A 57,466-nucleotide genomic window follows, 5' to 3' on the forward strand; every position below is an offset into this window, starting at 1 on the left:
GGCACGCCCGTGGGCGCCACCGGCATCGGGGGCGGCGGGACCGGCTCGTCGCCTCGGGGTGCCTGCGGCGCCGACGACGGCGCGGCCCCGGGTGCGGCCCCGGGTGCGGCTTCGGGCGCGGACTGGGGAGCCGCCTGGGGGGCGGCGGGGGGCGCCGCCTGCGGAGGAGCCGACGGTGCTCCGGACGGCGCCGGGGCCACGGCAGGGGCGGCCGGTCGGGACGGAGCGGCGGCTGCGGCGGGCGCCGGGGCGCCGGTCACGTCCATCCGGCGCTCGAGCCGCTCGAGGCGGGCCATCACGCCGTCGGCGGTGTGGTCGGCGCCCGGCAGCAGCACGCGTGCGCAGAGCAGCTCGAGCAGCAGGCGGGGCGCGGTCGCGCCGCGCATCTCGGTGAGGCCGGCGGCCACGATGTCGGCGGCCCGGCTGAGCTCGATCGCACCGAAGCGCGCGGCCTGGGCCACGAGGCGCTCGCCGGCGTCCTCCGAGACGTCGATGAGCCCGGTCGCGGGGGCGTCGGGCACCGCGGTGACGATGACGAGGTCGCGCAGCCGGCGCAGCAGGTCCTCGGTGAAGCGGCGCGGGTCCTGCCCGGTCTCGACGACCTTGTCGACCACCGAGAAGACGGCCGCACCGTCACGGGTGGCGAACGCCTCGACGACCTCGTCGAGGAGCGAGTCGGGCGTGAAGCCGAGCAGGTCGGTCGCCACCTTGTGGGTCACCCCGCCGGGACCGGCGCCACCGAGCAGCTGGTCGAGCACGGAGAGCGTGTCACGCGCCGACCCGGCGCCGGCACGCACGACGAGCGGCAGGGCGGCGGGCTCGATCGCCACACCCTCCTCGGCGGCGAGCTGGGACAGGTAGTCGCTGAGCAGCCGCGGCGGGATCAGCCGGAAGGGGTAGTGGTGGGTGCGCGAGCGGATGGTCGGCAACACCTTGTCGGGCTCGGTCGTGGCGAAGATGAACCGCAGGTGGGGCGGCGGCTCCTCGACGAGCTTGAGCAGGGCGTTGAAGCCCTGCGTGGTGACCATGTGGGCCTCGTCGATGATGTAGACCTTGTAGCGGTCGCGCACCGGGGCGAAGAACGCCTTCTCGCGGAGGTCGCGGGCATCGTCCACACCACCGTGGGACGCCGCGTCGATCTCGATGACGTCGATGGAGCCCGGGCCGCCGCGCGCGAGGTCGCGGCAGCTGTCGCACTCGCCGCAGGGATCGGAGATCGGGGCCTGCGCACAGTTGAGTGCGCGGGCGAGGATGCGGGCCGAGGTGGTCTTGCCGCAGCCGCGCGGGCCGGAGAAGAGATAGGCGTGGTTGACGCGGTTGGCCGCCAGCGCCGCACGCAACGGCTCGGTCACGTGGTCCTGCCCGATGACCTCCTGGAAGGTCTCGGGCCGGTAGCGGCGATAGAGCGCGAGCGGTGACTCCACGTCGTGAACCCTAACCGTGCCCACCCACAGCGACCACCGTGGGCGACGGCTGTCGGGACCGCGGCTGCTCCCGGCGCCGAGCAGGCCGGGACGAGGCGCTCAGCCCACCCGCGGCCGGGCGGTGGGACCGCACGCGATCGCCTCCTCCGACCCGAGCACGCCGGCGTCGACCGGGCGGTCCGGGCCCCAGGTCCGCTGCTGGCTCGGCACCCACGCGAGCGTGCCACGGACGTGCTGCCCGCTGATCGGCGCGAGCACCCGCACCTCGCGCGCGGCCAGGGTGATCGTCCGACGCGCTGCCCGGGTGCCCGCCCAGCAGGCGGAGCCCTGGGTCTCGCGCCGCGCGGCTGCGAAGCCGACCCGGTCGCCGGGCCGGTGGTCGCCGTAGCGGAACACCGCGAACGTCTGGTAGCCCGTCACCCCCTCCCACGGCGCCGTGAGGGCGACGAACATGCCGCGGGTGCGCGCACTGCGGACGTCGAACCTGACGCGGCCACCGGCGACCGTCCGGGTGGCCGAGCGCCACGGGGCGCGCGTCGGGTCCAACCACTGCCCGAGGGCGACCCGGCAGCCGGAGCACCGTGGCACCCGGAGCGTCAGCTCGGTCATCCCCGCGCGACGGTCCCGGCTGGCGGCGGCGGGCGCCGAGCAGCCGATGGCGTACTGCGTGCCGATCGACCCGTGCGGGGCGATCGACATCGGCGGCGTCGTCGCCAGCCCGCGCACGGCCCACGCCCGCGGGTGCCACGTCGGTCCCCCGGTCAACGTCCGCGACCGGAAGCGCGCGACGCGCATCACGATCCGCGCCCGCTGATCGGTGGTCCCGGCCCAGCAGGCCTCACCCCGTCGGGACCGCGCCGCCTGGCGGTCGTCCACCCGCTCGCCGACCGCGAAGCCGCGGTAGCGGGCCGCCATGACCGCCGCCACGCCGTCCGCTCCGTGCCACGGCGCGTCGACGAGGAACGTCAACCCGGGCGTCTTCGCGGTGGGTACGACGAACGCCACCCGTCCGGAGGCGTCGACGGTGCGGCGGTGGGAGTACCACGGCTGGCCGCCCTCGGCCGGGAGGTAGCGGGAGGCCTGGACCGAGCAGTCCCGGCACCCGCGTACGGCGATGCTGATGCGCGTCCGGGGCGCGCGGGCGGTGCGCGCCGCGTCGTCCCCGGGCTGACGCGCCGAGGCCGCGACCGGCCCCAGGGCCAGGAGCGAGGTGCCGAGGAGGACGCCGGCGAGCACCAGACGAGGGACACAGGTCATCGGGACCTCCACGGGGCTGTCTGCAGGAGACGGCCCGAGAAGTCCTGCACCCCTCAGCGAACGCGGGACCGGGCCACGTCGTCAAGCCTCGGATCGAGGGTCTTCCTGCGGACCCCCGGACATGAAGAGGCCCCCCACGCACCCGTCAGAGCTCACTTACCCTTGCTGCCTTCCGGCCCTGGGGGAATTGGGCGAGGTGACGCCGCGTGGGGGGTTGGCGGGGAGTCTAGGCGAGGCCCGGACGGCCACCCAAACCGAGGGCTCGGTGGGCGATTTCACCGGCCGCCGGGCCGACCGGTACTCTCCTCGGCGGAGGTATCGCCTAGTGGCCTATGGCGCTCGCTTGGAAAGCGGGTTGGGTTAATAGCCCTCGGGGGTTCGAATCCCCCTACCTCCGCCACACACGTTGGCCCCGCACCTGCTGGTGCGGGGCCTTCGTCGTACGCCGGTCAGCGCAGCTGGGCCCGGAGGCCGTAGCGCCACTCCTCGGAGATCAGCAGGCTCCCCTGATCGAGCCGTCGCTCGACCGCGTCGACGAGCATCGCGGACGCCTTCTCGGGGTAGACCCGGTCCCACGACAGCTCGGCGCGGTGCTCGAAGACGTGGTGGATGACGCTGGTCATCAGGTCCTTGTCGACGGGCGGGGCGAGGAAGTTGCTGCCGGCGAGGAACGTCTCGGAGCGGTCGGACCCGAAGCGCAGGGTCACGCACGGCACCTCGAGGACGTTGGCCTCCTCGACGATGGAGCCGGAGTCGGTGGCGATGACCGCGCACATGGACATCGCGGCGACGACGTCGAGGTAGCTGTCCCACACGGGCGTCGAGATCAGCGCGTCGCCGTACCTCTCCTCGAGGTCCTGGAGCCACTGGCGGCGGCCGAAGTTGTCGATCGCGGCCTCGGTGCCGAGCAGCCGGATGAACAGCACGTGGTGGCCCTGCTCGAGCAGCGCCTCCATGGCGTCCATCAGCAGGTTGAAGCGGTCTCGGTTGGTGGTGTTCTCGCGGCGGTGGACGCAGAAGCGCAGAAAGGACCCGTCGCCCATCTGCGGGAACTTCTGCAGCACCTGGTTCCTGTCGCTGCCGGCGACTGCCTGCGCGAGCGCGTCGACGACCGAGTTCCCGACGACGTCGATCGCGGCGGGCGCGAAGCCCTCCTCGATGAGGAACTCGCGGTTGAGCTCGACGGGGGCGGCGTGCAGGTCGGAGCCCGCGTCGGCGACCCGGGTGTTGAACTGCTCCGGCGACGGCTCGCGGCTGCCCTTGGCCCAGCTGGCGCGGTCGAACGACTGCTCACGGAACGACGCCCAGTCGAGGTCGGCGCCCTGTTCGAGCCAGCCCTTGAGCACCTCGGGCTTGGGCGAGAGCGTGCGCAGACCGGCTTCGACGTGCACGAGCGCCTGCCGCTCGCCGAAGGTGGCGAGGGCGCCGGCCATGGCGGTGGTCGTGTCGCCGTGCACGTAGGTGATCGGGAAGCCGCCGCGCTCGGCGAAGCCGCGGAGGTACTGCGCGAGCTTGGCGGTGATGCCGGAGACCAGGTCGTTGACGCCGCCGCGCACCTCGAGGTTGATGTCCTCACGGACGCCGAACTCGTCGAGCATCGACTGCGAGAGGTTGTGGTCGTAGTGCTGGCCGGTGTGGCACAGCACGACGTCGTGGCCGCGGTCGCGCAGCTCGTGGTAGATCGGCGCCTGCTTGATGATGTCGGGCTTGGTGCCGACGACGACGATGTGCTGGCTGTTCTCGTGGGACATGGGTTCCTTCGGGTGGAGCGTGCTGGACGGGGACCGCGGCGGCGCGGTCAGAGGAGGTCCTCGCGGCTGCTGGCCGCGAGGAGCGAGCGGAGCCGCTCGAGGATGCCGGTGTCCAGCGCCTTCTGCCGGTCGAGCACGTAGACCGCGTCCTCGTGCGTGACGACGATCAGTCCCCGCGCGCCGAGCGTGACGACCGGTCGGCCGTCCATGCTGGCGACGAGGGTGTTCTCTGCGTCGAGCTGGAGCGCGGGACCGATGGACGTGACCCGCTGGTCGTCCAGGACGCGCTCGAGGCGCGTCCAGGTGCCGACGTCGGTCCACCCCAGCTGCCGCGGGACGACGAGGCACTCCATGCCGGCCCACATCAGCGGGTAGATCTCGTGGCCACCGATGGACGCCCCGCGGTAGCCCTGGTCGGACGTCGCGCCGCGGGCGAACCGCTCGATGGACTCGAAGATGAGGGGCAGCGCGGTGCGGTAGGCCTCGCAGGCCCGCCCGACGCGTACGCCGTAGCAGGCGGTGTTCCAGAACAGGTTGCCCGACTCCCCCAGCTCGCTGACGATGTCCTCGTCGGGCTTCTCGTGGAAGGAGTCGATCACCTGCACGGCGTCGTCGCCGCCCTTGGTGTGGATGTAGCCCAGGCTCGCGTCGAACCGGGTCGGCTCCGCGCCCAGCACGACCATCGACTCGGGAGTGCGCTCGAGCTGCGCGAGCATGTCGCGCGAGGCCGCGTTGAAGGCGTCCTCCTCGGTGATCAGGTGGTCCGAGGGAGCGATCAGCGCCGGCGCGTTGCCGTACTTGTGGAAGAGCGTCGCGACGCTCAGGGCGAACGCCGTCGCGGGGCCGGCCGGGTCCTCCTCGAGGATCAGGTTCTCCGGCGGCACCGGGCCGAGGGTCGCCCGGGCCGCGTCCGCGAAGCGGGCACGCGTCGAGACGTGGATGCGGCTGGGGTCCACGATCTCGCTGAGCCGCTCGATCGTGCCGGTGAGCAGCGGACGGTCGCGCACGACGGGCTGGAACTGCTTGGGCGCGCGGTCCCGGCTGATCGGCCACAGGCGTGAGCCCTGGCCGCCGGCGAGGATGACGGCCACGGGCTCGTCCAACGTGTCAGGCATGTGCTGATTCCATCATGCGGCGCGTCGGGGCGGCCACGTCTCGACGGGCGTCCCGGCCTCCGGCTTCACCGTCGCAGCAACGGGCGCAGCATGAAGGCGAGCGCGAGGAGCGACCCGGCGACGAGCCCCGACCACAGGAGGATCGCGCGGGGCGTGCCGAACAGGTCGATGCGTTGGGGCGCGGGCGGGGCCTGGGCGTCGGCGCGGACCTCCTGGACGGTGGTCTCCACCTTGCCCTTGCGACCCGGTTTGATCTCCCGGGTGAGCGCGTCGTGCACCTGCACGACACCCGCCCCGGTCCACGGGTTGGTCGCCTTGCCGTCCGGGCCCTCGGGAGCGCCGGCTCCCTCGGTGGTCGCCTGCAGCCGGGCGACCAGCTGCTGGGGGGTCTCGCGGGGGAAGCGCTGCTTGAGCAGGGCCATGACCCCGGTGACCTCGGCGCTCGCCCACGACGTCGCGACCTGGTCGACGACGCAGACCTGACCGGTGGCGTTGGCCGAGATCGCGCCCAGTGTCGGCGCGGCGACGTCGGTGTCCAGGTTGGGCAGGACGTAGGTGCTGGGGCTCTCGTCGCCGGGCGGGGTCGCGCTGACCGCGAGCACGCCGGGGTAGTCGGCGGGGAAGACGTCGGCGTCGTTGTCGGGCGTGCCCGCGAAGCCGGAGTCGGGGGTGCCGACCGGGACGTTGCCCGCGGCTGCCACCACGACGACCCCGAGGTCCACGAGGCGCGCGACCGCGGCCTCGAGCTCCGGGTCGGGCTGGCGGACCGCGAGGGAGATGTTGACGATGTCGACCTGCTGCTGCGGCTGCGCCCGGATGACGGCGTCGATGCCCGCAGCGATGCCGGCCGACGTCAGCGGCCGCTCACCCTGCGTGGTGTCGGCGTCGTCGGCGTCGTAGACCTTGACGTCGAGGACCTGGGCGTCGGGCGCGACGCCGCGCGGCCCGGCGATGAGCCCGCCGACGATCGTGCCGTGTCCGGAGAGGCGGGTGTCGGGGTTGACGCCCGCGATGGCCGTCGCGCCGGCGATGTCGAGCCCCTGGATGCCGACCATCCCGCTGTCGATGACGGCGATCTTCACGCCCTTGCCGGTGGCGAGCTCCTGCGCCTGCTCGACGTGCATCCGCTCGAAGGCGAGGTTGTCCTTGGTGTGGGTGTCGGCCAGCCGTTCGGAGTCGGGCACCTCCGACTCGAGGCAGGGGGCATCGTGGTCGGCGGCGGCGGGAGGCGCCCCGAGCGGCACCACCGAGGCCGCGAGCAGGCCGGCGGCGAGCGTCGTACGCACGGACGGGAGGCGCGGCAGGGGCAGGCGACGACCCGTCGACGGTGCAGCCATCAGCCGGCGTCCGCGGCCGCGTCGTCCGCCGGCGGGGCGTCCTCGGGGACCCGGCGCGCGCTGTTGGTCGACAGCTGCACGCCCGGCTGGAAGAACTCAAGCCACGCGCTCGGCACGAGCGGCGGTTCGACGTCGCCGTAGCCGAGGAAGTCGGGCACCTCCGAGCCGACCAGCTCGTACTTCTCGCCCTTGGGGTCGATGACGTAGCGGGTGCCGGCGTCGGCGGCCTCACCCGAGCCGGAGAGCACGTAGGCGCCAGCGCTCGGCTCGACGTCGACCGCGTGGCGGCCGGGGCGCACGTCGTCGCGGTAGGGGTCGGCCGCGCCGGTCGGGTTGGTCGCGAGGCTGAACGTGGCGTCGGCACCGGTCGCGGGGTGGAGCACCGCGCAGAGCGCACCGTTGGTGATCGGCTGCGGTACGTCGCTGGGCCACTCCGCGGGCGTGCTGGGGTCCCCGAAGGAGGCGGAGAGGTCGCCCGGGAGCTCCTGCGCCGGCTGCTCGACGACGCCGTAGACCATGCCGGCGAAGTCGCTGAGCCGCTCGGGCTTCTCGTCGCCGAGGAGGTAGTAGGAGCCGCTGCTGGAGAGCAGCAGGTCGCCGATGCGGTACTGCGAGAGGTCGGTGCCGGTGCTGCCGTAGGGCACGGGCTCACCGGGCCGGGTGACCCCGAAGGACGCCTTCTCGAGGGGCTCGCCGAGCCGGAACAGGTTCAGCCAGTCGGGGTCGACCTCGGTCGCCGACGCCCCGAACCCGAGCCGGTCGCCCAGCGTCGAGGACTGGGTCTCGTCCTCGGGCATGGGGAAGCGGTAGGCACTGCCCTGCTTGCTCCCGACGGCCGGCGCGGTGGCGATCAGCCAGGTCGTGCCCTCGCTGCTCACCAGGAAGGCGGACCCCGCCAGGTCCTCGACGGTCGGCGTGCGCTGGATCGCGACCTTGATGCCGACCCCGTCCCCCGTGCAGGCGGTCCAGCCGTCGTTGACCAGCTCGTCCGCCGACGGGAGGCTGGCGGGCGCGGCGTCGATGCCGAGGTCCTCACCGAGCTGGACGGTGCGGATGTACTTGTCGCGGACGGTGAACGGCGTGAGCTCGTCCTGTCCGAGCAGCAGCTGGGCCGAGACGTAGTTGGGCACCCGCTGGAGCAACGGGTCGTCGCCGCCGCGCAGGACGACGTACTGCTCGCCGGTGTCCTTGGAGATCACGAAGCTGCCCTCGTCGAGCCACTGCGCGGGCGGGCGCCCGAGGAGGAACCCCGCGATCGCGGCTCCGGCGAGGAGGAGGACGGACAGGGCGACACCGCCGATCAGCACGCGGCCGGGCTTCACCGGCTCCACCTCACGGCCGCCCGGGGCGCCGGAGACGAAGGCGGTGACGAGGCGGCGGCGGCTGAACGCGTGGGCCTCGACGAGGTCCTTCTTGGTGGCCATCGATCAGCCCGCCACCGCGGAGACGAAGCCGGCCGCGAGGACCATCAGCGGGAGCAGCGCGAGCAGCGTCATCGTCTCGACGACGTCGCCCATGCGGCCGCGGCGCACCGACGGCGAGGCCGGCACGAGGGTCAGCGCGAGCAGGACGGCCCCGAAGCCGGCGAGGCCGATCGCGGCTCCGGCACGCCAGCCGTCGTGGATGAGCAGCATCGACAGGGCCACCGAGACCAGGCCGAGGATGCCGGAGACGAGGCCGGCGAGCACCTCCGAGCCGGTGCGGTACTGGCGGGTGCGGAACATGACGGCCAGGCAGCACACGGCGGCCAGGATCGTGCCGTAGACCCCGCGCCCGACGGCGAACGGGGCGAGCAGGACGAGGAGGGTGCCGACCGAGGCGGAGACCGCGAGCAGGATCTCGTGGCCGACGCGGGCGTCGTCGGCGACCTCGTCCGGGTCGATCTCGTCGGGGTCGGCGGTGATGTCGTGGAGCGAGTAGAGCTGGTCGACTCTCGTGCCGGTCACCCCGAGGGCGAGCCACGGGAAGATGCTGCCGGCCAGGACGACCAGGGTGAGCAGGACGACGAAGACGGTGGACGGCTCGAGCGAGAACACGCGGATGAGCACCGAGCCCGCGACGACCACCGCGCCGACCACGACGGCCGGGATCACGAGCGCGCGGCCGCCCTGGAGGCCGACCACGGCGACCAGCCCGACGGCGAGGACGCCGAGCCCGGCGAAGAGGAGTGCGTCGGAGAAGAACGCGTCGTCCAGCGGCCAGCTCCAGGCGGGCAGGTCACCGGGTGCGAGCAGGAGCCCGGCGACCGCGGCGTAGACGGCGGCGAGCAGCGAGACGACGACCCCGGCCTCGGGCTCGCCCTGAGCGCGGGTGAGCACGATGCCGCCGACGACGAGGAGTCCCGCGATCACGGCCGCGGCGACGCCGCCCAGCACGCTCTCGCCCAGCAGGAGGAGGGCCAGCGCGCCGAGGCCGAGCAGGATGCTGCCCGCACCCAGCGCCGTACGCCGTCCTGCCGCCGGCTCCCACGGCTTGAGCTCGTTCTCGACGACGTCGGCCATCGCCTCGACGACGTCGTCGTAGACGCGCGGGGCCTTGTCGTCCACGCCGGCGGAGACGGTCAGGAGGCCACCGTCCTCGATGCCCTGCATCGTCAGGCCGGCGTTGTTGACCAGGATCCGGCCCTCCTGGGTCACCAGGCGGTAGCCGCCGTAGACGGTGGAGGCGTCGAGCAGGCCGACCGAGCGGGCGAGCTCCGGAACGAGCTCGGCGACCGGGATCGAGCCCGGCAGCACGAGATCGACCCGTCGCGATCCCGAGGCGATGGTCACCCGGACCAGGCCTGAGGCGACCGAGGACCCCTGACTCATTGGTGTTTCCCCCTGAATGTCCTTGCAGCTGCGTCGGCCGCGGGGCCTGGGCACTGAACGGGGAGCAGCCTAGGCGAAAGCCGCTCGCGAAAATGCCACGAGGCCGGACGTCCCCGGAGGGACGACCGGCCTCGGACGGTGTGCGGTGCTCAGAAGCGGTTGGCGCCCCGGGCGTCGGCCGCCTTGTACTCGGCGTTGGACGAGTCCACGCCCTGGCTGGCCTGCTGGAGCAGGAGGGTCATCTCGGACATCGCCTGGTCCCACTTGGCCTTGGCCTGGTCGTACGCCATCTTGGCGTTACCGTTCCAGTCCGCCTTGAGGGGGTTGAGCTCGTTCTCGAGCTGGTCGAGGCGCGACTCGATGTCCTTGGCCGCCTTCATCACGTCGGCCGCACCGGCGTCGAGGGTGCCGTGCTGGACCTTGATTCCGTCGAAAGTCATGTCGATCTCCTAGTTCTCAGAAGTCGGGTGCCGGCGTCAGCCGAGACGGCCCTGGAGGTTGGCGTGGTTGGCGGACTGCGACTCGTCGGTCGAGACGTTGTCGCGCTCCGTCTCCTTCATGGAGGCCGAGAGCTGGTCGAGGGCCTTGAGGATGGTCTCCTGCTTCTGGTCCCAGGCGATCATGAGGTTGTTGAACGCGGTGGCACCCTGGCCGCCCCATCCACCCATCATCGTCTGGATGTTGCCGGAGAGGACGCCACACTTGTTCTTGACGTCGCCGCGGGCCTGGTCGACGAAGTCGGCGCCCTTGGAGAGGGCCTTCTCTGTCTGGCCGTACATCTCGCTCATGTCGATCCTTCTCCCTCGGCGGTCGAACCGACCGAGTGTTGTGTGTTGGTGACTCACTGGACTGGTGATCCGGTGCTCGGGGAGACGTCCCGGCCCCCCGCGCTGACGTGCATCTACCCGACCGCTTTGGGCCTAAACATGAATCCACCGATCGACGGACCCATGTCGATCAGGAGGTCATTTCCCACAGGCGCCGGAAGACCCCGGCCGCGACCACGGCAGACGCGAAGGCGAAGCTGCCGCACAACGACTCGGCGACCTCGGCGCGGCGCGACCACCACACCGACCGCCAGCCGCGGCCGGCCGCCACGGCCGCGGCGAGGGCGATGACGCCCAGCCCGACGGTGACGTAGAAGAACACGTCGACGTGGCTCGCGCCGGGCCCCGCGGCGAGGTGCACGGCCAGCGCCACGAGCGCGCCGAGGCCGGCCAGGCGCAGCAGGATCCGTGCGGCCGCGTGGCGGTAGGACCGGGCGGCGAGGAGCAGCGAGCAGCCCGCGAAGAAGACCAGGCAGCGGGCGCCGATGCGGTCGAGGTCGATGGTCGCCGTGTGCAGCAGCAGCGGACTGGCGACCAGCATCGTCACCATGATCGCGGCCGCGGCGCCGGTGACGATGCGCGAGGCCCGGTGCACCAGGCGCTCCATGGCGTCGCCGGCGACCACGATGCGGCCGCGGCGACCCTGGCGCCGGCTGTCGCGGGCGGACCATGCGGTGACGGCCAGCCGGTCGAGGTCGAGCAGCGCCTCGTCGGGCACGTCGACGGCGAGGGAGGGCGCGAAGCGCGCCGCCATCATCGAGAGGAAGACCAGCAGCGTCCAGGTGACCCGGGCGTCCCAGCCGAGCATCGCCGGGACGGCACAGCAGGCGAAGACCGTGAGGCCGCTGACGATCCACACCGTGCTCACCTCGTCGTCGTGGACCGACAGGGCGCGGCCGATGCCGGCGACGACGGCCGCCGAGATGCCGGCGGCTCCGAGGACGGCCGGGAGCAGGTGGATGCCCGGCTCGTGGAGTGCCGCGAACGCCGCGGCGGCAGCGAACGCCGGTGCGGCGGCCGCACGCTGTCGGGCGTGACGACCGACCGGCAGCACTCCGGCGATCGAGCAGGCGAGCAGCACGCCGACGGCGACGGTGCGCACGACGTCGTCGCCCGCGCGGCCGGCGTACCAGGCGGCGAGTGCGGCGACCAGCGCCGCGACCCAGGCGATCATCGCGGCGAGCGCGGGGCTCTCCGGGGCGTTCTTGGCGGCCTGGAGGAGGGTCATCCGGCGCGGCCGGTGCACGCCGGTCGTCGCGACGAGCACGTCACCGGGCTGGATGCCCGCCTCGCCCAGCGGCACGGCGGCGTTGAGCCGCTCGCCGAGGGCGGTCTGCAGCAGCGGGATGCCGGGTACGTCGGCCTGCTTGGCGTACTCCCGCGCGACGTCGACGGCGGTCGCGCCGGCGGGCACGACGAGGTCGAGCACCCCGGCCGGGCCGTGGACGCTCAGCGCGATGGTCGCGCGAGCACTGCTGGACATCGCGACGTCCGACACGGATTCCCCCTCTGCGTTGCCCACGGTACGAGCACCACCCGCTGGAGAGTAGTCGCAGGTGCGGTCGGTACGGCAGCACCTATCATCGTCGCGACTTCATCGGGCACGGCACTGGGGGACGCGTTGAGCACGACACTGCGGGGCGGTCAGAGGCTCGACGAGCCGGAGATGCCGGGTGGACAGATCGTGCTGCAGCCGCCGCCCGAGCTGCAGGAGGGCGAGGGCGCCGGCGGCGTGCTGATGAACGCCATCCCGATGCTCGGCAGCCTCGGCTCCATCGTCCTCGTCGCGACGATGGGCGGCGCCAACAAGAGCCGCAGCTTCCTCGCGGCCGGCATGTTCCTGTTCGCCACGCTCGGCTTCATCATCGTCCAGATCGACCGGCAGCGTAAGCAGCGTGCGCAGCAGGTCACCGGATCGCGCACCGAGTACCTGCGCTACCTCAGCAACATCCGCAAGGTCGCGCGCGAGGCCGCCGACCAGCAGCGGCGGGCGCTCAACTGGCACCACCCCGAGCCCGCCGCGCTGCCCTCGCTGGCCGAGGACCGCACCCGGCTGTGGGAGCACACCGCGACCGACGACAACTTCCTGCACGTGCGGTACGGCCTGTGCTCGCAGCCGCTGTCGCTGGAGCTGGTGCCACCGGAGAGCGCGCCGGTGGACCAGGTCGACCCGGCCGCCGCGTCCGCCCTGCACCGGCTCCTCGTCGTGCACCGCCTGCAGCCCAACCTGCCGGCGTCGATCGACCTGCGTGCCTTCGACCGCATCGAGCTCTGCGGCGACGCCGAGGAGGTCCGCTCGACGGCGCGCGCGATGATCTGCTCCGCGACGGCGTTCCAGAACCCCGACCAGCTCGTCGTCGCGGTGCTCAGCTCCGAGCAGAACCTCACCCACTGGGACTGGGTGAAGTGGCTGCCGCACGCGCAGAGCACCCGCGAGGCCGACGCGGTCGGGCCGATGCGCCTGGTCTCGACCTCCCTCGACGACCTCGGCAGCCTGCTCCCGCCCGACCTGAGCGACCGGCCCCGCTTCGGCGCCGACGAGCGCGCCGCCACGCCGCACATCCTGCTGGTCATCGACGGCGGCCACCTGCCGCCCGGCAACCACATCGTCCCGCCCGACGGCCTGCACGGCGTCACGCTGCTCGACCTGCCGAGCCGGTGGGACGAGCTCGAGGACTCCACCCGCCTGCGCCTGGAGTTCGCCGACGCCCCCGACGAGCTCGGCAAGCGCCCGGTGAGCGCCCTGCGGATGCGCGGCGAGCCGGTCCGCGCGCTCGCCGACCAGTGCGACATCGCCACGGCCGAGGCGTTCGCCCGGCGCATCGCGCCGCTCAAGACCGCCAGCGCCGAGTCGTCCTCGGCCGGCGGCGCCGTCGACATCACCTCGACGACCCCCGACCACATGGACCTGCTCGGCCTCGGCGACATCTTCAGCTACGACCCGACGACCGCCTGGCGGCCGCGCCCCGCGCGCGACCGGCTGCGGGTGCCGATCGGCATCGGCGACTCCGGTGGCCTGATCCACCTCGACATCAAGGAGTCCGCCCAGCAGGGCATGGGCCCCCACGGCCTCGTGATCGGCGCGACCGGCTCCGGAAAGTCGGAGTTCCTCCGCACCCTGGTCCTCGGCCTGGTCATGACGCACTCGTCCGAGCAGCTCAACCTCGTGCTCGTCGACTTCAAGGGTGGTGCGACCTTCGCCGGCATGGCCGACATGCCACACGTCTCGGCCGTCATCACCAACCTCGCCAACGAGCTCACCCTCGTCGACCGCATGCAGGACGCGCTCTCCGGCGAGATGACCCGGCGCCAGGAGCTGCTCCGCGACGCCGGCAACTACGCGTCGGTGCGCGACTACGAGAAGGCCCGCGCCAACGGCGAGCCGCTCGAGCCGATGCCGTCCCTGTTCATCGTCGTGGACGAGTTCTCCGAGATGCTCTCGGCCAAGCCGGAGTTCATCGACCTCTTCGTCGCCATCGGTCGCCTCGGCCGCTCGCTCGGCCTGCACCTGCTCCTCGCGTCGCAGCGACTCGAGGAGGGCCGGCTGCGCGGCCTCGAGTCCCACCTGTCCTACCGCGTCGGCCTCCGCACCTTCTCGGCCGGCGAGTCCCGGGCCGTCCTCGGCGTGCCGGACGCCTACGAGCTGCCCGCCGTCCCCGGCCTGGGCTACCTCAAGCCCGACCAGTCCACGCTGCTGCGCTTCAAGGCGGCGTACGTCTCGGGGCCGCCGTCGAGCCGCACCCGCGTCACCCGCGACGAGGGCGGCGCGATCCGCGGCATCCTGCCCTTCACGATCTCCGAGGTGCAGGCCCTCGAGCCGACCGAGGAGGTCACCGAGGTCGCGACGCCGCAGCCCCACCAGGGCGAGCAGCCCTCCCTGCTCGACATCGCCGTCACGCGCATGGTCGGCAAGGGGCCCGAGGCGCACCAGGTCTGGCTGCCGCCGCTCGACGTGCCCGACACGCTCGACGAGCTCATGCCCGACCTCGTCGAGAGCCCCGACCTCGGCCTGACGTCGCCGCAGTGGCGCAACGTGCCGGGCCTGGTCATCCCGCTCGGCACCGTCGACCGGCCGCGTGAGCAGCGCCGCGACACGATGACCCTCAACCTCACCGGCGCGGCCGGCCACGTCGCCGTCGTCGGCGGACCGCGCTCGGGCAAGAGCACGATGCTGCGCAGCATCGTCACGAGCATGGCGCTGGTGACGACGCCGACGGAGTCGCAGTTCTTCGTGCTCGACTTCGGCGGCGGCACGTTCGCGCCGCTGGCCCGCCTCCCCCACGTCAGCGGTGTCGCGACCCGCTCGGAGCCCGACGTCGTACGTCGTGTCATGGCCGAGGTCGAGGGCATCGTCGACCGGCGCGAGGCCTACTTCCGCGAGAACGGCATCGACTCCATCGAGACCTACCGCCTGCGTCGTACGCAGGGCCGCGTCGACGACGGGTGGGGCGACGTCTTCCTGGTCATCGACGGCTGGAGCACGCTGCGCGCGGAGTTCGACGACCTCGAGATGGAGATCCAGCAGCTCGCCGCGCGCGGCCTGACCTTCGGCCTCCACATCGTCACCGCCTCGACCCGGTGGGCGGACTACCGCGCCGCGATGCGTGACGTCTTCGGCTCCAAGCTCGAGCTGCGGCTCGGTGACCCGCTCGACTCCGAGGTCGACCGCAAGGTCGCCGCGCTCGTCCCGGTCGGCCGCCCCGGCCGCGGTCTCGTACCGTCCAAGCTGCACTTCCTCGGCGCACTGCCGCGCATCGACGGCGACGGCAGCGCCGACACCCTCGGTGACGGCGTCGACCACCTCATCGACCGGATGGCCGCTGCGTGGAAGGGACCGCAGGGTCCCAAGCTGCGCCTGCTGCCCGAGAAGGTCACCCTCGAGGCGGTCCGCGAGGACGCCGTGCGCCGGCAGCTGCCGCAGAAGCAGATCCTGCTCGGCATCAACGAGAAGGAGCTCGCACCGGTCGGCCTCGACGTCGACGCCGAGCCGCACATGCTGATCTTCGGCGACGGCCAGTCGGGCAAGAGCGCGCTGCTGCGGGCGTACGTCCACGAGATCATGCGCACCCGCACGCCCAAGGAGGCGCAGATCGTCCTCGTCGACTACCGGCGCTCGATGCTCGGCGAGGTGCCCGACGAGTACCTCCTCAACTACCTGACCTCGGCGACCCAGGCGACGCCGACGCTGAAGGACATCGCGAGCTACCTCGAGGGCCGCATCCCCGGCCCCGACGTCACGCCCGACCAGCTGCGCAGCCGGTCGTGGTGGACGGGCGCCGAGGTGTTCGTGGTCGTCGACGACTACGACCTCGTGGTGACCGCGCAGTCCTCACCCGTCTCGGCGCTCCAGCCACTGATGGCGCAGGCACGCGACGTCGGCCTGCACGTCGTCGTGGCGCGTCGTACGGGTGGTGCGTCACGCGCGCTCTACGAGCCGGTCATCCAGTCGTTGCGCGACCTCGCGATGCCCGGCGTGATGCTGTCGGGTCCCCGCGACGAGGGCGTCCTGATCGGCAACCTGCGTCCGCAGCCCGCCCCGGAGGGCCGCGCCCGCGTCATCACCCGCGACGGCGGCACCCAGACCGCGCAGCTGGCCTGGCTCGACCCGACCATGTGAGCGTTCGAGCGGTGCGTGAGCCACCTTTCCGGCCGTGGGAACGTGGCCGGCGCACCGCTCGGGGCGTGTCGTACGCCGACGCGCCGGTCGGCGGTGCCGTACCCACGTCCGAGGCCTGCGGAACGTGGCTGGCGCACCGCTCCGACGAGCGATCTACCGCCGGCCGCTCTTGAACATCCCGCGGGCGATCTCGCGGGCGGCGGTGCTCATGAAGTCCTTGAACGCTCGTGACTTCACGACGCTCTCCACCATGCCGTCCTCCTCCTTCGGCGCCCGCTCGGCCTTCTTGGTCACGCGCTCGTTCTTCTGCTCGCGCGCCATCTCCTTGACGCGGGCGTCCTCCGCGGCCTTGCGGGCACCCTCCTCGAGCTTCTTGGCGAGCAGCTCGCGGGCGGACTCGCGGTCGATCGCCTCGGCGTACTTCGCGGTGAGCGGCGAGGCCTTGACCGCCGCCTCCATCTCGGCGGTGGGCGCGGGGTCCATCAGCGACTCGGGGGCCCGCAGCCGGGTCCAGGCGACGGGGGTCGGCGCACCGCGCTCGTTCATCACCGTCACCACCGCCTCGCCGATCCCGAGCGACGTGATGACCGCGCCGAGGTCGTCGTACGCGCTGTTGGGGTAGGTGTTGACGGTCGCCTTGAGGGCCTTGGCGTCGTTGGGGGTGTGGGCGCGGAGCTGGTGCTGGATCCGCGAGCCGAGCTGGCCGAGCACGTCGTCGGGGACGTCGGTGGGCGACTGCGTCACGAAGAAGACGCCCACGCCCTTGGACCGGATCAGCCGCACGGTCTGGGCGATCTGGTCGAGGAAGGCGTCGGAGGCGTCGTTGAAGAGCAGGTGCGCCTCGTCGAAGAAGAAGACCAGCTTGGGCTTGTCGAGGTCGCCCTCCTCCGGCAGGTCGTGGAAGAGGTCGGCGAGCAGCCACATCAGGAACGTCGAGAAGAGCGCGGGCCGGTCCTGGAGGTTGGGCAGCTCGAGCAGGCTGACGATGCCGCGTCCGTCCTCGGCGGTGCGCAGGAACTCCTTGGTCTCGAACTCCGGCTCGCCGAAGAACACGTCGGCGCCCTGGGCCTCGAAGGCGACCAGCTCACGCAGGATCACGCCGGCGGTCTGGGGCGAGAGCCCGCCGATCGTCTTCAGCTCGGCCTTCCCGGCCGCGTCGGCGGTGAGGTACTGCAGGACCGCGCGCAGGTCGGCGAGGTCGAGCAGCGGCAGCCCCTGCTTGTCGCAGTAGTAGAAGACCAGGCCCAGCGAGGACTCCTGCGTCTCGTTCAGGCCGAGCACCTTCGCGAGGAGGGTCGGGCCGAACGCGCTCATCGTCACGCGGACGGGTACGCCGACGCCCTGGCCGCCGATCGCGTAGAACTCCGTCGGGAAGCCGGTCGCCTTCCAGTCCTGGCCGACGCTGGCGGTGCGCGCGGACAGCTTGTCGCTCGGCTCCCCCGGCACGCTGATGCCGGACAGGTCGCCCTTGATGTCGGCGGCGAAGACGGGCACGCCGTTCGCGCTGAGCTGCTCGGCGAGCAGCTGCAGGGTCTTCGTCTTGCCCGTGCCGGTGGCGCCCGCGACGAGGCCGTGGCGGTTGAGCATCCCCAGCGGGATGCGGATGCGTACGTCGCTGAGGTCGTCGGCGTTCAGCATCAGCCCCCCGAGCTCGAGCGCGTCGCCCTCGAACCGGTAGCCGGGTGCGACGGCCTCCGAGATGGGGTCCGAGATGGGGTCCGAGATGGGGTCCGAGATGGGGTCCGAGATGGGGTCCGAGATGGGGTCCGAGATGGGGTCCGAGATGGGGTCCGAGGCGGGTGCCGGGACCGGGGCCGGGTCGGGGACCGGGACGCTCGCGGTGGTCTCCTCCGCGGGTGCGGACGGGGTGGGCTCGGCCTCGGGCGTCTCGCTCATGTCGCGAGCCTAGCCGGGCGCGACGGCGTCGCTCCCGGCCTGACGAGCGAGGTCGAGTGACCCCGCGAGCGAGGCACGAGGTCGCGACGGGGCGTACCCAGACCGGCGAGCCCACCCACTGGTGGAGACGAGGACGAGGCCCGTGAGGGGGCGTCGTTATGATCACCGGCGTGATCTTCAAGCGGGTGGGCGACGGCCGGCCCTACCCCGACCACGGGCTCGACTCGCGCGGCTGGGCAGACCTGCCCCCGCGCCAGGTGCGCCTCGACGAGCTGGTGACCACCAAGGACACCCTGCGGCTCGACACGCTCCTCGACGAGGACTCGACGTTCTACGGCGACCTGTTCGCCCACGTCGTGCAGTGGAAGGGCGACCTCTACCTCGAGGACGGCCTGCACCGCGCCCTCCGCGCCGCGCTCCAGCAGCGCAGCGTGCTGCATGCCCGCGTCCACCAGGCGGCCGACGAATGACGGGTGCGGCTCGGTCGGCGCTCACGCTGGCCGTCCTCGCTGTGCTGGTGCTGATTGCCGCGGTGTGGGGATGGGCCGCTTTCACCGAGCCGTTCCCCGAGGACGAGCCGGTCGCGATCTGCGAGGACACGACGCTGCCCGCCGGGTCGGAGGTGCGCCGCGACCAGGTCGTGGTGAGCGTGTTCAACGGCAGCAAGCGCAGCGGGCTCGCGAGCGCCACCATCGCCCAGCTCGCCGAGCGCGGCTTCGTCGAGGGCACCGTCGGCGACGCCCCGCTCCCCGCGGCCACCACCCAGATCTGGTCCTCCCAGCCGGACAACCCGGCGGTCGTGCTCGTGCAGCGGCAGTTCAAGCGCGCGCAGGTCGTCCAGGGCGACGAGCTCGGCCCCGGCGTCGTCGTGGTGGTCGGCGAGACGTTCCAGTCGCTGAAGAAAAAGCAGGTCGAGTCCGTGGTCGCCGAGGCCGACGCGACCTGGTGCAGGGCCACCGGCTCGGAGTGACGGCCGTGCCGGCTGGCCCGACCTAGTCCTTGTCCTTGTCACGGCGCTTCGGGTCGCCGACCCACTGGGCCAGTCGCCCGTTGTCGGAGACCTGGCGCATCCGCGCCTCGGTGGCCTCGCGCTGCTTGCGCGGCGTCACCACGAGCAGGTCGTCGCCGTGCCGCAGGACCGTACGACGCTCGGGGACGAGCACCTCGCCCGACCTGATCACCAGGGAGACCGAGGCCCCCTGCGGCAGCCGCAGCTCCCCGACCTCGACGCCGTGCATCTTCGAGGTGGGCGCGATCGTCACCTGCAGGAGGTCGGCGGCGACCCGGTCGAGCGGCGCCGCCTCCACCTCGAGGCCCCGCGGTTCCGAGCGACGGGCGACCCCGAGCGTGCGGGCCACCCACGGCAGGGTCGGGCCGGTCAGCAGCGTGTAGACGACGACCATCACGAAGACGATGTCGAACAGGTCCTCGGCGCCCTCCACGCCCTCCGACAGCGGGATCGTGGCCAGCACGATCGGCACCGCGCCGCGCAGGCCGGCCCACGACAGGAACGCCAGGTCGCGCCGCCCCATCGGCTGCACGATGCTGCTGACGACGACCGACAGCGGCCGGGCCACGAGCGTGAGCACGAGGCCGGTGGCCAGCGCCCGGACGACGGTGTCGAGGTCGATGCGGGCCGGCGAGAGGAGCAGCCCGAGCATCACGAACAGCCCGATCTGGGCCAGCCACGCCACCCCCTCGGAGAACGAGCGGGTCGCCACCCGGTGCGGGAGCTCGCTGTTGCCGAGGATCAGCGCGGCGATGTAGATCGCGGCGAACCCGGAGGCGTGCACCGCCGACGCAGCGCCGTACGCCGCGAACGCCAGGCACAGGACCGCGAGCGGGTAGAGGCCGGATGACGGCAACGCGGCCCGTCGCATCACCCACGCGCCGCCCACGCCGATCGCGGCGCCGATCAGCCCGCCGGCGATCAGCTCGAAGACGATGAGGCCGCTGGTCTCGAGCAGGCCCGCCTCCCCGATCGCACCGGTGGAGATGATCCCCACGAGCACGACGGTCGGGGCGTCGTTGAGACCGGACTCGGCCTCGAGAGCGCCCGTGAGGCGCTTGGGCAGCGGGAGCGCGCGCAGGACGGAGAACACCGCGGCCGCGTCGGTGGGCGAGCAGATCGCGCCCAGCAGGATCGCCAGCTCCCACGGCAGGCCGAGGAGGTAGTGGGTCCCCACGGCGACCACGGCCACCGACACCGCCACGCCGATCGTCGCGAGCGACAGGCCGAGGCGGACGCTGGAGCGCATCTGCCGCCAGTCGGTGGTCAGGCCACCTTCGGCCAGGATGACCGCCAGCGCCCCGAACCCGAGCGCGTGCGCGAGCTGAGCGTCGTCGAAGGGGATGCCGAAGGGTCCGCCCTCGCCGAGCAGGACGCCGATGAAGAGGTAGATCAGCAGCGACGGCAGCCCCGCGCGCGCCGAGAGCCGGACCGCGAGGATCGCCGCGAGGGTCACGACCGCACCGACCAGCACGAACTCGTCGAGCTGGTGGACGTCGAACGTCATGTGACCTCTGGGTGGCTCTGCGGCTTGCGGGGCGGACTGGATCCTATCGGCCGCCCACGCGCCCCCCGGCCGCCTCGACCGGGCTCGGACGGTCCGGCCCCGGCGCGTCAGGGGCTGGTTGCAGCACAATCGCCTGCCGGAAGAGGACGTTTGAGGTGCCGCTGACGGGGTAGGCGTCACCGGACGAGAGGGAGTGATCGATGTACGGCGACACCGCCGCGGGCCGCAAGCGCGTGGCGCAGCTCCGTGAGCAGGGTGGCGACATCCGGGCACTGGCCGCCCGACTCGTGTCCCAGGCCGAGGCCGTGCCGTGGCACGGCAAGGCCGCCGACGCGATGCGCGAGCGCATCAAGGAGCGCGCCTCCCACCTGCGCACCGCAGCCGCCCACCACGAGACCGCCGCCGACTCGCTCGCCCGGCACCTCGTGGAGGTCGACACGCTCAAGGAGGCGATCGACGTACGCGCCCACAAGGCCGCCACGCTCGTCGAGGACGCCCGCACCCGGGCCGGCGAGGCGTCCGGGCCCGACGGGATCCCGGCCGAGGCCGACGAGGCCGACGCCGCCCTCCTCGCCTTCGACCCTCCCCCGGCCGGTCACAAGGACTGGCTGACCGTGAACCTCCCAGGGCTCTGACATGGTGACCATCGACCTGACCACGCCTCCGCCGCCGCCCACCAGCTTCATCGACGCGATGGCTCGCCGGCTCGCGCTCACGCTGCCCGAGCTCCGCCTCGTCGCCGAGCTCGCCGGCGGCGCCCCGCTGCCCTTCGACCTGCCCAGCGGCGCCGACGGGACCGTCGACGCGGGCTCGCTGTCCGGCCGCCTCGGCAAGAGCCGCGGCTCGGTGGAGGACTCCGCCTACACCGACGCCCTCCGCACGCTCCACGACCCGGAGGACACCCTGCGCCGACGCGGCCTGATGACCGACGCGGGCGCCGACCCCGGCGTCGTCGGGGCCGTCGGGCTGCTCGCGACGCCACGGCTGGCGCTCGACATCGACGTCGCCGCCGGGGCCACCCAGGTGAAGGCCTGGCACCGCCAGGCCGGCGGCGCGGTCGCCAGCCTGTCGACCTGCGACGGCATCGTCTTCGAGCTGGCCTGGTTCCCCGTGGACCTGTGGACCACCGAGCTCGCCCGGGTCACGGCCCCTCCGGAGGACCTCCCGATCGGCACCACGCACGTGCCTGCCCACCTCGACGTCCCCTACGCCCTCGCCGACTCGGTTGGGGAGGCACTCCGCTCCGGCCGCGCCGACCTGGTTCCGGTGCTGGTTGACCGGTCCGCCGGCGGCGTGGTGCTCGCCGACGGTCGTGAGATCAGCGGCGCCGAGGCGGCCGACGCCGTGTCGGCCGTGCACACCGAGGGTCGCGGCCGCATGCGCATCCTCGCCGCCGAGGTGTCCGAGCGCGCCACGACGTCGGTCGGCGTCGTGTCGTGGGTGCTGCTCCGCGACGGCTGGCACTCCCTGACCCCTCGCCACGACGACGACGGCGCCCGGATCGCGGTCTCCCGCGTTGACCCCGACGACCTGGCCACCGAGCTGGCGCCCGTGCTGGCGCAGGTCACCGCCCCGGAGGACACCCCGACATGAAGCCACCCCACGGCCTTCTCGGCCTCCCCCGCTGCGCTCCCCCGTCCGACAACGCCGCAGGGACCCCGACATGAGCGACCTCGACATCCCCCGCACCCACGACGGCCCGCCGGAGGACTCCTCGGCGTCGGTGGCCGCCGACAAGTACGACCAGATGCTGGCGCTGGCCGACCTGTTCGACACCTCCGGCAACGAGATGCGCACCCGTGCCCGCCTCGGCACCGAGATCCTCGCCGACGACGACGTCGTCGACTCCGGCGAGCTGTCCAGGGCGACCTGGGGCGAGGCCGAGGAGGACATCCGCGCCGCCACGACGGGCAAGAGCGGGCTGCTGACCCGCTCGGTCGAGCTCGACGCCGACGCGCTCGTCGTACGCGCCACGGTCCTCACCTACCGCTGGATCGACGAGCTGCAGCAGGCGGCCTACAAGACGCTCGGCTCCATCGCCGGCCGCGCGATCGGCTACCTCGCCCCCGAGGTCGCCCTCGGTGGCGCGATCGTCAGCGCCGGCTTCATCGAGACCGACACCCTCGACCGTGACGACGTCACCGCCTACCTCAACGAGCTCGCCGAGAACAACCCCGACCTGATGGACCACCTCTCCGGTGGCGGCGGCCTGCTCGACGGGCTGCAGATGCGCTCGCTCCTCACCGCCGGGGCGCTCGCCTCCGACCAGGGCGCCCACGCGGCGCGCGGCGGCCTGCGGGCGATCGGCGTGGACCCGTTCCCCACCGACGCCGTGTCGGCCTTCCGCGACTCCGCGGGCTCGTTCGTCGAGGCCGAGATCCCGGAGGCCGAGGTCGACAGCAGCGCCGGCACCGCTCCCCGCTCGCTCGAGGAGCTGATGGCCAACCTGCTCGCCGAGGACAAGCGGATCAGCGTCCAGCGCGTCGGCGCAGGCCGCTACATCGCCTACCTCCCCGGCTCGCTCAACCACGACGCCGGCCGGCTGCGCCTCGTCGGCGCCGACCCGACGACGACGATCAGCCAGGTGGTGCGGGCGATCGAGGCGTCGGTCACCGAGGACGACGCCCGGGTGATGCTCGTGGGCTCGGCAGCCGGTGGCGCGATCGCCACCGAGATCGCCGCGACCGCACGCTCGTCACGCTTCGTGGTCGACCAGGTCGTCACCGCCGGCGCCCCGTCCGCCCAGGTGCCGCGGATCCCGGCGGCCACCCGGGTGCTGTCGCTCGAGGACCGCTCCGACCCGGTGGTGCTGCTCGGGTCGCTCATCAACGCCTCGACGACCAACCGGCTCACGGTCGTCTTCGACGCGGCCGGCGCCGAGGGCACCCAGCTCTACGTCACCGGCGCCCGTGCCGCCGACAGCGCCGCCCACCCGGAGCTGCGCGCCGAGATCACCCGCATGCAGGACCTCGGCTTCCTCGCCGGCTGACCGCCAGCGTCAGACGATGCCGTGCACGAACTCGCCCAGCTGGGCGAGGTTGCGGCACTCCACCATGGGGACGATCTCTCCGTAGCGGTCGGCCGCGCTGTCGCCGGTGCCCCAGTGACGGGGGTGCTCGGGGTTGAGCCACCACGCGTGCCGCGCCCGACCGGCGAGGTCGCCGAGCACGGGCAGCGCGAGGTCGCTGTAGTTGGACCGCCCGTCGCCCAGCACCAGCAGCGACGACCGCGGCCCGACGGCGTCCGGGTGCTCCTCGGCGAACCGGGTCAGCGCCCGGCCGTAGTTGGTCCGCCCCCACAGCGCGGCCTGGGAGATCTGCCCGGACAGCGACTCCATCACCTCGACCACGTCGGACCCGGGCCGGAAGCTGTCGCTCACCTCGACGACGTCGTCGACGAAGGTGAACGCACGCACGCCGCTGAAGGCCTCCCTCAGCGCGAACACCAGCATCAGGGTGAACTGGGCGAAGTTGGCCACCGAGCCGCTGACGTCGCAGAGCACGACCAGGTCGGTGCGGTGCGGACGCTTGGGACGGTGGTGGGTGGTCAGCGGCACCCCGCCCGTCGCGATCGACGCGCGCACGGTGCGGCGTACGTCGAGGGGACCGCGCCGGCGGGCGTGCTGCTCCTTCGTCAGCCGCGCAGCGAGCCGTCGGGCGAGGGGGTAGATCTCCCGCCGCATCTCCTCGAGGTCGCTGCGGCGGGCGGCGGTGAAGTCGAGCCGGTCGATGGTCGGACGGACGGTGACGTCGGCGACGTGCTCGGGCCCCTTCTCCTCGGCGATGCGCCGACGGGCGTCGCCCTCGACCAGCCGGGTGAAGTCCCCGACCCGGCGCCCGGCCGTGCGCTGGGCCTGCTCGTCGTCGAGGCCCTCGCCGAGCAGCCCCTGCACGAGCCGATCCACCAGCTCGGCGGGCGACACCCGCTGGAGCGAGGTGTAGGCCGACCAGCTCGACAGGCCCGGCCCGCGGCCCGGCATCGCACCGAAGCGGGCGACCGCCTCGACTGCAAGATCCTGCAACGCCTGCTGGTCCCCGGAGGCCAGGGCGTCGGCCAGCGCCTCCCGGAAGCGCTCGAGGTCCGGGCCGGTGTCCTGCGGGCCCGCCGCCGGCTCGAGGCCGTCGCCGGCCACGCCGCTGCCGATGAGCCGCGGGAAGTAGATGTCGAAGACGGCGTCGAACGTGACGCGCTGCGGCTGTCGCTTCACGAGGGTGGCGGCATAGGCGGCACGCACGGTCTCGCGGTCGTGCCAGTGCACCTTCTCCAGCGCGCTGATCGCATCGAGGCCCTCGGCCAGCGACACCGACAGGCCCGCGGAGCGCAGCGCCTCCACGAAGCCGATGTGGGTGTCGAGCAGGCTCATCGGGGTCCCTGTGCGGACCGCAGTGCAGCGAGGATTCGCATGGGGTGAAGTCTCACCTCGCGGCCAGCTTCAGCTCCCTGGCCGCACGCTGCTGGTCGGACGCGTGCTTGAGCACCACGCCGAGGGTGCGGGCGACGGTGGCCTCGTCGAGGTCGCCGACCTGCAGCGCCACCAGCGTGCGCGCCCAGTCGACGGACTCCGCGATCGACGGGGCCTTCTTGAGCTCGAGCTCGCGCAGGCGTACGACGACGTCGACGAGCTGGGCGACCACCTTGTCGTCGAGCCGCGGCACCTGGCTGGTGACGATCGCCCGCTCCCGCTCGGCGTCGGGGTAGTCGAGGTGCAGGAACAGGCAGCGACGCTTGACCGCCTCGGACAGCTCACGGCTCGCGTTGGACGTCAGGACCACGAACGGACGGCGGGTGGCCGTCACGGTGCCCAGCTCGGGGATGGTGACCTGGAAGTCGCTGAGCACCTCCAGCAGCAGGCCCTCGACCTCGATGTCGGTCTTGTCGACCTCGTCGACCAGCAGCACCGTCGGCTCGTCGCGCCGGATCGCGCTGAGGAGCGGCCGGGTGAGCAGGAACTCCTCGGTGAAGATGTCGTCGTGGGTCGCGCTCCATGACTGGTCGCCGCCGGCCGCCTGGATGCGGAGCAGCTGCTTCTTGTAGTTCCACTCGTAGAGGGCGCGCGCCTCGTCCAGGCCCTCGTAGCACTGCAGCCGCACCAGCTCCGCGCCCGCGGCGCGGGCCACCGCCTTGGCGAGCTCGGTCTTGCCGACGCCCGCCGGTCCCTCGACGAGCAGAGGCTTCTCGAGCGCGCCGGCGAGGTACGCCGTCAGCGCCGTGGCGTCGTCGGTGAGGTAGCCGGTCTCGCGCAGCCGGGCCGCGGCGTCGTCCGGGGACTCGAACCAGGTCGTCACCCGGGCGAGCCTAGCCGCGCCCGCGGCGCCGGGTCGTGCACCCTGGCCGGCCTCGACGCAAACCCCTCGCGCGGGCCGGTGCACGTCCCTAGGGTCGTGAGGTGTCCTCGGTCAGTACCGTCCACGGCAGCCGCGCCCTCCCGGCCGGCTTCGCCCACCCGCACGCCTCGGAGGAGGCCCGGGCCATCGCCGAGGAGGGCATGATCCTGCGCGTCCAGGTCGGCTCCGGGGTGCACGGCACCTCGATCAGCGGGCAGGACGACCGCGACGAGATGGGCATCTGCCTCGAGCCGGCCCGGTTCGTGACCGGCCTGGCGCGCGTGCCCCGCGGCATCGACGGGGAGGACCGGGAGGTCGACTTCGAGCAGTACCAGCGCCACACCGTGTGGGACGAGCCCGGCGGCCTGGCCAACCGGTCGGGGGCGGGCGACCTCGACGTGGTCGTCTACTCGGCGCGGAAGTGGTGCCGGCTCGCACTGGCCGGCAACCCGACCGTGCTCCTCGCGCTCTTCGTGCCCGACGACGAGGTGGTCTTCCGCAACGAGGTCGGCGCGGAGCTCGTCGCCAACGCCCACCGGTTCGTCTCCCGCCTGGCTGCCGACCGGTTCCTCGGCTACCTGCGGTCGCAGAAGGCAGCGATGACCGGTGCCGTCGGCGCGCACACCAACCGCCCCGAGCTGGTCGCCGTCCACGGCTACGACACCAAGTTCGCCATGCATGCGCTGCGACTCGGCGTGCAGGGCACCGAGCTGCTCACCACCGGCCGGATCACGCTGCCGGTCCCCGAGCCCGCCCTGTCCTTCCTCCGTTCTGTGCGCCGGGGAGAGGTCGGGCTCGACGAGGTGGTGGCCGCCGTCGGCGAGGCCGAGCGCCGGCTCGAAGAGCTGCGCGAGTCAGCGGAGCTCCCGCCCCAGCCCGACCGGGCCTGGGTGGACGACTGGCTGCACCGCGTGCACCTGGCCTACTGGGAGGCCACCTGAATCCACCGCGAGTGAGCTTCGAGTCATCGGGTTCAAGACGCCTCTGTTGAGCCCTTCGCTCCGCGAAGGGCTCAGCAGCCGCCAGACCCGGCCACGCCCCCTCAGCCGGCGGCTTGCTCCGCTGCGCCTCAGCAGAGGGGGCGGGATTCGAACCCGCGGTAGGTCTCCCTACGACCGCTTTCAAGGCGGTTCCGATCGGCCGCTCCGGCACCCCTCCTCGTACGACGCCGGGGCGCCGCACACCGCGGGACTCTACCCAACCGCGCGGGCGGGGCCGTCGCACGCCGGGCAGGGTGGCGGGACCCGCGCACCGGGGACGGGTGGCGCCCGTGATGAAATCGTCGGCGTGACGACCGAGACCGCCACCGTGCACCGCCTCTCACCCGCCGTCGCGGCGCGGTTGCTGGGCGTGGTGCTGTGCCTGGTGGCCGTGGTCATCCTGGCGAGCACGCTGGCGATCGCCGTCCTCGACCTGCACACCGTCTTCCTGCTGGTCCCGGTCCTCCTCACCGTGGCGGTCCTGGCCGGCTGCTGGTGGGCGTGGCACACCCGGGGCTGGGTGGTGCGGATGACGCCCGAGGGCTACCGCGTGCAGTGGGTGCGCGGCGTCGGAGTGGCCTCGGGCCGCTGGAAGGACGTCGAGGACGCCGTCACCATGACGGTGGCCGACGCCCCGGTCGTGGTGCTGCGCCTGCGCGACGGCCGGACGACCACGATCCCCGTCCAGATGCTCGCCGTGGACCGCGAGGCCTTCGTGCGGGACGTCCAGGACCACCTGCAGCGCGGACACGGCCTCCGCAAACTGTGACCTGATTCGGCGCACGCGCGCCGAGCCTTGTAACCTTCTGTCCGCCCGGCCGTGGTCGGGCATGGAGGCGTCGCCTAGTCCGGTCTATGGCGCCCGCCTGCTAAGCGGGTTTGGGGCTAAAACCCCATCGAGGGTTCAAATCCCTCCGCCTCCGCCAGTGTCGGCCCCCTCCCACCGAGGGGGCCGGCCGGCTGGCAGCGCATGGATTTGCAGGAACCTGCAATGCACAGAACTGCAGCCGACTGGACGGGACGTGGCCGCGCACGGTGGGCGACAATGGTCATGTCATCCCCTGTGACAGGACCAAGAGGTGGAAACCCCATGACCCCAGTACGCCGTATCGCCGCCGCCGCACTCGTGGCAGTTCTCGGATTCGGTGTGGCCGCCATCGGCGCAACGCCGGCGCAGGCCATCGACACCAGCTGGGGACGGATCAACATCCGCAACTGAGACCAGCCGTGCCTAGAATGGGCACGCAACGAAGAGCTGGGACACGGACCCCTCAACCCCCCACGAGTTCTGGTCCGATGGCCTCCCCCACAGGCCCGTCCCGGCATGAGGGCAGCACCTCCACGGAGGTGCTGCCCTCCCCCTCATTTCGGGCCGACCGGTCAGGCCGGGTGCCCATGCTGAGGGACCGGGCTGAGGGATCAGGCTGAGGACTCGTCGGTCTCGCGGCCGGAGATGCCGCGCTTGCCCATCTCGTAGCCGAGCTGGAACCTCGTCTCCACCTCGAACTCGCTCTTCAGGTCCGCGACGTAGGCCGCGTAGGTGCGCGGGCTGACGCCGAGGCGCTTGGCGCCGACCGGGTCGGCCCGGCCCTCGAGGAGCATCCGGATGGTCATCGCCCGCTGCTCGGCGGCGATGTCGCGCACCAGCGACGTCTCGCTGCTGGTGAACGGACGCGCCCGCTCCCAGTGGCGCTCGAACATGTCGACCAGGTAGCCGACCATCGACTTGTCGCTGATCACCATCGCGGCGTCGGTGCCCTCGTGGCTCGGGATGAGCGCGACCCGCCGGTCGACCACGATGAGGCGGTTGAAGAACTCGTCGAGGGTGCGCACCTCCGCGCCGGCAGCGGTCACCGCGGCGACGTACTTGCGGGTGTCCGCACCGCGTCGCGCGGCGTGCTGGTAGAGGGTGCGCATCTTCACGCCCCGCTTGAGGGCGGCGATGTCGCGCGCGCCGACGCCGGCGTCGAGCTGCTTGACGCCCCGGCGGTACTGCGGCTGGGCCGTGAGCAGCTCCTCCTCGGCGTCGCTGACGAGGGAGGCGAGGAAGTTGCCGATGGTGGCGAGGCCGCGGATCTCGGCGAAGGGGCCGCCGACGGCGCTCGGGGAGCGGCGCCAGACGTGGGAGAGGGTGCTGAAGGCGTGGGCCCAGTTGGCGGACTCCGCGATCAGCTCGGCGCCCTGCTGGCCCAGCGGGGCCACGACCCGCGCCTGGACGGCGGCCGGGTCGACGGCGGTCCACGAGCGGCCGTCGTCGCTCCTGATCACCAGGCCGACGTCGACGAGCAGCTCGAACGCGGCGTGCAGCTCGCCCCGCGCGACGATGCGCGCGTCGGAGGCCTCGATGCCTCCGGACGTCACGATCTCCTCGTAGAGGGGCGTCGCGTGCTCCTCGAACACGATCCGCTCATCTGGCCCCAAGGGCATGGCTCACTCCCGCTCGACCGACATCCCCGTGGGGAGGATGGTGCCACACCAGCCCCAGCAGGCACCGCGAGCAGGCGCTCGACGGGCGCCACACGCACCGACCCGCCGCCCGGAGAAACGGGACGGCGGGTCGGCGTGGTGTCGCGGCGTCAGGCGTCGAGGCGCGCCTTCAGCGTGTCGAGCTCGCTCCAGAGCACCGCGGGAAGGTCGTCGCCGAACTTCTCGAACCACTCCTGGATCTGCGGCAGCTCGGCCTTCCACTCGTCGGCGTCGACCGCGAGGGCCTGCGCGAGCTCGGCCTCGGTGAGGTCGAGGCCGTCGATGTCGAGCGAGCCGGGCGCCGGGACGTGGCCGATCGGGGTCTCGACCGCGGCGGCCTGGCCGTCGATGCGCTCGATGACCCACTTGAGGACGCGGCTGTTCTCGCCGAAGCCGGGCCACAGGAAGCCACCGTCGTCGCCGCGGCGGAACCAGTTGACGTAGAAGATCTTGGGCAGCTTGGCGGCGTCGTTGTCCTTGCCGATGCCCACCCAGTGGCCGAAGTAGTCGCCGGCGTTGTAGCCGATGAACGGCAGCATCGCCATCGGGTCACGGCGCACGACGCCCACGGCGCCGACCGCGGCGGCGGTGGTCTCCGAGGAGAGCGTGGCGCCCATGAACGTGCCGTGGTTCCAGTCGCGGGCCTCGGTGACCAGCGGGATGGTCGTCTTGCGACGGCCGCCGAAGAGGATCGCGTCGATCGGCACGCCGCGCGGGTCGTCGTACTCGTCGGCGAGGATCGAGCACTGCTTGATCGGGGTGCAGTAGCGGCTGTTGGCGTGGCTGGAGAGCTCGCCGGTCTCCTCGGCGAGCTCGGGCGTCCAGCGCTCGCCCTTCCAGCTGGTGGCCTCGGCGGGCGTGTTCTCCAGGCCCTCCCACCAGACGTTGCCGTCCGGGGTCAGCGCGACGTTGGTGAACACCGAGTTGCCCTGGCGGATGGTCTCCATGGCGTGCGGGTTGGTGTGCTCGTTGGTGCCAGGGGCGACGCCGAAGAAGCCGAACTCCGGGTTGACCGCCCACAGGCGGCCGTCCTCGCCGATGCGCATCCAGGCGATGTCGTCGCCGATCGCCTCGACCTTCCAGCCCGGGATGGTGGGCTTGAGCATGGCGAGGTTGGTCTTGCCGCACGCGCTCGGGAAAGCCGCCGCGACGTACTTGGTCACGCCTTGCGGGGACGTCAGCTTGAGGATCAGCATGTGCTCGGCGAGCCAGCCCTCGTCGCGCGCCATCACCGAGGCGATGCGCAGCGCGTAGCACTTCTTGCCGAGCAGCGCGTTGCCGCCGTAGCCCGAGCCGAAGCTCCAGATCATCCGCTCCTCGGGAAACTGGACGATGTACTTGGTGTCGTTGCACGGCCACGCGACGTCGGCCTGGCCGGCCTCGAGGGGCATGCCGACGGAGTGGAGGGCGGGCACCCACTTCGGGTCCTCGCCCGCGGTCTCGAGCTCCTCGATGCGGCGCAGCACGTCGGTGCCCATGCGGGCCATGACGCGCATCGACACGGTGACGTAGGCCGAGTCGGTGACCTCGATGCCGAACATCGGGTGGTCCGCCTCGAGGTGGCCCATCACGAACGGGATGACGTACATCGTGCGACCCCGCATGCAGCCGGCGTAGAGCCCGCGCATGAGGTCCTTCATCTTCTCCGGTTCCATCCAGTTGTTGGTGGGTCCGGCGTCACGCTCGGCGACCGAGCAGATGTAGGTGCGGTCCTCGACGCGGGCCACGTCGGTGGGGTCGGAAGCCGCGTGGAACGAGTTGGGCATCACGTCGGGGTTGAGGCGGGTGAAGGTGCCGGTCGCCTCGAGGGATGCGGTGAGCTGTGCCCACTCCTCGTCGGAGCCGGTGCACCAGTGGATGGCGTCCGGCTGGGTCAGCTCGGCCACCTCGGTGACCCAGGCGAGGATGCCTGCGTGCGTGGTCGGTGGCGTCGTCTGGGTGTCGATGGTTGCGGTCATGCCGGTTCCTCACAGCTTGCGTCGCGGTCGGTTCGCGCGGCCTCGTTGTCGGCGACTTGTCGCGGACGTTAACGCTCGTGAATCGGCGCACATATTGGATCGATCACAGACCTGTGACCTGCGTCTCGCTACTTGCGCGTACGCCGGTGGGGCTGGGCCAGGCGCGTGCCGAGCGTGCCGCCCGTCGGTCCTCCGACCGGGGCGTCGGGGTGGATGCTGCGGGTCTCCGAGCGCCGGTTGCTGGCCGCGAGCCAGTCGCGGAGGTAGAACTTGGGCAGGATCTTGGCCACGGCGAGCGTCACGTAGACGATCGTGTTGATCGCGACGAAGGCCGCCAGCACGGCGATGAAGTCGTTGCGGAGGATGCTGTCGGGCAGCAGCACGCCCATCGGGACGACGAGGGTCGGCATGTCAGTGCTCCGCTCGTGAGCCGGGAGTGGTCTGGACGACGTGCTTCCAGTCCGCCTGCTTGGCCAGGGAGAGGTCCCAGATGCCCTTGAGGTAGACCACGTTGAGGAACATCGCGTAGAAGAGCTCGGGGAAGAGCGACAGTCCCAGCCACCGGGCCTTCCACCCCCCGCGCCACACCGTCACGATCCGCTCGAGCGTGAAGACGAGGCCGATGCCGATCCAGAACGGGAACCACACCCAGTTCGAGGTCGCCAGGACCATCAGGATGATCAGCAGCAGGTAGGCGGCGAGGGCGATGACGCCGTAGCCGATGCCGAGCTGCTGCATCCAGTAGCGGAAGGTCTGCGGCCGCAGGCCGTAGGCGCCGAGGTTCTCCAGCGCTCCGCGCTGCCAGCGCAGCCGCTGGGCCCACAGGCCGCGCCAGGACGGCATGACCTCGGTGACCACGGTGCACTCGCTCGGCGAGATCATCAGGGCGCCCAGGGTCTTGAGCGCGATCGTCAGCTCGTTGTCCTCGGTCAGGGCGATCGTGTCGTAGACGTCGCCGGGGACGCCGGGCAGGATCTTGCCGCGCTCCTCGGCCACCGCGCGCAGCGCGCGCGGACGGAACACGGACGCGGTGCCGGTGAGCACGAACACCCGGCCCCGGCGACGACGCAGGTCGCGCTGGTAGCGGGTGTACTCGTTGCGCTGGAACTGGCCGATCAGGCCGAAGCCGTCCTCGCCGTAGAACAGCCCGCCGACCGCCATCAGCGCACGGTCGTTGGTGAGGCGCTTGGCCGCGCCCTCGAGGAAGCCGGCGTCGAGCGTGGTGTCGGCGTCCATGATCATCACGCAGTCGTTGTCGCCCTGGCCGGGGAGGACCTGCGCGAGCGCCTGGTTGAGGCCGCCGGCCTTCTTGTGCTTGTTGTCGACGGTCTCGTAGACGTCGACGCCGGCCTCGCGGGCCAGCCGGACCGTCCCGTCACTGCAGTTGTCCGCGACGACCACGATCCGGGCCGGGGGCAGCGACTGCGACTGCAGCGAGGCCAGGGTCTCGGAGATGCAGCCCTCCTCGTTGTGCGCCGGGATGAGGACGGTGATGGTCACCTCACCGGCGTACTCCCCGCGGGTCTCGGTCATCACGAGCTTGGGCGCGAGGGGCATCCGGTTGCCGTCCTCGCTGCGGCGGGCCCGGGTCAGCAGGCGCCGCTCGATGCCGGCGACCCCGGCCGCGAGCAGCAGGGCGACGCCCACTGCGGCGAGCAGCACCCGTGGTGCGGGCATCTCGGTGTCGTAGAAGACCCGCCAGATGCCGAACAGCAGGCCCTCGTCGGGTGCACGACCGGCCTCCGGGTCCCCCGCTGCGACGGCCACCCACAGGATGCCCGCGCCCAGCGTTGCCAGGCCGATGATCGCCAGACCGACGGACCGTTGAAGCCACTGCATCTGTCCCGAGTCTCCTTGTCTCCTGCTGTCTCCTCGCGGGCGCGCACGTCCCGCACCGTTCAGTCGTTCGGTGCCGCCCCGATGGCGGATGGCATGAACTCGAGGACGAACTGGTCGAAGGGCATAGGTTTGCCGATCAGGTAGCCCTGCGCGAAGTCGACGCCCTCGTCGCGGCACACCTGCAGGATCTCCGGCTCGGAGACGAACTCGGCGACCGTCCGCTTGCCCAGGTCGTGCGCGATGCCGACGATCGAGCGCATGATCGTCCGGTCGACCGTGGACTCGTGCACGTGGGCCACGAACTCCCCGTCGATCTTCACGTAGTCGAAGAGCAGGTGCTTGAGGTAGTAGAACGAGCCGAAACCGGCGCCGAAGTCGTCGAGGGCGAAGGCGCAGCCGAGCTCGATCATCCTCTCGGCGAAGGTTCTCGCCAGCGCGACGTCGGCGACCGCCGCGGTCTCGGTGATCTCGAGGATGAGCGCCGACGGGTCGACGCCGTGGGTCGTGAGCGAGGCGACGATGGCCTTCTCGATGTCGGGGTTGCCGATGGAGTGGCCCGACAGGTTGACCTCGAACTCGAACGACGGATCGTGGTCGCGGCGCATCCGCGCCAGCAGCTCGAGGCTCTTGTCGACGACCCAGGCGTCGACCTGCGGCATCAGGCCGACCCGCTCGGCGATGTAGATGAACCGGGACGGCGGGACCAGCTCGCCCTCGTCGCGCAGGCGCAGCAGTACCTCGGCCGAGCTGATCCGGCCACTGGTGATGTCCATGATGGGCTGCAGGTGCAGCTCGAAGCGGTCCTCGGCGAGCGCCGCCTCGATGCGGCTCTGCCAGTGCAGCCGGGCGGCGGTGCGGGGGCCGCGCTCGTCGCCCTCGGACAGGACGACCACCTGGTTGCGGCCGGCTTCCTTGGCGTCGTACATCGTCATGTCGGCGAGGGCGAGCACGTCGGCGGCGTGCTCGGCGGCGGCCCGGAACGTCACCGCGCCGACGCTCGCCGTCACGCGCCGGGCGACCCCGTCGAGGGTCGCGGCGTGGGTGGCGATCCGCTCGACGACGAGGCCGGCCACCCGCGCGGCGTCGGACTGCTCGCAGTCGGTGAGCAGGATGGCGAACTCGTCGCCGCCGAGCCGGGCGACGACGTCGGTGCTGCGGATCGAACGACGGAGCAGCCCGGCGATGGTGACGAGGAGCTGGTCGCCGGCGTTGTGCCCAAGCGTGTCGTTGACCTGCTTGAAGTTGTCGAGGTCGAGCAGGAGGAGCGCACCGGTCGGACCGTGGCGTCGGCAGCGGTCGAGGTGCCGGTCGAGCTCGCTCTCGAAGCGGCGACGGTTGGCGAGGCCGGTGAGGACGTCGTGGTCGGCGAGGTGCGCGAGGCGGTCGAGGTAGCGCCGCCGGTCGGAGATGTCGACGACGTTGACCATCACGATCTCGCCCATCTGCGCGTCACCGACGACGGTGCTGCTCAGGGACACGCTGACGTCGTTGCCGCCGGAGTCCCGGAAGTTGCACTCGGACTGCAGGGACTCGCCGCGGTAGAGCATCAGCCGGCCGAGGTGGTCCTCGATCCTGGTCTCGCCCGGGGTCTCGAAGTCGGCGAGCCGGTGGCCCACCATGTCGGGCGGGTCGAGGCCCACCAGGACGGCCATCGAGATGTTGACGCGGATGATGGAGCCGGAGGGGTCGAGGAGGGCCACGCCGTGCGGGGCGTCGTCGAAGAGCTTCTCGACCCGCTCGTTGGAGACGCGGGCGCGCCGGCTCTGCCGCTCGAGGTCGCGCACGATCCGCTGGAGGACGGGCGCGATGATGACCGCCACGGCGCCCCACATCAGGGCTCGGCGCCAGTCGCCGAGGGTGTAGTCGGGCGGCCCGATCACCAGCACCGGGAGGACGAGGGTCGCGACGGCCAGGCCGCTGGCGATCCAGAGCTGTCGCGGGGTGCCCGTGATCGCGAACCAGAGGATCGGGAGGAGGACCAGGACCGTCATTCCCGACGACGAGCCGCCGCTGCTCGCACCGGCTGCGTCGTTCACCAGGGCGGCGTAGGGGAAGAGCAGGTAGGCGGGGAGCGCGTCCAGCCAGGTGCGTTCCTGCTGGCGGCGGCTGACGACGAAGAGCACGGCGGCCAGAGCCAGCACGGCTGCCGCGAGGCCGGCGACCCACCAGGGCCGGTCGTAGGGCGGCAGGAGCACGGTGACGAGGCCGAGCGCTGCCACGATGCCGAAGGGCACGGCCAGGGCAGGGCCGCCTCGCCTGAGGTCGGACGGCGCGGACCCCGGCGCGGCTGTCCCCGAGAAACGACGTCGCACGACACCACCCTAGTGGCGCGTGCGACGTCGCGAGACTCAGTCCGTGGAGTCGAGGTCCGCAGCGACCCGGCGGTGCGCCTCCCAGATCTCCTCGGGCATCCGGTCGAACTGGGACAGGTGCTCCTCGCGGAAACCCATCTCCTGCTGCCACCGCTCCTTGTCGATCGTCAGGATCCGCTCGAGGTCGGCGGCCGGGACGTCCATCCCCGTGAGGTCGAGCTCCTCCTCGGTCGGGATGATCCCGACAGCCGTACGCCGACCCTCCACCTCGCCGTTCTTCAGCTGGAGCAGCCACAGCAGCGGGCGCAGGTTGTCGCGGTAGCCGGGCCACAGGAAGTGACCGTCCTCGGAGTCGCGCTGGAACCAGTTGACGTGGGCGAAGATCGGCTGGTCCGACGCCGCCCCGACGATGTCGAGGTAGTGGCGGGCGTAGTCGCCCTCGCCGTAGGCCATGAAGGGCCTGTTGGACATGGGGTCGTAACGCAGGACGCCCTCCTTGCCCTCGGCCGCCGACGTGGCCTCCGCACCGAGCGTGAGTCCGTCGTAGACGCCCTCGGCCAGGTCGGTGATCGCTCGGATCAACGGCTCGCGGTCACGGGTGCGGCCTCCGAAGATGATCGCGTCGATCGGCACGCCCACGGGCGCGTCGTAGTCGGGAGCGATGTTGGGGACGTTGGCGAGGGTCGTCGTGAACCGGCTGTTGGGATGGGCCCACGGAGCCGAGTCGTCCTCCTTGCGATCCGCGATCGGCGATCCCATCCAGTCCAGCCACCCGTGCCGGTCGGCCGGCTTCTCCTTGGTGCGACCCTCCCACCACACCTCACCGGTGGTCGGGTTGTAGGCGACGTTGGTGAAGATCGCCCGCGTGCCCTCGTCGACCGAGGCCAGCGCGTTGGGGTTGGTGGTCTCGTTGGTGTCCTTGGCGACGCCGAAGACGCCGTACTCCGGGTTCATGCCCATCAGCCGGCCGGACTCCTCGTCGACCCACAGCCACGCGATGTCGTCGCCGTAGAACGACACGTGGTAGCGGTCTCCCAACGCGTCCGGAGCCGCCATCATCGCGAGGTTGGTCTTGCCCGACGCGCTCGGGAAGCCGCCGCAGACGTGGTAGTCCTTGCCGGTCTCCTTGTCGTGGATGCCGATGAGCATGTACTGCTCGGCGAGGAACTTCTTGCTGGCCCAGCCGTCGTACGCGCCCTGCCGCAGGCCGTGCGCGATCTTGCCGAGCAGCGCGTTGCCGCCGTACGACGACCCGAAGTGCAGGATGGTGCGCTCGTCGGCGACCGTGACGAAGTAGCGCTGGTCCGCGGACGTGCCCTGGCCGAGGTGCTCGAGGTCGCCGGTCACGTGGACGGCGCGGACGAACGAGTCGGGGTCCTCGAGATCGTTGACGAACTGCACCCCGACGCGCGACATCCGGATCATGTGCAGCACGACGGTGCGGGTGTCGGTGAGCTCGACGCCCGCGGCCCACGGCGCGAGCACGTTGCCGGCAGGGGCCATCAGGTAGGGGATGACGTACATCGTCCTGCCCTCGGACGCGCCACGCATCCGGTCGTGCAGCATCGGCTTCATCTCCGAGGCCGGGCGCCAGTTGTTGTAGACGCCCCGGTCCGACTCGTTGTTCGTCGCGACGATGGTGCGCTCCTCGGAGCGGGCGGTGTCCTTGTAGTAGCTGCGGGAGTAGTAGCGACCCTCGCCGGCCATCTGCAGCTCGCCGGCCGCCACGGCCTCATCGAGGAGACGTGCGTCGTCGGAGGCGTTGACCACCTCGACGTGCTCGGCGCCGGTCAGCTCGGCGTACTCCCTCACGAACTCTCGGACCTTCGGGTTCGTCAGCCCGGCTTCATCCATGACTGCCTCGAGATCTGCCATCGCGCTCCCTCTCGTCGTGCGGCGGTGCCTCGCCGCGGTGCGGGTGCTAGGCACGATAGGGCACCGTCCGCGCCTGCGACGGGGCCGGAAGTCCCGACTCCGCGACGAAGGTCCCAGCCGCGCGACCCCTCCCCTGATTTCGCCCGTCCGCAGTGTGTCGGCTATTCTCGACCAGTCCTCGCAGCCGCATCGGCCGCACGGACGAGCGCCTGTAGCTCAACGGATAGAGCATCTGACTACGGATCAGAAGGTTTGGGGTTCGAATCCCTACAGGCGCGCAGGACACGAAGCCGCAGGTCAGTTCGCTGACCTGCGGCTTTCTCGTTTCCGACGCGGATGCTCCCCTCGACTTCAATAGGGCCGCCCGGTCCGGGTGGTGCAGGAATGGTGCAAGAACCCCGCAGGGCACCGTTATCTCGGCGCGGCAGTCTTCAGACATGTCCCAGCACCCTCCCTTCGTCGGCGGCCGCAGCCCCGATGTATCTGGCACAGGGCTGGTCATGACCCAGACACCGATTCTCCTGACCATCCGCGAGACCGCGGCCCTCCTGCGGCTCAGCGGCTCCACCATCGAGCGCATGCTCCGGCGCGGGGACCTTCCGTACGTGAAGATGAACTACGCGACGCGCATCCTGCGCCGCGACGTCGAGGCCTACATCGAGTCCCGTCGCGCCGAGAGGCCCGGGGAGGGCGCGGCATGAGTCGCCCCCGCCAGGATCCGGCCCAGGCGACCCCGACGCCGTACCAGGGCAAGGACGGCCTCTGGCACGTCTACGTCCCGATGGGCTGGCGCCCCGACGGCCGTCCCGACCGGAAGCACCTGCGGCGCAAGACCCGCCGGGAGGTCATCCAGGCGCTGCGCCGACTCGAGGCGCAGCGCGACCGAGGCGAGTACATCCACTCGAGCCAGAACACGACCCTCGCTTGGTGGGCGTCCCACTGGCTCGACGACATCCTTCCGCTGGCCGGCACAAGGCCAAGACCATCGACGGCTACCGGTCCACGCTGCGGGTTCACCTTCTCCCCGACCTCGGCGGGATGAAGTTGAGCGCGCTGACCGCGGAGGTCATCCGGAGTCGCCTCATCGACATGAAGCGCGCGGGCGCCAGCGCGCACACCGTCGCCGCCACCCACCGCGTCCTGCGATCCTGCCTGTCGGCTGCCGTAGACTCCGGCCGCCTGCCGGTGACCCGGCGAAGAAGGTCCAGGTCGAGAAGCCCCAGAGGTCGAGGTGGTGCCTCTCACCGTCGGCGACGCGACGTGCATCCTCCGGACCGTCGCCGACCGTCGCAACGGCGCCCGCTGGAGCGTCGCCCTGTCCCTGGGGCTCCGGCAGGGCGAATCGCTCGGGCTGAAGTGGACCGACCTGGACCTCGAGGCCGAGACCGTGGTCGTACGTCGCGCCCTACGCCGCGAGACCGGCCGCCACGGCTGCCAGCCCGACGACGAAGGCCAGCCCACGTGTTGGACCAAGCAGGGAGGCCGTTGTCCCGAGCGGACGCAACGTGGCCTCGTCACCCGCACCCCGAAGAACAACAGGTCACGCACCATTCCGCTGCCGCCCGGCCTGGCTTCCCTCCTCCGGGCACACAAGGCAGCACAAGCTGCCGAACGCCTCCACGCGGGCTTGCTGTGGAGTGACGAGGACTGGATCTTCGCCACCGAGTTCGGCGCACCCATCGACCCCCGACGCGACTGGGCTGAGTGGAAGGAGGTGCTGCGTCTCGCCGGCGTGCGTGACGCTCGCGTCCACGACGCCCGCCACACCGCGGCCACCCTGCTCCTCGCCAACGGAGTCGACACCCGGACGCTCATGGACCTCATGGGATGGACCGAGCACCGGACCGCCCAGCGCTACGCCCACGTCATCGACCCGATGCGCCGCGAGGCCATGGCGCGGATGGGTGGGGTGCTGTTTGGTCGGGCCGAGTAGCGATGGGCTCGCAGAGCCTTTCATGGTCCAGAAGGTGGAACAGCACATCAACCACAGGCGATGCGCCGCCCTACGCGGATTGCATCTGAGGGCAGAGTCGGGTTCCTTACCTGGTCACAGCGCTACCTTGCTGCAAACCCGCGTTCGACAGCCTCGAGCACGGCCGCGCGGTGGTGACCATTTCTTTGCGCAAGCTTCACTGCCGCTTCGACCGCTGCCAATCGGTCCACTCCGCCAGAGGTATCCGCGGCCCGGCGAGCAAGTGCCGATCGGAGTCCCCCGGCCCACCGATCCTTGATGACCTTCGCGTCGCTGCCTTTGGAGAAGACGAATTTGTCTTTGCTGGCGTCCCAGCGGGCGCCTGCCACTCGATGGCGTTCACAAATCGGTCCCGCAATCGCTTCCGCAGCCACCTGCACGGTGTGCAGTGTGATCTGCGGGTTCGCTGCAAGAACGCGGTCGTAGTAGTCGGGTGCCTTGTTGACGCGGACGGAGTCATCGGGGACGAGGTACCCGCCAACAGCTATCGATGGTCTGTCAGTAGCCACGGCCGACAATCTATCGACCGCCCCGGGCAGATGTCCGAGCAGATAGAGGCGCGATCATAAGGCTGACAGCTTTCCCTTCATGGCAGGATCAAGCGCGAAACCGCGGGAGCCGCAGCCGGCGCACGCCGGCGACAGCGACAGCGACGTGCAATCCACCAGCGTTGTCCACTTTCCGTTTCGAATCGCCTCGCGCGGTGGCAGAGTGGCGCGTACCGGTGATATCTCGCCCTGTTGCCGGTTCGCCACCCAACACCAGGGAATCGCATGCCGAAGATTGATGTCCTGAAGTACGACCGCACAGTCGACGACGAGTTCCTCAAGTACTTCCTTCAAGGTGGGGTGGCGGAGTCCCTGCTGGAGTACACCACCGCCCGCTACCCGATCGACTTCCAGTTTCGAAAGGAGGTGAAGTCGGGAGCTCAGTGGGCCACGGTCTACGTCGGCATGACCGCAGTCCTCAACATCCTCGACAAGAAGTCGAAGGGACTGGCCCTCAAGACCCACGATCACTGGGCTCGCGCGTCGGAGGGATGGTCGGACGCCTGGTCCCAGCCGGCTCAGGTCGAAGTGTGGAGGTCGCGCTGGAACGATGTGGAGGACTACCTCGAGCAGGTGATCCCGCGCGTGATGACCGAGAAGCGATTCACGAGCAAGGAGGGCGTCGTCCAGGCCGCTGTCTCTGCCTTCCTTGGCGACTCCTCGCGGGTCATTCTCGACCGGGAGGTGGTGCCCTCCTTCGAGGACACGGCGACAAAGCAGAAGATACGGGACCAGTTCAGCCGACCACTCGCGGAGGCCATAGAGAAGGCCAAGCCCGCCCCCGGCAAACGACCGACCAAGTTCGGGATGGAGTGTGACGCGCTGGCGCTCGACGCCGCCGGGCAATTGGTGGCGGTAGAGGTGAAGCCTGGCAATGTTGGCACCCTCGCGTGGGTCGCAGCTCAAGCCACCATGTACGCCCGGGTGCTTCAGCATTGGGTCGAAATCGATACTGATTGGCAGGCCACCGTCACGCGCATGTTTGGACAACGCCGAGCGCTTGGCAGCGTTCGCCGGAGTTCCAACTGCCGAAACTGGAACGAAAGGTGGTTCCGGCGGTCGCCTTTCAGCGCATTGCCAATCCCGCCTTCATCAAGCGCATGTACGACGTCCAGGACGCTCTGATCGACGCCGGGGTGGGCGACCCCGAAATGAAGTTCTACGAGGTATCGCTCTCCGGACGTCTGGTGGAGCATCAGCGGCCCTGATCAATGATTCGGAGGTCGGCCGTACGGTCGGCCCACCATGAACAAGAACCCCTACGCCACCGATCAGAACAAGCGTCAGATCCATTGGCTCAAGACCAGCGAGACGCTGCCGCGCGATGCGCGCGTGGGCGGCACCTACACCGACCGCGATGGCAGGGACCACGGCCCGCTCCCCTTGTTCCTGCCTCGCGATCTCGCGGCCCACAACCTGCTGCCCGACGTGCGCCACGGTGCCATCGCCCTGTTCGCCGAGCTCGGCATCCCATGGCACGACAGCGTCGGCGACGGCCCGAGCAATCACCTTCGCGACTCGCAGGTGCAATGCGCGAACGCTCTGTTCCGGATGGTCAGCGACCCCGAGCGCATCACCCGCGCCTTCGGCCACGTCCTCGACATCGCCGAGGTCCTGCCCATCGAGGAAGAGCGCCTCCTCACCTTCGAGTACATCGGTCCGACCGACTACTTCGACGAGGGCAAGGGAGAACCCCGGCGCAGGGGGACCCGCTGCACCAGCGTGGACGCAGCCTTCCGCTACCGCACGAGCGCCGGCCTCGTCGAGCTGGCGCTGGTGGAGTGGAAGTACACCGAGTCCTACCTGGCCCAGCGTCCCCGTTCCGGGTCGGACGAGACACGCCGCCGGAGGTACGAGACCGACTTCCTCGACCCCGAGGGACCGCTCCGCGGCGATGTGGTGTCGTTCGACGCGCTGCTGCACGAGCCGTTCTACCAGCTCATGCGACAGCAATTGCTGGCGCATCGACTCGAGAAGGCCCGCGCCCACGACGCTGCAGTCGTGCGGGTGGTGCACGTCCTGTCGCCGGCGAACCTCGGCTACGAGGCCTCGCTGCCACTTCCCGACCATCGGACCGTCGGCACCACCGTGTCCGAGGTGTGGAAGGCGCTGATCCGCCGACCGGATCGATTCGTGGCTCTTGACCCCGCGGTGTTCCTCGATGACGAGATCACCAGCCCGGAGTACATCGAACGATACGGCGACGGCCGATGACCGAGGTGCGGCCCGTGCTCGGAGGAGTTCCTGAGAGCGGGCGCGCGTCGGTGAAATCGTGGATAGCGTGAGGACGGGGCAGACGGCGCTGGACCAGCTGTGCGCTGTCGAGGAGGAGCTCAAGCGCGACGACCCCCTGGCCCCAGTGACGATCCTCGCTCCGTCCAACATCGCAGCGATCACCGCGCGTCGCGCCTTGGCGAGCCGGGGTGGGGTGGCTGCGATCCAGGTGACCACCGTCAATCGCCTGGCCGAGCAGCTGGGCGCGCCTGCCCTCGCCCCAAGGCGACCCGCCACACGCGCGGTCAGCGCGGCAGCATGGCGCACGGCGCTGGCAGCCGCACCCGGGGACTTCGCAGAGGTCGCTGACCACCCGTCGACGGTGGCGGCGCTGACCCAGGTGCACCCGCAGCTCCGCGACGTGGACGAGCACACACGCGACCTCATCGCCGACGAGCCCGCTCCCGCCGGTGACCTGATCCGACTCCATCGCGAGGTCCGCGCGTCGCTCCGGGAGAAGTGGTTCGACACCGCCGACCTGCTCGAGGCAGCCACCGCGCGGGTGGCGGAGATCGACGGCACCGTGGTGCTCTATGCCCCTGATCGCTTGGACAACCGTCAGCGTAGGTTCCTCGACGCGATCGAGGACCTCGTCCGGGTGGAGCCACGCATCACTGAGACCACAGCGACCCGCGTGGTCCATGCCTCCGACTCCGAGGACGAGGTTAGGTGCGTCGTACGCGAGGTGGTGGCCAGCCTGGGGCAGCAGCAATCGGTCGCCGTGCTCTACAGCGACCGGACGCCGTACGCTCGCCTGCTGGCCGAGCAGCTTCACGATGCCGGCATCACTATCAACGGTCCGGGCTCGCGGCCGGTGAGTGAGCGCGGCACGGCCCGCGCGTTCCTGGACGTCCTGGCCTTGGCCGAGAACGACGTCCCGCGCTCGGACCTCTTCCGAGCACTGAGTGGCATCAGCCTTCGAGACTTCGAGGGAAACCTCATCCCCGTGGCACGGTGGGAACGCTTGTCACGCGCGGCCGGAGTCGTCCGTGGAGACCATTGGGACGCTCGGCTGGGGTCGTGGATCGAGAACCAGGACCGCGACTGGGACACGGAATCCGCGCGGGCCCTGCAGTCCTTCGTACTGCGCGTGCGCGACGAGCTGTCGCGCCCGTTCGCGGACTGGCACGAGGTCAGCACGTGGGCCACCAAGCTCTTCGAGACCGTCGTCGCCGACGAGGGTCGCCAGATGAAGCTGCCACCCGAGGAGCAGCATGCTGCACGGACCCTGCTGCTCTCGTTGCGCGGAATGGGCGTGCTCGACGACACCTCGACGGTGCCATCGGTCGACACACTGCTGAGCATCCTGCGAGTCGACCTCGAGTCGGCACTGCCGCGGGTCGGCCGCTTCGGGGACGGCGTCTACGTCGGCCCGTTGTCGACCGCCCCGGGGCTGGCGGTCGACACCGTGTACGTCGTCGGCCTCAGCGAGAACCTCTGTCCTGGCAGCCCCAGCGACAACGCTCTCCTCCCGGACCGGATCCGCCGCAAGCTCGACGGCGAGCTGCCCACGCTCGCGGATCGGATCGAGCTGGGACGCCGGCACCTGATGGATGCTTTCTCCGCCGCCCCCGTCGTCGTCGCCAGCTTCCCGCGTGGGGACCTGAGGCAGACCCGGGAGCGACTCCCCAGCCGATGGCTCCTGCCCACCCTGCGAGACCTCGCCGGTGACCCCACCCTGCCTGCAACGAAGTGGGCCGAGGCGACGTACTCGCAAGGAGTGAGCGCTGCCGGCTCGTTCGCAGGAGAGCTCGAGACCACTGACCGCCTCGCCACGGAGCAGGAGTGGCGTGTGCGCGCAGCGCGGGCAGAGACGCTCGAGGACCGGGTCACCGAACACGCTCGCTCGGTCCTCGCCGCTCGCGAGAGTAGAGACTTCACCCGCTTCGACGGCAACCTGAGCGGCGCCGAAGGACTGCCCGACTACCGAGTGTCCGATGACATCGTCTCGCCGACGGCGCTCGAGAAGTACGCCGGCTGCCCGCACGCCTTCTTCGTCGAGCGCCTGCTCGGGGTCAAGCCCATCGCGAATCCCGAGGACATCATCTCCATCCCGGCCAACGAGCTGGGCACCTTCATTCACGAGTGCATGGACGAGCTGACCAAGCAGTTCGCCGACGACCTGCCGGGTCCTGGCCAGCCGTGGACGAGCGAGCACCGCAATGTGCTGCTCGAGCTCGCCGACCAGAAGGCCGAGCAGTACGAGCACCGAGGCGTCACCGGACACCAGCGCCTCTGGGCCATTGAGAAGGCCACGATTCTGTCGACGCTGTCGAGCATGCTCGACGTCGACAACGACTGGCGCGCCCACGTGGGTGCTGAGATCAAGGCAGCCGAGCTCTCCTTCGGCATGGACGGATCCCGTCCGATCGAGGTCTCCGTCCACGGAGGGCGCGTGCTCATGCGGGGCAGCGCCGACAAGGTCGATCTCACGTCGGACCGCGTCTTCGTCACCGACATCAAGACTGGGTCGACCCGCAGATTCAAGGACATCAAGCAGCACGACCCGATCCCGCACGGCGCCAAGCTCCAGCTGCCGGCATACGCCATCGCCGCTCAGCAGGCGCTGAAGACCGACCTCCCGGTGACAGCGTCGTACTGGTTCGTCCACAAGGAGGACAAGCGGATCGATCTTGTGGTCGACGACGAGGTGATGGGGCGCTACGCGAGCGTGCTGGACATCCTGACCGAGGCGATCGCCACGGGGCACTTCCCCAACATCCCACCCGGCGACGACGACTTCGCCTTCGTCCAATGCTCGTTCTGCAACCCCGACGGCCTGGGGTACGGCGCCCTCCGACGCGCATGGGAGGCCAAGTCCGGGCAGCCCGAGCTGAGCCGGCTCACTGCCCTCCTGCTGCACAACGAGGTGACCGATGCTTGAGCCGACCGACCTCGCCGAACGCGTGCGGATCGCGGAGCGCACCGACCAGACCCTGTTCGTCACGGCCGGGGCCGGCTCGGGAAAGACCAGCTCACTGGTTTCGCGTGTCACGCAGCTCGTGCTCGAGGACGGCGTCCCGATGGAGCACATCGCGACGGTCACCTTCACCATCAAGGCCGGCGCCGAGCTGCGAGACCGGCTACGCGCCCGCTTCGAGAAGGTGATCAACGACAGCGGCAACCCGGACGTCGTACGCCGTGCCGAAGTAGCGCTGGAGCAGCTCGACCTCTCCGCCATAGGGACCCTGCACTCGTTCGCCCAGCGCATCCTGACCGCTCACCCCATCGAAGCGGGCATTCCACCGGCGTTGGAGGTGCTCGACGAGGTGGGCTCCTCGATCGCCTTCGAGGAGCGCTGGGCACGCATCCAGCGCGACCTGCTCGATGACGACGGGATCGCCGAGGCCCTCACGCTCGGCCTCGCTGCTGGCTTGCAGCTCAAGCACGTCCGACAGCTGGTCCGCCTGCTTGGTCAGGACTGGGACCGGCTCGAGACGCACGTCCTGAGCAATCCACCGACGCCGATCACGGTGCCGAGCTCGGAGGTCATCGAGACGGGGTTGCTCAAGCTCCTGGAGCTGCGCGCCTGTTGCGTCGAGCCGACGGACAAGCTGCTCCCGGTGATCGACCAGGTCGAGGCGCTGCTGCGAGCGGTGCTCGACGCCGGTGACGTGCACGAGACCCTGCGCGCATTCCCCGCCCTCGAAGGGTTCAAGGCCGGCGGTGGTGGCTCCAAGGCCAACTGGGTCGGCACAGATCCCAAGGCCGTCCGCGACTCGCTGCGCGAGGTCGTGGGGGCAGCCGTGAAACTCAAAGCGCGGATCGTCGCCCAGTGCCTGCGCCACGTCACCCACTGGTGCGCGCAGCGGGTCCTGTCCGAGGCAGCCGAGCGACGCCGCTCGGGCAGGCTCGAGTTCCACGACCTGCTGGTGCTGGCACGTGACTTGCTCGCCCGGAACGCAGAGGTGCGCGCCACGCTGCACGACACCTACCAACGGCTCCTGCTGGACGAGTTCCAGGACACCGACCCCATCCAGATCGAGATCGCCGTGCGTATCGCTGGCGGACGCGAGGCGGACGAGTCCGACTGGCGGGAGGTCAAGGTCCCCGACGGTCGCATCTTCGTGGTCGGTGACGCCAAGCAGTCGATCTACCGGTTCCGGCGCGCGAGCATCAAGACCTATCTCGGTGCCCAGGACGTCATCGGTCAGACATCCACCCTCACGGCCAACTTCCGGTCCGTGCCCGGTGTGGTCGAGTGGGTCAACGAGGTGTTCAGCCAGCTGATCGCGTTCCAGCCGGACGCGCAGCCCAATTACGACTTCCTGGTGGCGCACCGCGAGACCGGCGATGAACTGGTGGGACCTGCCGTGCTCGTCTCGGGGGTGGACAGCCACGGAAAGGTGACAGCCGACCAGCTCAGGGCCGCGGAGGCCGCTGACGCGGCGGATGCGATTGCGCGAGTGTTGCGTGAAGGGTGGACCGTCTTCGACGAGCGCGAGCAGCGATGGCGACGTGCGCGGCTCGGCGACATCGCCGTACTCCTCCCCTCTCGCACGTCGATGCCGATGCTCGAGGACGCCCTCGACCTGGTCGGCATCCCGTTCCGTGCCGAGTCGATGTCCCTGGTCTACGAGGCTGCTGAGGTCCGCGACCTGCTGATGATCGCCCGGGCGGTCGCCGACCCGTCCGACGGGCTCGCGTTGGTCGGCGCACTGCGAACTCCTGCCCTCGGCTGCGGGGACGACGACCTCTGGAACTGGCGACGAGGCGGCGGCCGGATCAACCTGTTCTCCAAGGTCGACGACGAGAGCGTCAGACGGGGCCCGGTCGGCGTGGGCCTGGACTACCTGCGGACCCTGCACAACGCCGCAGGGTGGCTCACACCGAGCGAAGTCCTCGCCCGGATCGTCGTGGACCGGCGATTCCTGGAGCTCGCTGCCTACCAGCCACGCACGCGAGACTCCTGGCGCCGGATCCGTTTCCTCGTGGACCAGGCCCGCGCGTGGACCGAGGTCTCGCACGGCGGCCTGCGCGCCTACCTCGACTGGGTGGCGCACCAGGCCCAGGAGAAGGCACGCGTCTCGGAGGCGATCCTGCCCGAGCACGACAGCGACGCGGTCCGCGTGATGACCGTCCACGCAGCCAAGGGGCTCGAGTTCCCGATCGTGGTGATGTCGGGGATGTCCACCCAACCGCGTCCCCAGTACGGCGTGCGCCTGCTGTGGACCGACGCCGACTACGCCGTCAGCTTCGGCTCCCGTCTTCGCGAGGTGTCGTTCGAGGAAGCCGCCGAGCTCGACGAACAGATGGACGACCACGAGCGAATCCGCCTCATGTACGTCGGCGCCACCCGCGCCCGCGACCACCTCGTGGTGTCCATGCATCGCATCGACCGCGGTTCCGAGCGCCTGACGCCGGCAGAGCTGCTGGCATCCGCCAGGGCCCACGAAGTCGCTGGGGCCGAGCACCTGAGCTGGGACGGGCAGCACCGGTCCGTCAGCGTGGTGTCCGCGACCGTCACTCCCCCACCTGACTTCGACACATGGCTCGAGGGAGTCACCAACGCCCGGCAGGCGAGCCGGCGTCCGGGTGCCATCACCGCCTCCGGACTCGAGGGAACTGATCCCGCGGTCGTGCTGACGCAGGCGGATCCCGGACAAGCCAAGGGCCAGCGGGACCTCGAGCTCCCGCCTTGGTCCAAGGGGCGCTATGGGTCCGCGGTGGGACGCGCCGTGCACGGGGTCCTGCAGACGGTCGACCTCGCCACGGGCGCCGGGCTCGGACCCGCCGTGCGTGCGCAGGTCGTCGCCGAGGCCATCCCCGAGCTGGAGGACGTGGTCGAACAGCTGGTGCGCTCAGCGATGAATAGCGACGTCGTGCAGCACGCCGCCACCCGACGCCACTGGCGCGAGACCTACGTCGGCGCTCCTGGCCTCGACGGCGTGCTCGTCGAGGGGATCGTCGACCTGCTCTACGAGGAGGACGACAACACCCTGGTCGTCGTGGACTACAAGACCGACGTCGTCAGACCTGACACGCTCGACGACAAGGTCACCTTCTACGCACCTCAGCTCGGGGCGTACCGCGAGATGCTCACCGCCGCGACCGGTCGGAGGGTCGGGGCGAGGCTGCTGTTCCTGCACCCACAGGGGAGCTACCTTGCAGAGGTCTGATGGACCGCAGTGAGGTCAGAGGCCGTGCGCGACGCCCACTCACATGCGGTCGAGGACCTCGCGCTGCTTCGCGGCGTACTGCTCGGCCGTGATGAGTCCCTGATCAAGCATTGCCTTCAGCTGCGCCAACACAGCTACCGGGTCAGTTCCAGGCTGCGAAGGTGCGGCGGGCTGGCTCAGCCCCGACATGGTCCCCCCGATGGCACCCACGCCCATGGCGAGTCCCATCATCCCGGCGCCGCCCTCTCCGCGCTCAGCCGTGGCCATCGCCGCGTCCGCAATCGTGGTCTGGGTGTAGGCATTCCCGATGCCGCCGCCGAGCATGAGGCCCTTGTTGTACTTGTCCATGAGCTCACGCGAGGCCTCGTCGTACTCGACTGTGCTGATCGCGGCGGCGACCACTTCGAGGCCGAAGCGCTCCAGCCATGACCCGCCTGGCCCACTCTCGTTGGTGAGGGCAGCCGCCAGCTGGGGGCCTTGGGAGGCAAGCGATGCGATGTCGGTTGTCCTGGACAAGGACTGCAGGGCTGCTTGGAACGCGGTGAGGAACTCCTGGCGCAATTGCCCGCTCGCAGCCTCGTCCGCTAGCGAGTAGAACTGAGTGCTCGCCGGGAGGAAGTTGCAGAAGAACCGAATGGGATCGACGACGCGGATCGAGTACTGACCCCGCGCCCGGAGACGCAGGACCGGTGCCTGGCCGGCACCTTGTGGGACGAGCGAGAAGTCCTTGTATGGGATCAGCCCAGGTGTGCCGAAGCGGAGGTTCCGGATCTCGCGGAGGTTCACGAAGTAGATGAGCTGCTGCTGACTGGGCTGACCTCCGAACTTGAACCGCTCCCATGACTCCCGAACGAGTGCTTGGTACACCCCGACTCCGCTAAAGACCGACGGCTGACCGTCGTTCCGGTACACGAAGTAGCCCGGCTCGGTCGACAGGCTGACGATCCGGCCGCCGTCAGTGACGATGACAGCAGTGTTCTCAGGTACGACGACGCGCGATCCGTCGGAGATCACATGGGCGGTAGCGGATCGGTTGGAACCACGGCCTCGGCTGCTCTGCTGGAAGACGCCTGGAGCAACGATGGTCTGCTCATCAAACCTAGGAGCCACGAAGAAGTCCTGCCACTGATCAGCAAGTGCTCCACCGACCGCACCGACTGCTGCGCTGATCAGTCCCATCGCTTACTGCCTTCCGCTCGAATGGTGCGCTCACGCTTGAGGTGAGCCTCACCCCTTTCTTGCACCCTAGGCGAGGCGTCCGATCAATCAGGGCCTGTTCAGTACCAACGGCTCGCCGCAAGCGGCGCACGGACGTGTGATGCCGACGATCAACTCGTTGTTGGCGCCGCACGACCGGCATGTAACAACCGTCTTGTACGACGTCTTCGGGATGTACTTCTTGCTGACTACTTGATCTGTCCCGTAATCGATGTAGAAGTCGTCGATCATGTCGGAGTCGATCATCGCCTGTACCTCACGGCGAACCTTCGAAGGGTTTGAGTTCGCGATGCTCGCTAGCCGCTGGATACTCATCGACTCGACGCCTGTGAGGATGGCTTGGTAGCTCTTCAGGTGCCCCTGGGTGCTCGACAGGTAGAGCGCTGACAGCATGCAGCCGAGGACGACAACGCCCAGCCCAACTCCGATGAGCAGGAATGGAAGTCGTTCGCTCAAGGGGATGGCGATCTCCGTGCACTCTTTAGCCCACAGATGACCAGTGCACTTCTCCTCAGTTGACACAGAGCCCATCATGAACATGCCGAATCCGAACAGCGTCGCGATGCCGGCTACTGACATGAGTCCGCTCGCGACGCCCTTCCGACTCTGAATCGGGATGCGGGACAATAGCTTGAGCATGCGGGTCGGGGTGCGCTCTCGGTCGATGGTGAGTAAGGCAGGACTGAGGCTACCTAGATCGATCCCTCGCGTCCGCAAATCGGCTTCCCTGCGCCGCGCTTCTCCTTGACGCTAGCCGCCGCAATGCCTCGCGGAATCCCGGGTTCGGCCGCGCTGCCGGCAGCGCCCCACACACAGCCGGCAGCGCGTCCTCGAGCTCCACGCCTCGTAGCATGGAGTAGGCGATGGCGACCGTCGGCGTACGCGAGTGGGCAGCGACGCAGTGCAGCAGCACGGTCTTGCCCTCGTCGCGGAGGTCGGCGACCAGCCGCGCAGCGTCCATCAGGACGTAGTCGAGGTTGGGGTTCTGCTCGGGTTCGGCCTGGTCCATCAGCCGGAAGTTGATGTGCTCCACGCCGGCGGGCACCTGGGTCCGGCCCGTCAGGCAGAGGCTGACGACGACGTCGACCTCGTCGGGGACCTCGTCCAACACAGTCGCGCCGGAGATCAGTACGCCGTCGTCGTGCGGGTGCGTGGCCAGCGCGGGCAGGCCGTACTGGAGGCGGGTGTAGTCGATGTGGTCGACCAGCGGCCAGCCGTACTTACCGGCTGCGCCGTGGTGGACGGCGAGGTAGGCGAGGTGCTCGAGGTCGCGGGCGCGCAGCCCGGGCCAGCCGTGGAGCACGCGGCGCCAAGCGGCGGGGACGGCGCTCATCCCCCACCGCGCTCCGAGCAGGGCCCCGGCGATCGCTGCGACAGTGTCGGTGTCGTGGCCGATGCGGATCGCGGTGGTGAGCGAGTCGACGAGGTGACCGCAGGGGGCACCCTGGTCGGGCACGGGCGTGTGGGCGATCGCCGACCACGCCGCCTGCAGGGCACCGACTGCCCAGCCATTGCGCGCGAACGACGCCGGCGGCTTCGACTCGGCCTCGAGCAGCAGCTCGCGCCACACGTCGCCGTTGGGCACCCACGGCGCGATGTCGTCGTACGACGGGAGGTCGCCGTGCAGCAGCGCGTGGCGGATCATCAGGCACCAGACCGCGCACGCCTCCTGCGCGATGTCCTGGTGGTGGGTCAGCGCGCTGATTGCCATCGCCGCCTCGACGAGACCCTCGGGGTCGTCGAGGTAGGCCAGCGCGACCGGGCCGGTGCGCATGAGGGATCCGTTGCCGGCGCTGCGGCCCGAGCGCTCGTGCACCACGCGCGCGGCCTCGGTCATCTCTGCACCGGACGGGTTGCGCCCGGCGTGGCTCAGCACCGCGGAGGTCTGGATGCCGACGTCGGCGGGGCCGCCGGCGTACCAGTCGGCGAAGCCCTGCGCGATCTGCGTGAGCGCCTCTCGGGTGCGCAGGTCGACGCCAGTGGCGGCAACCCGGGCGATGGCCACGGCCTGTGAGGTGTCGTCGGTCCACTCGCCGGGGGCGAAGCCGCCGAGGCCGCCGCCGATCATCGTGGGCACGAGTTCGGGCGCCATGCTGGCGAACTCGTAGCCGGCGCCGAGGGCGTCCCCGGCCGCGGAGGCGATGAGCACGCCGCAGGCTCGGTCGGCCTGGGCGGGGGTGAGGCGGACGGTCATGGCGGTTCCTCTTGTCGAGATGGGGGGCGCCGTCGTCATCGGGCGGCGAGGATGCGGTTGGCGAGCGACACGACGCGCTCCCGGTGGGGGAACTTCGCCGAGTCGGTCATGGGGAGGTCGCGAGCTGCGACGACCAGCGACGACTCGATGGCGAGGTCTCGTCCGTGCGTCGCTCGGAGGGCCTGGAGGCGGACGCGTGCTGTGCCGTACGTGATGAACCGCCGTACGACGGCCTCGGGGCAGTTGGGGTTGCGCAGGATGCCGACGACCTCGTCGTCCACCCCGTTGCTGGCCAGCTCCAGCCAGCCCGCCGGCAGGCATCGCAGCGCGGCGTACTCCCCGCCGCTCTTGCCCTGCCACTTGGCCAGGGCGCGACCCCTCACGGCGGCCAGCTGGACCTCCTTGCTGCTGAGGTCCTTGCGCCGGGACAGGACACTGATCTCCAGCGCCGAGGGCTTCGCCGCCAACAGCGCGCGAGCGGGGACGACCGGCAGAGCCGGATCCTTCATGACTTCCCACTGGAAGCGCGAGTCCCGCAGGAAGGCGACAGGGCAGTCCTCGCGGTAGAGCATCGCGAGCTCGGCGAGCCGGTCCTCGCGGGGAAGGCCCGCCTCGATCAACTCGGCGAACGTGACCAGAGGGCTCACGACCGCTGCGGCGAGCGCCGCGCCCGAGGCCGTGGCGAGAGCTTCGAGCAGCCGCTCCTTCCTGCGCTTCTTGGCCACCTCCATCGCCGCCCTGGGCGAGACCCCGAGGCCGCCCATCATCTCGGCCTCCACCGCCTGCTGCAGGGCCCGGATGTCGTTGTCGCTCATCACGCCACCCGCCCACCGACGCGGAAGGCCAGGTCGTCGCGGGTGGCCGTCATGGTCGCGAGGAAGACATCGACCATCGCCTCGAGGTGCGTGGGCGCGAAGGGCAGTGCGGGGATCACGATGCGCTGCCACACGGTGCGCTCCTCCAGCGTCCACTTCACCCACGGGTGGTCGCGGTTGAGGACCGCGAGCTCGGAGGCCGTCGCACGGCGCGAGTGGATGCTGTGGGCGACGCGAGCGAAGATCTCGACACCAGGGGTGTCCGGTCGCACCCGCACCCACACCGGCTGGTCGAGGTGGGCGAGCACGAAGTCACCGTCACTGTCGATGGCGGGGCGCTCGCCGTACTTCGACTCGAGGGTCATGCCCACCCACTCCACGAGCTCGTCGCGCTCGCTGGACATGAACGCCACCGGCCCGTCTGGCGCAGCGGGCAGCTCGGCGGGGACGTCCTCGGTCGCGCTCAGCCCCAGCCCGGCCGCTCCAGCAGCCGCCGGTCCCCACGCGTGGTAGGTCAGCAGCAGCGGGTGAGCGACGCCGTACGCCTCGCGCAGCGCACCGACCACGAGGCCAGCCACGACCTTGGCGTCACCGAGCGGGCGCTCGACATACCAGTTTGGCTCCTCGTCGTCGTTGCCCATCCACCCCATCGTCAGCAGGGCGTCACACCACTCGGCGCCTAGCCGGCTGGCGGGCGGCAGGTAGACGTCACCGCTGAGCTCGGCGCGGAGCATGTGTCCGTTGCCGAAGCCGGCGAACTGCGCGTACGGCGTCGCCCCGCCGTCGTGGCCCGGGGGGAGCTCGAGGACGAGGTGGTCCTCCTCCGAGGTCATCCGCCCCAGGTGATCGGCCAGGCTCTGCGCCAGCTGGCTCCAGCCCTGGTCGACCTCGCGGGTCGTCCCCGTCTCGTCGGCGGCGTCCCCGCCGCGGTTCATCTCGTTCATCCCCGTCTCCTTTAGCACTCTATTGTCTCTAAAGATTAGCACGCGAATCGCGCTAATATGTCGGTCATGGCTGACCTCGACTCATTCCCCCGACCCGGTGTGACTGTCGATGTCGCTGTGCTGACCGTAAGCCGACCCTCCGAAACAATCCCCGAACTGAGGGTCCTGGTGCAGGACCGTCACAAGCCCAACGGTCGCTCACTGCCAGGCGGATTCATCCGGGAGCGCTGGACGGTAGACCGGACCGTCGACGACGTCCTCCGCCGCAAGGTGGGCATCGAGCCCTCGGAGCGCAACCGCCCCCGGCTGCTGCGGCTCTTCGACGACCCCGACCGCGACGACCGCAGCTGGGTGATCTCAGCCGCACACTCCCTGTCGCTCCCCGAGGTCCAGTTGCTCGATGCCACCGGTGATCTGGTTCCCGTCGGTTCCGACGGCCGCCTCCGCGGGGAGCCACGACTGCTCTTCGACCACGACGAGATCGTCTCGGCCGCGGTGAACGCCCTGCGCGAGCGCTACGAGATCCGCTACCGCTACGTCGACATCCATCCCGACCCCGACGGCTTCCTGCCCGCGCCGTTCACCCTGCGCCAGCTGCGCAAGGTGCACGAAGCCGTCGTCGGCGCCGAGCTGCACAAGGACAACTTCAACCGGCGGATGCGGGAGTACGTCGAGCCGGTGACGCGCAACGGCAAGGTGGTCGTCTCCGATGGGCTGCGCGGGCGGCCGGCGACGCTCTATCGGAAGTCGAAGTGAGCGGGACGTCAGTACGGGCCGGAGAGACCTTCTCGTCGACGTCTCCGCTCCTCCGCCGGACGGTACTCGGACGCGGCGCCGAGATCCTCCAGCACCGAGTACAGCGGCGCCCAGGTGACGGAGTCCTTGCGCAGCGCTTTGAATAGCGCGCGGGCCATCTTTGCCCTGTGGCGACCGTTCGCAGTGCTCAGGAGGTCCTCGAAACGCTTGTCCAACAGCCACGCCCGACTCGTGGTCGCGTGGGCTGCCACTGCGTCGAGGAATACCTCCAGAGCGCGCGCCCGCTCAACGATGCCGTTCCCGGGTAACGCCAGCCATTCCAACTGCTCTTGCCAGAGCTCCTGGCGCAGCGGGTCCGCCTCGACGTCCAGGAGTGTGCCGAAGGTGCCCGCGAGCTTGTGGGCTTTCCGGTAGGCCTGGACCTCGTACGCCAGTCGCACGATGTTGTCATCGTTGAGGGAGACTCCAACGATCAGCAGGTGCCGCGTCATCAGCAGTGCTTGGAGGATCGCGCCAGCCGGTCGCGTCTGGGCATCGAATCGCACGAAGTGCTGCCTGGTCAACACGATGTGATCCGGGTCGTCGACGTCACCGTGGATCTTGAGCCACCACGGTCGCTCGGTGCCGCCTGACTGCCACGGGATCACGGCGAGCTCTCGACCGTCGACGGTAGCCACGGCAGATTCGTAAAGCTGGTCGTAGTTGGTCGTGACGACCTCTTTCGACCCCAAACTCGCCAGCAGCGTATGGGCGAGACTCGGACGCTTGGCTCGCTGCACGATGTCCGCGACGCGTCTGCCGAGCTCACCCGGCTCGGTGCGAAGTTCGATGAGCTGGGCCTGGTCGAGTGCGGACAAGGTGGACTCCTTGGCCTCCAGACGGCCATCGGAGAGCTCTTTGATGAGGTCGTCCCATGACGGGAGTCCAGCAGGGATGCTGACGCCTGCCCCTACGAAGAGGGCCAGCTGACCGGTACTGGCCAGCGTTCCTAGCCGCTTTGCCTCGGTGAGGAGCTCGTGCGAGAGGTTCCAGTTCGCTGGCGAGCGGGACTGTGTACGCAGGTACTGCGCGGCCGCGTGCGCCGCGCGATCCGGGGTGATGATCGCGATGTCGACCTGGTGCTCTGCTGCCAGCTCGGCGCATACGGAGAGCTGCACGCGGATGACCTCGCCGCGCCGCCGGTCCAATCCACCACCGCCAGTGCCAATGATTGGAAGGGCGATCAGAGGCTTCTCTCGGTTGGCGCCCGGCTGGACACCTTGAGCGACGATTCCGCGAATGACTCGGGCAATGCGTTCCCGGATCACCCTCAATCGCGAGTCGCGGTCTGCGCTCACGCTGATGAACCACAACCGGGGGTCGACTCTGCTGGGCCCGAAACCCCGGTCCGGCCAGCCGGCCGGCTTGTGTTGATGGGCATGGTCCCCGACCAGTTCACCCCAGTAGTGGCGAAACTCGAACCCGTCCGAGGTCGGCACGACTGCCACGTCGTGCACAACGGACTCGATTCGGCCCAGGACCACGAAGACGTGTCCTCTAGGTTGCGTCATGGTCGGAGTATTCCGACCCTCCCCAGCGTTCGTCTCCCTTCTGGCGCAAACCGCTACGCAGATGTCACGACGGCCCGTAGCGTCCACATCGGAGCATCAGTTGAAAGAAGGAATGCGTTGGAGCAGTCACGCGAGATCGCCCTTGAGGCGCACGCGACACAACGGGACAAGCTCGGACGGGACTACTACGACGCACACCTTCGGCCGATCGCCGAGGCAGCAGCCGTGTTCGGCCCGGAGGTCGCGGCCGCCGGATGGCTACACGACGTCATCGAGGACACTCCCCTCACCGCTGAAGACCTGCGCGAGCGGGGGATCCTGGAGCCCATCGTCGAAGCGGTCGAGTCCGTGTCAAAGGGGAAGGCAGACGAGCCCTACGAGGAGCTGATCTCCCGCGCCTGTGCCCACCCGCTCGGTCGCCTGGTCAAGCTTGTCGACAACGCTTGGAACATCACCTGCAACCCTGCCCTGGCCGCGAAAGATCCCGACAAGGCGAGCGACCTCATGGCGCGCAAGTACGTCCCTGCGCGAGCGCGTCTGCTGGCCGCGTGTGGCTTCGACGCCGACTCACCGGAGGTGAGGCAGATCCAGGCGATCCTGGACAGCCACCTCGCTAGGCTCGACGCCAAGGGCTGACGCGGCGTACTGACGTGACCTAGCGTCGGACCATAGCCAAGTGGATCTGCGAGTACTGCACGTCAACGGGTGAGGTCCCCGAGGGTGACAGCGCCGACCAGATGAGCTGCCCGAACTGCGGCGAGCCGGTCATGCCCGAGTGGTGAGGTCGACCGTCAGGCCGTTGGGCGGCCGGCGGATTCTTGGTGGGCAATTAGCTCCTTGACGAGCCCCATCGCCTCCGGCAGGACCGCGCCCGGTGAGATCACGCGGGTCGACGGCCCACTCGCCAGCATGATCAGACCCACCCGCTCCCCCACGGGAGCCAGCAGCTCCAGGTCGGCGGTGAAGGTCTCCTCGTCCTCTCCGACGACGGTGACACTCTCGGCGTGCTGACGAGCCGCCCAGCGGGCGTCCTGGGCAAGCTCCATCCGGACGGTCGAGGTCGCGCGCTGCTTCGCGAGCAACAACGCCAGGCCAGACGGAGGCTCGAAGCCCTCGTCGAGCACCTCGACCAACCGGATGTTGGAGAGCAGGAAGGTGCGCAGGTTGCCCTCCGGCCCGACCGGCCCGGCGTCGACCTCCCACCCCCGACGCGTCTGGACCAACCGCAGCGGCTCGACGACCCGATCGGTCACCCCGGGGCGCCACGCACGCGAGTAGACGATCCGGACCCTGCGGCGCTGCTCCTGGGCGTCCTGCAGGTCCTTGACGTGACGGGTCCAGTCGCCGACGTACGGCGTTGCGGCTGCCTCGCCGTACATCGTCTCCGCGATCACGGCGAGTGCTCCGGCCAGGTCCTCGTCGTCCGGGTCAACCTCCAGCAGCGCGGTGCCGGCGGTGTAGAGGGTGGCGAGGTCTCCGGCAGAGAGGTGCTCCGCTCCGATCCCGGGGGTGGCGTCCGGGACGATCCGTACGACGGTGCGCGCGGTGCCGTCCGACGGGTCGTCGTCCCCCTCGGGCTGGACGAACTCCAGCGCGGGCTTGCGGAAGATGTCGAACGACCATCCCCAGGACTCCAGCTCGAGGTAGGTGACAAGGTCCTCGCGCATGGTCTCCTCGTCCACCCCGAACTGCCCCGCCAACCTGCGCAGGCTCAGTCCGTCGGGGTAGGCACTCAGGAGGTTGATGACCTCGGGCAGGCGCGCGAGGCGCTG

46 protein-coding genes, 4 tRNA genes and 1 other RNA gene (1 of these 51 cut by a window edge) are annotated in these 57,466 nt (G+C 70.5%); 21 read left to right on the top strand and 30 right to left on the bottom strand.

The genetic code is table 11. The features are described 5' to 3' along the window. The 3 genes from ACXJKB_RS11880 to ffs all read right to left on the bottom strand — a co-directional run. Positions 1-1,424, bottom strand: a 1,424-nt coding sequence (locus ACXJKB_RS11880) for a DNA polymerase III subunit gamma and tau (protein WP_457188562.1), incomplete at its 3' end; no start/stop codon positions are given. Between the two features lie 99 nt (positions 1,425-1,523). Next, a complete protein-coding gene (locus ACXJKB_RS11885) occupies positions 1,524-2,681 on the bottom strand; it encodes a hypothetical protein (RefSeq protein WP_457188564.1) in 1,158 nt (385 codons plus the stop codon). Between the two features lie 125 nt (positions 2,682-2,806). Beyond that, positions 2,807-2,897: signal recognition particle sRNA small type (gene ffs, locus ACXJKB_RS11890), an RNA gene on the bottom strand. A gap of 95 nt (positions 2,898-2,992) precedes the next feature. On the opposite strand from ffs, the gene ACXJKB_RS11895 reads away from it, so the two are divergent. Continuing rightward, a tRNA-Ser gene (locus ACXJKB_RS11895) sits at positions 2,993-3,081 on the top strand. 49 nt (positions 3,082-3,130) lie between these two features. Here the strand turns inward: ACXJKB_RS11895 and ACXJKB_RS11900 are convergent. From ACXJKB_RS11900 to ACXJKB_RS11935, 8 genes are all read right to left on the bottom strand, one after another. Then, entirely contained in the window at positions 3,131-4,432 is a 1,302-nt protein-coding gene (locus ACXJKB_RS11900; RefSeq protein WP_457188566.1) for a UDP-N-acetyl glucosamine 2-epimerase, read from the bottom strand. Between the two features lie 47 nt (positions 4,433-4,479). Beyond that, positions 4,480-5,547: a sugar phosphate nucleotidyltransferase gene (locus ACXJKB_RS11905; protein ID WP_457188568.1), complete on the bottom strand. Its 1,068-nt coding sequence runs from the start codon at positions 5,545-5,547 to the stop codon at positions 4,480-4,482. A gap of 65 nt (positions 5,548-5,612) precedes the next feature. Next, positions 5,613-6,884, bottom strand: a complete 1,272-nt coding sequence (locus tag ACXJKB_RS11910) for a S8 family serine peptidase (RefSeq protein ID WP_457188570.1) — start codon at positions 6,882-6,884, stop codon at positions 5,613-5,615. Next, positions 6,884-8,308, bottom strand: a complete 1,425-nt coding sequence (locus ACXJKB_RS11915; protein WP_457188572.1) for a type VII secretion protein EccB — start codon at positions 8,306-8,308, stop codon at positions 6,884-6,886. The genes ACXJKB_RS11910 and ACXJKB_RS11915 overlap by 1 nt, the downstream gene beginning before the upstream one ends. Positions 8,309-8,311: 3 nt before the next feature. Continuing rightward, the gene (eccD, locus tag ACXJKB_RS11920) at positions 8,312-9,694 is read right to left on the bottom strand and encodes a type VII secretion integral membrane protein EccD (protein WP_457188574.1); all 1,383 of its coding nucleotides are present in this window, start codon (positions 9,692-9,694) and stop codon (positions 8,312-8,314) included. Between the two features lie 149 nt (positions 9,695-9,843). Then, positions 9,844-10,134 (bottom strand): WXG100 family type VII secretion target, encoded by a 291-nt coding sequence (locus tag ACXJKB_RS11925; protein WP_191194118.1) that lies wholly within the window; start codon positions 10,132-10,134, stop codon positions 9,844-9,846. 36 nt (positions 10,135-10,170) lie between these two features. Then, on the bottom strand, positions 10,171-10,482 hold the full coding sequence (locus ACXJKB_RS11930) for a WXG100 family type VII secretion target (protein ID WP_179618679.1): 312 nt from the start codon (positions 10,480-10,482) through the stop codon (positions 10,171-10,173). Positions 10,483-10,651: 169 nt separating this feature from the next. Beyond that, positions 10,652-12,019: a hypothetical protein gene (locus ACXJKB_RS11935; protein ID WP_457188577.1), complete on the bottom strand. Its 1,368-nt coding sequence runs from the start codon at positions 12,017-12,019 to the stop codon at positions 10,652-10,654. Positions 12,020-12,187: 168 nt separating this feature from the next. Here ACXJKB_RS11935 and eccCa point away from each other — a divergent pair, with 168 nt between their 5' ends. Then, complete coding sequence (eccCa, locus tag ACXJKB_RS11940; protein WP_457188579.1) at positions 12,188-16,138, top strand: type VII secretion protein EccCa; 3,951 nt, start codon at positions 12,188-12,190, stop codon at positions 16,136-16,138. 153 nt (positions 16,139-16,291) lie between these two features. Here the strand turns inward: eccCa and ACXJKB_RS11945 are convergent, their stop codons facing one another. Continuing rightward, positions 16,292-18,034, bottom strand: coding sequence for a helicase HerA-like domain-containing protein (locus ACXJKB_RS11945; protein ID WP_457188581.1), 1,743 nt, complete (start codon positions 18,032-18,034; stop codon positions 16,292-16,294). A 170-nt stretch (positions 18,035-18,204) separates the two neighbouring features. On the opposite strand from ACXJKB_RS11945, the gene ACXJKB_RS11950 reads away from it, so the two are divergent. Both ACXJKB_RS11950 and ACXJKB_RS11955 read left to right on the top strand, forming a co-directional pair. Further along, on the top strand, positions 18,205-18,504 hold the full coding sequence (locus ACXJKB_RS11950) for a type II toxin-antitoxin system VapB family antitoxin (protein ID WP_457188583.1): 300 nt from the start codon (positions 18,205-18,207) through the stop codon (positions 18,502-18,504). Then, entirely contained in the window at positions 18,501-19,004 is a 504-nt protein-coding gene (locus ACXJKB_RS11955) for a LytR C-terminal domain-containing protein (RefSeq protein ID WP_457188585.1), read from the top strand. The genes ACXJKB_RS11950 and ACXJKB_RS11955 overlap by 4 nt, the downstream gene beginning before the upstream one ends. A 22-nt stretch (positions 19,005-19,026) precedes the next feature. Here the strand turns inward: ACXJKB_RS11955 and ACXJKB_RS11960 are convergent, their stop codons facing one another. Then, a complete protein-coding gene (locus tag ACXJKB_RS11960) occupies positions 19,027-20,550 on the bottom strand; it encodes a potassium/proton antiporter (protein WP_457188587.1) in 1,524 nt (507 codons plus the stop codon). A gap of 200 nt (positions 20,551-20,750) precedes the next feature. Between ACXJKB_RS11960 and ACXJKB_RS11965 the strand changes: the two genes are divergently transcribed. The 3 genes from ACXJKB_RS11965 to ACXJKB_RS11975 all read left to right on the top strand — a co-directional run bounded on the left by ACXJKB_RS11965 (position 20,751) and on the right by ACXJKB_RS11975 (position 23,539). Further along, a complete protein-coding gene (locus ACXJKB_RS11965) occupies positions 20,751-21,185 on the top strand; it encodes a hypothetical protein (protein WP_457188588.1) in 435 nt (144 codons plus the stop codon). 1 nt (position 21,186) lies between these two features. Beyond that, positions 21,187-22,143 (top strand): hypothetical protein, encoded by a 957-nt coding sequence (locus tag ACXJKB_RS11970; RefSeq protein WP_457188590.1) that lies wholly within the window; start codon positions 21,187-21,189, stop codon positions 22,141-22,143. A 70-nt stretch (positions 22,144-22,213) separates the two neighbouring features. Continuing rightward, entirely contained in the window at positions 22,214-23,539 is a 1,326-nt protein-coding gene (locus ACXJKB_RS11975) for a hypothetical protein (RefSeq protein WP_457188592.1), read from the top strand. Between the two features lie 9 nt (positions 23,540-23,548). On the opposite strand, the gene ACXJKB_RS11980 is transcribed toward ACXJKB_RS11975, so the two are convergent. Further along, positions 23,549-24,913, bottom strand: coding sequence for a vWA domain-containing protein (locus tag ACXJKB_RS11980; RefSeq protein WP_457188594.1), 1,365 nt, complete (start codon positions 24,911-24,913; stop codon positions 23,549-23,551). 52 nt (positions 24,914-24,965) lie between these two features. Next, positions 24,966-25,835, bottom strand: a complete 870-nt coding sequence (locus ACXJKB_RS11985) for an AAA family ATPase (protein WP_457188596.1) — start codon at positions 25,833-25,835, stop codon at positions 24,966-24,968. 101 nt (positions 25,836-25,936) lie between these two features. Between ACXJKB_RS11985 and ACXJKB_RS11990 the strand changes: the two genes are divergently transcribed. Continuing rightward, positions 25,937-26,815, top strand: a complete 879-nt coding sequence (locus ACXJKB_RS11990; RefSeq protein ID WP_457188598.1) for a nucleotidyltransferase domain-containing protein — start codon at positions 25,937-25,939, stop codon at positions 26,813-26,815. 132 nt (positions 26,816-26,947) lie between these two features. Here the strand turns inward: ACXJKB_RS11990 and ACXJKB_RS11995 are convergent. Beyond that, positions 26,948-27,032, bottom strand: a tRNA-Ser gene (locus ACXJKB_RS11995). 129 nt (positions 27,033-27,161) lie between these two features. Between ACXJKB_RS11995 and ACXJKB_RS12000 the strand changes: the two genes are divergently transcribed. From ACXJKB_RS12000 to ACXJKB_RS12010, 3 genes are all read left to right on the top strand, one after another. After that, the gene (locus ACXJKB_RS12000) at positions 27,162-27,623 is read left to right on the top strand and encodes a hypothetical protein (RefSeq protein ID WP_457188600.1); all 462 of its coding nucleotides are present in this window, start codon (positions 27,162-27,164) and stop codon (positions 27,621-27,623) included. Between the two features lie 63 nt (positions 27,624-27,686). After that, positions 27,687-27,780 (top strand) — tRNA-Ser (locus tag ACXJKB_RS12005). A 164-nt stretch (positions 27,781-27,944) separates the two neighbouring features. Then, positions 27,945-28,073: a hypothetical protein gene (locus tag ACXJKB_RS12010; RefSeq protein ID WP_300048662.1), complete on the top strand. Its 129-nt coding sequence runs from the start codon at positions 27,945-27,947 to the stop codon at positions 28,071-28,073. Between the two features lie 200 nt (positions 28,074-28,273). Here the strand turns inward: ACXJKB_RS12010 and ACXJKB_RS12015 are convergent, their stop codons facing one another. From ACXJKB_RS12015 to ACXJKB_RS12040, 6 genes are all read right to left on the bottom strand, one after another. Next, positions 28,274-29,254 carry a TrmB family transcriptional regulator gene (locus ACXJKB_RS12015; protein ID WP_457188602.1) on the bottom strand — a complete coding sequence of 327 codons (981 nt, stop codon included), beginning with the start codon at positions 29,252-29,254 and terminating at the stop codon, positions 28,274-28,276. Positions 29,255-29,430: 176 nt separating this feature from the next. Then, entirely contained in the window at positions 29,431-31,278 is a 1,848-nt protein-coding gene (locus ACXJKB_RS12020; RefSeq protein WP_457188604.1) for a phosphoenolpyruvate carboxykinase (GTP), read from the bottom strand. A 128-nt stretch (positions 31,279-31,406) separates the two neighbouring features. Then, positions 31,407-31,688: a hypothetical protein gene (locus tag ACXJKB_RS12025; protein WP_300048656.1), complete on the bottom strand. Its 282-nt coding sequence runs from the start codon at positions 31,686-31,688 to the stop codon at positions 31,407-31,409. A gap of 1 nt (position 31,689) precedes the next feature. Next, on the bottom strand, positions 31,690-33,117 hold the full coding sequence (locus ACXJKB_RS12030; protein ID WP_457188606.1) for a glycosyltransferase family 2 protein: 1,428 nt from the start codon (positions 33,115-33,117) through the stop codon (positions 31,690-31,692). 59 nt (positions 33,118-33,176) lie between these two features. Further along, positions 33,177-35,429, bottom strand: coding sequence for a putative bifunctional diguanylate cyclase/phosphodiesterase (locus ACXJKB_RS12035; RefSeq protein ID WP_457188608.1), 2,253 nt, complete (start codon positions 35,427-35,429; stop codon positions 33,177-33,179). Between the two features lie 36 nt (positions 35,430-35,465). Then, positions 35,466-37,304 (bottom strand): phosphoenolpyruvate carboxykinase (GTP), encoded by a 1,839-nt coding sequence (locus ACXJKB_RS12040; protein ID WP_457188610.1) that lies wholly within the window; start codon positions 37,302-37,304, stop codon positions 35,466-35,468. A gap of 205 nt (positions 37,305-37,509) precedes the next feature. On the opposite strand from ACXJKB_RS12040, the gene ACXJKB_RS12045 reads away from it, so the two are divergent. The 4 genes from ACXJKB_RS12045 to ACXJKB_RS12060 all read left to right on the top strand — a co-directional run bounded on the left by ACXJKB_RS12045 (position 37,510) and on the right by ACXJKB_RS12060 (position 39,237). Next, positions 37,510-37,582 (top strand) — tRNA-Arg (locus tag ACXJKB_RS12045). A 222-nt stretch (positions 37,583-37,804) separates the two neighbouring features. After that, entirely contained in the window at positions 37,805-38,005 is a 201-nt protein-coding gene (locus ACXJKB_RS12050; RefSeq protein WP_457188612.1) for a helix-turn-helix domain-containing protein, read from the top strand. Continuing rightward, on the top strand, positions 38,002-38,346 hold the full coding sequence (locus ACXJKB_RS12055; RefSeq protein WP_457188614.1) for a hypothetical protein: 345 nt from the start codon (positions 38,002-38,004) through the stop codon (positions 38,344-38,346). Before ACXJKB_RS12050 ends, ACXJKB_RS12055 begins: the two co-directional genes overlap by 4 nt. Before the next feature lie 192 nt (positions 38,347-38,538). Beyond that, on the top strand, positions 38,539-39,237 hold the full coding sequence (locus ACXJKB_RS12060) for a tyrosine-type recombinase/integrase (protein ID WP_457188616.1): 699 nt from the start codon (positions 38,539-38,541) through the stop codon (positions 39,235-39,237). Between the two features lie 122 nt (positions 39,238-39,359). On the opposite strand, the gene ACXJKB_RS12065 is transcribed toward ACXJKB_RS12060, so the two are convergent. Beyond that, the gene (locus ACXJKB_RS12065; protein ID WP_457188618.1) at positions 39,360-39,785 is read right to left on the bottom strand and encodes a hypothetical protein; all 426 of its coding nucleotides are present in this window, start codon (positions 39,783-39,785) and stop codon (positions 39,360-39,362) included. Positions 39,786-40,049: 264 nt separating this feature from the next. On the opposite strand from ACXJKB_RS12065, the gene ACXJKB_RS12070 reads away from it, so the two are divergent. The 4 genes from ACXJKB_RS12070 to ACXJKB_RS12085 all read left to right on the top strand — a co-directional run bounded on the left by ACXJKB_RS12070 (position 40,050) and on the right by ACXJKB_RS12085 (position 48,217). Further along, positions 40,050-40,949 carry a hypothetical protein gene (locus ACXJKB_RS12070; RefSeq protein WP_457188620.1) on the top strand — a complete coding sequence of 300 codons (900 nt, stop codon included), beginning with the start codon at positions 40,050-40,052 and terminating at the stop codon, positions 40,947-40,949. A 120-nt stretch (positions 40,950-41,069) separates the two neighbouring features. Further along, on the top strand, positions 41,070-42,038 hold the full coding sequence (locus ACXJKB_RS12075; RefSeq protein ID WP_457188622.1) for a PGN_0703 family putative restriction endonuclease: 969 nt from the start codon (positions 41,070-41,072) through the stop codon (positions 42,036-42,038). Between the two features lie 67 nt (positions 42,039-42,105). Then, positions 42,106-44,982: a PD-(D/E)XK nuclease family protein gene (locus ACXJKB_RS12080; RefSeq protein WP_457188624.1), complete on the top strand. Its 2,877-nt coding sequence runs from the start codon at positions 42,106-42,108 to the stop codon at positions 44,980-44,982. Continuing rightward, positions 44,975-48,217, top strand: a complete 3,243-nt coding sequence (locus ACXJKB_RS12085; protein WP_457188626.1) for a UvrD-helicase domain-containing protein — start codon at positions 44,975-44,977, stop codon at positions 48,215-48,217. The genes ACXJKB_RS12080 and ACXJKB_RS12085 overlap by 8 nt, the downstream gene beginning before the upstream one ends. Positions 48,218-48,256: 39 nt before the next feature. Here ACXJKB_RS12085 and ACXJKB_RS12090 read toward each other — a convergent pair whose 3' ends face one another. From ACXJKB_RS12090 to ACXJKB_RS12110, 5 genes are all read right to left on the bottom strand, one after another. Next, positions 48,257-49,396 (bottom strand): SPFH domain-containing protein, encoded by a 1,140-nt coding sequence (locus tag ACXJKB_RS12090; RefSeq protein ID WP_457188628.1) that lies wholly within the window; start codon positions 49,394-49,396, stop codon positions 48,257-48,259. Between the two features lie 87 nt (positions 49,397-49,483). Then, positions 49,484-50,074 (bottom strand): hypothetical protein, encoded by a 591-nt coding sequence (locus tag ACXJKB_RS12095; RefSeq protein WP_457188630.1) that lies wholly within the window; start codon positions 50,072-50,074, stop codon positions 49,484-49,486. A gap of 49 nt (positions 50,075-50,123) precedes the next feature. Next, on the bottom strand, positions 50,124-51,629 hold the full coding sequence (locus ACXJKB_RS12100; RefSeq protein ID WP_457188632.1) for an ADP-ribosylglycohydrolase family protein: 1,506 nt from the start codon (positions 51,627-51,629) through the stop codon (positions 50,124-50,126). Positions 51,630-51,664: 35 nt separating this feature from the next. Further along, the gene (locus ACXJKB_RS12105; RefSeq protein ID WP_457188633.1) at positions 51,665-52,444 is read right to left on the bottom strand and encodes a hypothetical protein; all 780 of its coding nucleotides are present in this window, start codon (positions 52,442-52,444) and stop codon (positions 51,665-51,667) included. Beyond that, on the bottom strand, positions 52,444-53,388 hold the full coding sequence (locus ACXJKB_RS12110) for a T3SS (YopN, CesT) and YbjN peptide-binding chaperone 1 (RefSeq protein ID WP_457188635.1): 945 nt from the start codon (positions 53,386-53,388) through the stop codon (positions 52,444-52,446). Before ACXJKB_RS12110 ends, ACXJKB_RS12105 begins: the two co-directional genes overlap by 1 nt. 168 nt (positions 53,389-53,556) lie before the next feature. On the opposite strand from ACXJKB_RS12110, the gene ACXJKB_RS12115 reads away from it, so the two are divergent. Then, the gene (locus tag ACXJKB_RS12115) at positions 53,557-54,144 is read left to right on the top strand and encodes an NUDIX hydrolase (protein ID WP_457188637.1); all 588 of its coding nucleotides are present in this window, start codon (positions 53,557-53,559) and stop codon (positions 54,142-54,144) included. Positions 54,145-54,152: 8 nt separating this feature from the next. Here the strand turns inward: ACXJKB_RS12115 and ACXJKB_RS12120 are convergent, their stop codons facing one another. Next, positions 54,153-55,622, bottom strand: a complete 1,470-nt coding sequence (locus ACXJKB_RS12120; RefSeq protein WP_457188639.1) for an SIR2 family protein — start codon at positions 55,620-55,622, stop codon at positions 54,153-54,155. Positions 55,623-55,811: 189 nt separating this feature from the next. Here ACXJKB_RS12120 and ACXJKB_RS12125 point away from each other — a divergent pair, with 189 nt between their 5' ends. Continuing rightward, entirely contained in the window at positions 55,812-56,330 is a 519-nt protein-coding gene (locus ACXJKB_RS12125; protein WP_457188641.1) for a hypothetical protein, read from the top strand. A gap of 155 nt (positions 56,331-56,485) precedes the next feature. Here ACXJKB_RS12125 and ACXJKB_RS12130 read toward each other — a convergent pair whose 3' ends face one another. Then, on the bottom strand, positions 56,486-57,466 hold the 3' portion of the coding sequence (locus ACXJKB_RS12130; RefSeq protein WP_457188643.1) for a helix-turn-helix transcriptional regulator. 21 nt of this gene lie beyond the right edge of the window; only the last 981 of its 1,002 coding nucleotides appear in the window; its start codon lies beyond the right edge, outside the window; its stop codon occupies positions 56,486-56,488.

It is taken from the genome of Nocardioides sp. P5_E3 (assembly GCF_054049275.1).

Coding starts and splice junctions, on each gene's coding strand:
- ACXJKB_RS12085 (WP_457188626.1), top strand. CDS start 44,975: ATGCTTGAGCCGACCGACCTCGCCGAACGCGTGCGGATCGCGGAGCGC.
- ACXJKB_RS12050 (WP_457188612.1), top strand. CDS start 37,805: ATGACCCAGACACCGATTCTCCTGACCATCCGCGAGACCGCGGCCCTC.
- ACXJKB_RS11965 (WP_457188588.1), top strand. CDS start 20,751: ATGTACGGCGACACCGCCGCGGGCCGCAAGCGCGTGGCGCAGCTCCGT.
- ACXJKB_RS12100 (WP_457188632.1), bottom strand. CDS start 51,629: ATGACCGTCCGCCTCACCCCCGCCCAGGCCGACCGAGCCTGCGGCGTG.
- ACXJKB_RS11980 (WP_457188594.1), bottom strand. CDS start 24,913: ATGAGCCTGCTCGACACCCACATCGGCTTCGTGGAGGCGCTGCGCTCC.
- ACXJKB_RS12020 (WP_457188604.1), bottom strand. CDS start 31,278: ATGACCGCAACCATCGACACCCAGACGACGCCACCGACCACGCACGCA.
- ACXJKB_RS12090 (WP_457188628.1), bottom strand. CDS start 49,396: ATGGGACTGATCAGCGCAGCAGTCGGTGCGGTCGGTGGAGCACTTGCT.
- ACXJKB_RS11925 (WP_191194118.1), bottom strand. CDS start 10,134: ATGACTTTCGACGGAATCAAGGTCCAGCACGGCACCCTCGACGCCGGT.
- ACXJKB_RS12025 (WP_300048656.1), bottom strand. CDS start 31,688: ATGCCGACCCTCGTCGTCCCGATGGGCGTGCTGCTGCCCGACAGCATC.
- ACXJKB_RS12040 (WP_457188610.1), bottom strand. CDS start 37,304: ATGGCAGATCTCGAGGCAGTCATGGATGAAGCCGGGCTGACGAACCCG.
- ACXJKB_RS11885 (WP_457188564.1), bottom strand. CDS start 2,681: ATGACCTGTGTCCCTCGTCTGGTGCTCGCCGGCGTCCTCCTCGGCACC.
- ACXJKB_RS11930 (WP_179618679.1), bottom strand. CDS start 10,482: ATGAGCGAGATGTACGGCCAGACAGAGAAGGCCCTCTCCAAGGGCGCC.
- ACXJKB_RS12095 (WP_457188630.1), bottom strand. CDS start 50,074: ATGCTCAAGCTATTGTCCCGCATCCCGATTCAGAGTCGGAAGGGCGTC.
- ACXJKB_RS12030 (WP_457188606.1), bottom strand. CDS start 33,117: ATGCAGTGGCTTCAACGGTCCGTCGGTCTGGCGATCATCGGCCTGGCA.
- ACXJKB_RS11960 (WP_457188587.1), bottom strand. CDS start 20,550: ATGACGTTCGACGTCCACCAGCTCGACGAGTTCGTGCTGGTCGGTGCG.
- ACXJKB_RS12055 (WP_457188614.1), top strand. CDS start 38,002: ATGAGTCGCCCCCGCCAGGATCCGGCCCAGGCGACCCCGACGCCGTAC.
- eccCa (WP_457188579.1), top strand. CDS start 12,188: ATGCCGGGTGGACAGATCGTGCTGCAGCCGCCGCCCGAGCTGCAGGAG.
- ACXJKB_RS11900 (WP_457188566.1), bottom strand. CDS start 4,432: ATGTCCCACGAGAACAGCCAGCACATCGTCGTCGTCGGCACCAAGCCC.
- ACXJKB_RS12075 (WP_457188622.1), top strand. CDS start 41,070: ATGAACAAGAACCCCTACGCCACCGATCAGAACAAGCGTCAGATCCAT.
- ACXJKB_RS11915 (WP_457188572.1), bottom strand. CDS start 8,308: ATGGCCACCAAGAAGGACCTCGTCGAGGCCCACGCGTTCAGCCGCCGC.
- ACXJKB_RS11910 (WP_457188570.1), bottom strand. CDS start 6,884: ATGGCTGCACCGTCGACGGGTCGTCGCCTGCCCCTGCCGCGCCTCCCG.
- ACXJKB_RS11975 (WP_457188592.1), top strand. CDS start 22,214: ATGAGCGACCTCGACATCCCCCGCACCCACGACGGCCCGCCGGAGGAC.
- ACXJKB_RS11970 (WP_457188590.1), top strand. CDS start 21,187: ATGGTGACCATCGACCTGACCACGCCTCCGCCGCCGCCCACCAGCTTC.
- ACXJKB_RS11955 (WP_457188585.1), top strand. CDS start 18,501: ATGACGGGTGCGGCTCGGTCGGCGCTCACGCTGGCCGTCCTCGCTGTG.
- ACXJKB_RS12070 (WP_457188620.1), top strand. CDS start 40,050: ATGCCGAAGATTGATGTCCTGAAGTACGACCGCACAGTCGACGACGAG.
- ACXJKB_RS11905 (WP_457188568.1), bottom strand. CDS start 5,547: ATGCCTGACACGTTGGACGAGCCCGTGGCCGTCATCCTCGCCGGCGGC.
- ACXJKB_RS12010 (WP_300048662.1), top strand. CDS start 27,945: ATGACCCCAGTACGCCGTATCGCCGCCGCCGCACTCGTGGCAGTTCTC.
- ACXJKB_RS12110 (WP_457188635.1), bottom strand. CDS start 53,388: ATGAACGAGATGAACCGCGGCGGGGACGCCGCCGACGAGACGGGGACG.
- ACXJKB_RS12105 (WP_457188633.1), bottom strand. CDS start 52,444: ATGAGCGACAACGACATCCGGGCCCTGCAGCAGGCGGTGGAGGCCGAG.
- ACXJKB_RS11945 (WP_457188581.1), bottom strand. CDS start 18,034: ATGAGCGAGACGCCCGAGGCCGAGCCCACCCCGTCCGCACCCGCGGAG.
- eccD (WP_457188574.1), bottom strand. CDS start 9,694: ATGAGTCAGGGGTCCTCGGTCGCCTCAGGCCTGGTCCGGGTGACCATC.